The following is a 57671-nucleotide window of genomic DNA, read 5'->3' as shown; positions in this document are numbered from 1 at the left end:
AAGGGCCGGCTCGCGGCCGGCGAGACGGTGCTGATATCGGGCGCGACGGGCGCTTACGGATCGGCCGCGGTGCGGCTCGCGCTGGCGATGGGCGCGGCGCGCGTGATCGCCTTCGGTCGCGACGCGGGCAAGCTGCGGCATCTCGCGCAGGCAACCGGTGCTCGCGTGACGCCGGTCGCCGCCACCGGCGAGATGGCGGGCGACGTGGCCGCCTTGCGCGCCGCCGCGCAGGGCGCCGGCATCCAGCTCGGCTTCGACATGGTCGGCAACGCGCGCGATCCGAACCTGACGCTGGCCAGCCTGCGCAGCCTGGCCTTCGGCGGCCGCCTGGTGCTGATGGGCACCATGGCCGTGCCGTTGCCCCTGCCGTACACGGAGGTGATGATGAACGGCTGGGAGATCCTCGGCCAGTTCATGTATCCGCGCGATGCCTACGGGCGCTTGCTGACGCTGATCGGCTCGGGGCTGCTGCCGTCCGACGCGATCCGCGCGATCGATTTTCCGCTGGCCGAGTTGCCGGCGGCGATCGATGCGGCGGCCGGCGCGACGGCGTCCGAATGCGTCGTGATCGACCATCAGGCCTGAGTTTCGAGGTGGGCGAGATCCGTCTCGGGGTTTTCTCGGGGCACCGAATGATATCGAATCATTCGAATGATTCGATTGACGTGTGCGTGCGAGTCTCCTAGACTGGCCTCATCGCACGACAGGTTCGCGCGCCATCCACCCAGAGGAGACATCGATGCCGAATTTCATCAAGCACATCGCATTCAAGGTCGAGGACGTCGAGCGCGAACGCGCCTTCTACGAGAACGTGTTCGGCTACAAGCACGTCAACACGGTGCGTCGCAAGGGCAAGAACGGCGACCACCTGTCGTATCACATGACCGACGGCTACATGGACCTGACCCTGATCCATTACGAATCGTCGAACTCGGACGAGGCGGACTTCGCCGGCCCGGCGCCCTGCATCCACCACATCGGCATGGAAGTGGAGGACCTCGAGGCCTTCATCGAGCAGATCAAGGCCAATGGCGGCGAGATCCTCACCGCGCCGGGGCACCTGCCCGTCAAGTTCCGCTCGCCCAACGGCCCGGTAGCCGAAGTGGTGCCGATGAAGCGTTGGGAGAAGGAAACGCTCGCGGCCGGCGTGCACGGCGAAGTGCTCGAGTAAGCAGCGGTTTTTTCGCCTGCCTTGCAGCCGTTGCATCATCATGGGCGGCAGCAGGCAGGCAAGCAGGTCCAGGTCGTCCGGCAGCGAAGCGAGGGCGACATGCGCAGCACGACAGGCCCGCGAGGCAAGGCCCGAGGTCGACGAGGCGAACACGTAACACTCGGCGGCGAGGCGCCAGGCGCGGGTACAGGCAGTCCAACGACGCGCCTTCCAGAAACGGCGCGCATGGAGACAGACGATGGCTTCCTCTCGCCCCACGAGACGGTTGAGCGCCACCCATGGCGTCTTGATCGTGCTGTGCATCATGTCCTTCCTGATGTACGTGGACCGCACCAATATTTCCACCGCCGCGCTCGCGATCCGGCGCGACCTGGTCCTCAGCAATACCCAGCTCGGGCTGGTGTTTTCCGCGTTCGCGATCACCTACGCGCTGGCGATGATTCCCGGGGGCTTGATCGGCGACCGGCTCGGCGCGCGCAAGATGCTGGCGATCTGCGGCGTGCTGTGGGGGCTCGGTACCTTGCTGACCGGCCTCGCCGGCGGCTTCACGACGCTGCTGCTGGCGCGCTTCGTGGTGGGCCTCGGCGAGAGCCCGATCGTGCCGGCCTCGGCGCGCGCGCTCACCGGCTGGATGAAGCCCGATCAACGCGGCTTCGCGCAGGGCGTCACGCATGCCTGCGCGCGCCTGGGCAACGCCTCGACGCCGATCCTGGTGGCGGGCCTGATCGCCGCCTTCTCCTGGCATGCCGCCTTCGTGATACTCGGCCTGGCCAGCCTGGCCTGGGTGGTGCTGTGGGTCTGGTACTACCGCGACAACCCCGCCGACCATCCCGCGATCAGCGCCGAGGAACTCGCGCGCCTGCCCGCGAAGCTCGGCAGGACGCGCGTGCCGATGCGCTGGTCGCCGCTGCTGCGTGCGCTGTGGCCGGCCACGGTGGTGAGCTTCTGCCATGGCTGGATCCTGTGGTTCTTCCTGAACTGGATGCCTTCGTTCTTCGCGCAGGCCTATCACCTGAACATCCGCCACTCGGCGATCTTCAGCTCGGGCATCTTCCTGAGCGGGGTGGTGGGCACCACGCTGGGCGGCTCGCTGAGCGACCTGCTGCTCAAGCGCACCGGCGATATCCGGCGCTCGCGGCAGATCATGATCACGATCGGCTTTCTCGCGCCGATCATCTTCTTCATCCCGATGTTCCTGCATCCCTCGGCCACCATGGCCGGCTTCTCGCTGGCCGCGGCGCTGTTCCTGTCGGAGCTGGTGACGGCGCCCCTGTGGGCGGTGGCGATGGATCTCGCGCCGAATCACGCGGCGACTTCCAGCAGCATCATGAATACCGGCCTGGGGCTGGCCGCCTCGGTGTCGCCGCCGCTGGTGGGCTGGCTGGTCGACGCGCTGCATTCCTGGGAGCCGGTGTTCGCGCTGTCGATCTTCTTCCTGGTGCTCGGGCCGATCGCCGCGAACTGGATCCGTCCCGATCGTCCCTATCTCGGCGAGCGTGGCAGCCGGGACAGCGCGCAGCAGCCGGCCGGGCTCGCGCCGCAACTGGACGCTTCCTGAGCGGAAGGATCCGATGCAGCCTGAAGGATAGGGAAATGGCCGGCCGTCCAACGGGCCGCCGTGGACGCGACGCGCGCCGCAGTCAGGGGACGGCGGCGCGCGCGTCGTTTACCGACCGGAGGCCGAAAGACGGTCGCTGCGCGAATCCCGATTCGCCGATCCCTCCCCATGCCGGGAGGCTCGCCCATGCCGTCGGCCCGCGCGCATCCAGACGCGCGCGACGCCCGCTTTCGTCCCGCGGCCGCTCGCCTCGGCGCCGTGCCTCGCGCGCGCCCGGGCTGGGTTTGTCGTGATGAGTGCGTGAAGGATTGACGGCAAAGTGTCGACACTTTGCTTGAAATATCTTGGTTGACTCGGGTGTTGCCAAGTAGAATTTCGCCAAGTGTCGACGAAACCGCGAATCCGGCGATTCACCGCCTGAACGGGAAGCGAGTCGTCCCGCGCGGTTTTTCATGGCGTGTCTGCTTGCCGATGCGAGCCGGGGAAAGGGTCTCCGGCGCGTCGGCCAAAGTCTGGAGGAATCGTCCGAATGAGTTCCATTGCCGCCGCGTTTGCGCACGGCCTGTACACACTTGCGGGGCAGCCGCTGCCTGCGAAGGTCGCCGACGAGGCCCGGCGCTCCCTCATCAACGTGATCGGGACGTCGATCGGCGCCTCGCGCCATCCCGGCGTCGACGCGATCCTCGCCGCCGCCGTCGAGATCGGCGCGCAGCCCGCCGCGCCGGTGCCGGGGCGCGTCGAGCGCACCGACCTGCATTTCTCCGCGCTGGCCACCGGCTTCGCGGGCCATCTCGACGATTTCGACGATACGCATCTGGCCACGGTGATCCACCCGGCCGCCTCGGTGTTCGCCGTGCTGACGGCGCTGGCGCCGTCGACGCAGCCGAGCGGCGCGCAGGCGCTGACGGCCTTCGCGCTGGGCTGCGAGGCGCAGTTGCGGGTGGGCGTGTCGATCTCGCCCGAGCATTACGACCGCGGCTGGCACATCACCGGGACCTGCGGCGTGATCGGCTGCGCCGTGACGGCGGCCCTGCTGCTGGGGCTGGACGCCGACGGCATTCGCCGCGCGACGGCCATCGCCGCCTCGATGTTCGTCGGCCAGCGCGAAGCCTTCGGCACCATGACCAAGCCTTATCACCCGGGCAAGGCCGCGGCCAACGGCATCGCCGCCGCGCAGCTCGCGCAGCGGGGGCAGCCGGCCGAGGACGACATCTTCGAGGTGCCGGGCGGTTATTCGCACTCGCTGTCGACCAAGGTCGATTTCGAGCTGATGAACGGCGCGATGGGCGAGCGCTGGGAACTGCTGTCGAACACCTACAAGCCTTATCCCTGCGGCATCGTTGCCCACCCGGCGATCGACGCGGGACTGGCCCTGTCGGCGCGGATTCCCGAGGTCGGCGAGATCGAGTCGATCACGCTGCGCTGCCATCCGCTGGTGCCCGAGCTGATGGGCAACCCGCAGCCCAAGGATGGCCTGCAGGCGCGCTTCAGCGCGATCCACGGCGTCGCGGCGGCGCTGTGCGACCGTCGCGTCGGGATCGCGCAATACGAGGACGCGCGCGTGGTGCAGCCCGACGTCAGCGCGATGCGTGCCCGCACGAAGCTGGTGCCCGACAGCGCCGTGAATCGCGACGAGGTGTTCATCGAGGCCTTGCTCAAGGACGGCAGCACGGTGGCGCATCACGTCGAGCACGCGCGCGGCAGCCTGGCGCGCCCGCTCACCGACGACGAGCTGCGGGAAAAGATCGAGCTGCTGATCGATCCGATCCTCGGCGACGGCGCCACGCAACGGATCGCCGAGCTGGTTCGCGATCTCGAATCCCAGCCCGACCTGCGCGCGCTTTTCGAACTTTGCCTTCCCACCGAGGACCAGAATCATGCATGAGGCCGCCACCCATTCCGACGTTTCCGCCGCGCTGGTGAGCTTCGCGCTCGCGCCGCTGGCGAAGGAGGCGCGCTCCGCCGTCGCGGCGGCCCATCGGGCGATCGCCGAGGCGCGCGCGATCCTGTCATCGACTCCCGCCGATACGACGGTTGCCGGGCTGCCGGCGCAGGCGGGCTCGTCGAGCGACCTGCGCCTGCGCGCCTGGAGCCTGGGCGCGCGGTTGACGGCGCAGGCCGTGCCCTCGCTGGCGACGCCGGTGGTCGCGGCGGCGCTGACGGTGGGCGAGCGCTTCGGCGCATCGGACGAGGCCATCGCCGAAGCCGTGGCGATCGGCACCGAGGCCGCCACGCACACGCTGGCCGCGCTCGACAGCAGCGAATACCGGGCGCGCTGGAACCTCGTGTCCTCGATCGGGGTGCTGGGGGCCACGCTGGCCGTGGCGCGCCTGCTGGGACTCGACGCGCCGCGCGCGCAGCATGCGCTCGGCGTGGCGGCGACCCAGGCGGCGGGGCTCGCGCGCAACGCGGGCAAGGCGATGGAAGCCATCGAGATCGGCAAGGCGGCCGCCGACGCGATCGAATCGGCCCTGGTGGCCAAGCACGGTTTCACCAGCGCGGTGGCCTCGATCGACGGGCGGCGCGGCCTGGCCGCGCTGATGGCCTATCGCTTCGACGCGGCGCGGGTTGCCGGCGAGCCGGCTGTCTGGTGGTCGACGGTGGCCTGAGCCGCGCGTGGTTCATCAAGACCGCCGCAGGCACCGCGGCGGCGGTCTTTCAGTCCTGCAGCCCGCGCGTGTTGCGATACACGCAATGGCTCGATTCGACGAAGCGCACGCGATGCTCGACGGGCTTGTCCTTGAAGGTATAGGCGGTGCGCTCGACGCGCAGCACCGGCGTGCCGGGCTGCACCTGCAGCGCGTCGGCCACCTTCTGGTCGGCGACCGCGCCGGCCAGGTCCTCCACCACGCGCACCACCGAGATGCCGAAATGCTCCTGGTAGAAGCCGTAGATCGAGCCGCGCCGCGCCGCGAAATGCTCGGCGGTGAGCTTCGGGAACAGGTCGAGCGGAATCCACAGATGGTCGAGCATCACCGGCACCTCGCCGAGCAGGCGCAGGTTGTCGATGCTGGCCAGGCGCGCGCCGCGCTCGAGCTTCAGGATCGAGGCCAGCGCGGGCGTGGCGCGCTCCTTGCCGAAACGCAGCAGCCGCGCGCCCACCGTCACCGTCTCGCCGGTGTGGTCGACGAAGTTGAAATACTGGTCGAAGGCATGTTCGTCGGCGAATTTCGCGACGATGGTGCCGAGCCGCGCGCGCCGGATCAGCAGGCGCTCGGCGACCAGCTCCTCCACCGCGCGGCGGATGGTGCCGATGCCCACGCCGAAGGCCTCGGCCAGTTGCGGTTCGGTGGGGATCTTCTCGCCGGCGGCCCAGACGCCGGTGCGCAGACGCTCGAGAATGCCTGCGCGGACGATTTCATACAGCGGCTGGTCGGCTGAAGGGCGGGTGGCTGGCATCGATCTGACAAGGATTGGGCTGGACGCGCGAACCTGCGAAGGATACAGGATCGGAACGCTGGTTCGGCGCGAGCTTTCCTCGATCGGAACGCGGGCGGCGGCGCGGCTCGCGCCGAAAACCCGCATCATGGCGGTCTTGCCGTCCTGTTCATCCCAAGGAGCCCGACCATGCCGCTGATCGACCATCTCGACCATCTGGTGCTGACCTGCGTCGACCCGGATGCCACCCGGCATTTCTATACCGAGGTGCTGCAGATGCAGCTCGAGAGCTTCGGCGCGGGGCGCCTGGCGTTCCGCTTCGGCAACCAGAAGATCAACCTGCACGTGCGCGGCGCCGAGCTCGAGCCGAAGGCGCATCTGCCGGTGCCGGGCGCGCTCGATCTGTGCTTCATCGCGGCGGTGCCGCTGGACGAGGTGATCGCGCACCTGGCGCGCATGAACTGGCCGATCGTCGAGGGCCCGGTCGAGCGAACCGGCGCGACGGCCCGCATCCGCTCGGTCTATGTGCGCGACCCGGACCTGAACCTGATCGAGATTTCCGAATTGCTGTGAGCGGCGGTGCCGCCGCGTGGCCCGGTGCCGGGCGGGGAGCCGAAAGCTTCGTCGCGCATCGATAACGCGTACAGGAAAACCGGAAGATTGTCCCATCCGCCGCCATGCGCCTTCGCTACATTGGAGCAACGGCCGGCGGGGCGGACGGCATCTGTCATGCCGCCGGGCACCCGTGGCCGGAACGCCGATTCGATGCGAACGGATCCCCGAACCTGCAATGACAGAGAAAGCCATGAAAAGTATTTTGTTGGGCTGCGCCGCGATGACGGTCTGCGCGCTGGGCCACGCGCAGACGCCGACGCCCGCCGGGGCGGCGGACGCGGCCGAAACGGCAGGCGACTACCTCGCCCGCGATTTCCGTTTCTCCGACGGCTCGGTGCTGCCCGAGGTCAGGCTCCATTACACGACCCTGGGCCGGCTGCGGCGCGACGCGGCCGGCCACGCCACCAACGCGGTGCTGCTGCTGCACGGCACCACCGGCAGCGGCGCGCAGTTCCTCACCAAGAGCGCGCGCGAGGCGCTGTTCGCGCCGGGCGCGCCGCTCGACACCAGCAAGTATTTCGTGATCGTGCCGGACGGCCTGGGTCGCGGCGGTTCGAGCAAACCCAGCGACGGCCTGCGCGCGCGCTTCCCGCAATACGGCTACAACGACGTGGTGCAGGGCCAGTACCGGCTGGTCACGGAAGGGCTCAAGGTCGACCACCTGAAGCTGGTGCTCGGCACCTCGATGGGCGGCATGCAGACCTGGCTGTGGGGCGAGCAGCACCCGGCGATGATGGACGCGCTGATGCCGATCGCCTCGCAGCCGATCGCGATGGCAGGCCGCAACTGGCTGTGGCGGCAGATGGTGGTGGGCGCCATCGAGCATGATCCGGGCTGGCAGCAGGGCGATTACGCCAGCTCGCCGCAGCAGTGGATCCGCACCATGCCGGTGTTCGCGATCATGACGCAGAACCCGCGCCAGCTGCAGCTCGCCGCGCCCGACCGCGAGGCCGCCACGAAGCTGTACGACTCGATCGTCGCGCAGTACGCGAAGTACGACGCCAACGACGTGCTGTACTGGTTCCGCTCCTCGTCCGACTACGATCCCGCGCCGCAGCTCGGCAGGATCCGCGCCAAGCTGTTCGCCGTCAACTTCCAGGACGACCTGATCAACGCCACCGATCTCGGCGCGATGCAGCGCCTGGTGCCCGAGGTGCCGGGCGGCCGTTTCGTGGAGATTCCGGAAGGCGCGGGTTCCTATGGCCACCAGACGCTGGCGCATCCCGAGGTCTGGGGCAAGTACCTGGTGCAGTTGCTGGACGAGGTGGGCACGCCGCGCTGAGGCGCGCGAGCCGGGCCCCGGGCCTGATTCCCGGGCCCGGGCCCGATGCGACCGCGCGCGCCGGGCGACGAGATCGCCGGCGCGCGCGGCGTGGTTTCAGCCCGCCTTGGGCGGCGGCGCCGTGGCGACGGCCGGCGCCGCCTCCGGCTTCGAGAGGTCGTCCAGATCCCCGTCCGACCAGCCGCCGCCGAGCGCGCGCACCAACTGCACGTTGGCCACCCACTGGCGGGTCTGGATGTCGAGCACGCTGCGCTCGGTGCTCAGCGCGGTGGTCTGCGCCTGCACCACGTCCAGGTAGCTGGCGATGCCGCGCTGGTAGCGCGTCAGCGCCAGCTCGACGGCGCGCTGGGCGGCATCGGCCGATTCGCGCTCCTGGTCGAGCGCGGTTCCCAGGTCGTGCAGCAGCGTCAGGCTGTCCTCGACTTGCTGGAAGGCGGCCAGCGCGACGCCGCGGTAACGCGCGGCGGCCTCGTCGGTGGCGGCCTTGACGGCATCGAGCTGGGCCCGGCGCAGCCCGCCGTCGAAGAGGTACTGCGCGATCGACGGCCCGACCGACCAGAAGAAGTTCGGCGCGCTGAAGAAGTTCGTGTAGTTCGAGCTCTGCAGCCCGCCCTGGGCGCTGAGCGTGATCTGCGGGAAATAGGCGGCGCGCGCCACCCCGATCCGCGCATTCGACTCCGCCACGCGCCGCTCCGCCGCCGCGATGTCGGGGCGCCGCTGCAGCAGGGCCGAGGGCACGCCCACCGGCACCGGCGGCAGCACCACGTCGGCCTCCGAGGTCTCGACCCGGAAGTCCGAGGCCGAGGCACCCACCAGCACCGCGATCGCGTGTTCGTTCAGCGCGCGCTGGGCAAGGTTCTGCGTGAGCTGCGATTTCGCGTCGGCCAGCAGCGCGGTGGAGCGCGTCACGTCGAGGCCCGATACGGCGCCGGCGTCGTGCAGCCGCTGCGTGAGCTGCTGGGCGCGCTGGAAGGCCGCCACCGTGTCATTGAGCAGCTTGGTCTGGCGATCCAGGCCGCGCAGTTGCAGGTAGCTCTGCGCGAGCTGCGCCTCCAGGCTCAGTTGCACCGAGGCGAGATCGGCCTTGGTGGCCTGCGCCTCGTCCTTGGCCGCCGCCACCGTGTTGCGCACGCGGCCCCACAAATCGAGCTCGTAGTCGATCTCGCCGCCCAGCGAGACGGCGTTGTACTCGTTCGGGCTGCCGGCGCCGCGCAGCGGCCGCGTGTCCGACTGGCGGTTGCGCGTCGGGCTGGCGGTGGCCGAGACGCGCGGCAGCTCCGCCGCGCTCTGCTGCGAGACGAAGGCGCGCGCCTGCGCGTAATGCGCGAGCGCGGCGGCCAGGTCGGCGTTGCTGGCCAGCAGGCGAATTTCCAGTGCGTCGAGCGCCGGCTCGCGATAGGCCTGCCACCAGGCGTCGCGCGGGATCTGGTCGGACGGCTGGGCCGGCGCCCAGGGGCCCACCGTGCGATAGGCCACCGAGGCCGGCACCGGCGGCACCTTGTAGTCGGGCGCGAGCGAACAGCCGGCCAGCGCGAGCGCGGCCGCCAGCAGCGTCAGACGGGACATCGGCCGCTTCATGAACGGGCCCTCTGGGCGCCGCCGTCGGCGTTGCCGCCATTGCCTGCGTTGCCGCCGGTCGCGATGTGCACCGCATCGCCGTCGGCGAGCCCGTCGGGCGGCGTATCGACGATCCGTTCGCCGGCCCCGATCCCGTCGGCGATCTCCACCTGGGTGCCGAGATCGCGCGTGATCTTCACGCGACGGTAGTGGATATGCCCGTCGGCTCCCACCGTCATGACGCGCGTGCCCTGCGCGTCGAACAGGATCGAGCTGGCCGGCACGCGCAGCGTATCGGCCGAGGCCGGCAGCGCGAAGGCCAGGTTGGCGAAGGCGCCCGGCAGCAGCGCGCCGTCCCGGTTGTCCACCACCAGTTGCACGAGCGTGGTGCCCGATTGCGGATTGACGGCGCCCGAGGCGGCCACCACCTTGGCGACGAACTTGCGCTGCGGGTACTCGGGCACGGTCAGCGTCGCGTCGGTGCCGGGCCGCACGCTCGGCGCGTAGTTCTGCGGCACCTGCACGTAGACGCGCAGCCGCGTCACGTCCGACACGGTGAACAGCTCCTCGCCGGTCGAGCCGCCGGCGTTGACCAGCGCGCCCACGTCGGTGCGCCGCGCGGTCACCACGCCGTCGAACGGCGCCACCAGCCGCGCGAAGCCCTTCAGCGCGACCAGCCGGTTGACGTTGGCCAGCGCCGAGTCCACCGCGGCGCGGCGGGCCGCGTAGTCGCTGGTGCGCTGGTCGACGTCCTGCTTGGAAACGGCATCCGAGCCCAGCAGCGACTGCCAGCGCTTGGCGGTGATCTCGGCCAGCGAGGCATTGGTACGCGCGCTCTCCAGGTCGGCGCGCGCCTGCAGCAGTTGCTGGTCGACCTCGGGCGTCTCGATCACGCCGAGTTCCTGTCCGCTCTTCACGTGCGAGCCGATGTCGTACTGCCAGGACTTCAGGTAGCCGCTCACGCGCGCCAGGATCGGCGCGCTCGACCAGGCCTCGAGCCGGCCCGGCAGGTTCAGCGCGGGCCCGGCGTCGGCGCGCGACACGGCGATCACGCGCACGGTCGGCACGGCATTGGTGTCGGTCCAGGCGCGCACGCGCGAGGCGTCATGGGCGCGTACCGCGATGCCGGCGGCCACGATCGCCACGGCGATCACCACGCCCGCCACGGCGGCGGTGCGCAGCCGGCGGCGGGAGACCGATCGTGGACGGGAAGCTTCAGACGACATGGCCGGTTCCTTGCTCAGAAATATCGGAAGAGGGCGCCTGGCGCGGGCGCGCATGAATCATGGAGAACACGGCGGGCACCAGGAACAGCGTGGCCGCGGTGGCGAACATCAGGCCGCCGATCACGGCGCGCCCGAGCGGCGCGTTCTGTTCGCCGCCCTCGCCGAGGCCGAGCGCCATCGGCGCCATGCCGATCACCATCGACAGCGCCGTCATCAGCACCGGGCGAAAGCGCGTGAAGCCGGCCTCGATCGCCGCGCGCAGCGGGTCGCCGTGCTCGGCCAGCGATTCGCGGCAGAAGCTGACCACCAGGATCGAGTTGGCGGTGGCCACGCCCATGCACATGATCGCGCCGGTCAGCGCCGGCACCGACATGGTGGTGTGGGTCGCGAACAGCATCCAGATGATGCCGGCGATCGCGGCCGGCAGCGCCGTGACGATCACGAAGGGATCCGACCAGGACTGGAAGTTCACCACGATCAGCAGGTAGATCAGCACCACCGCGCCGAGCAGGCCGAACAGCATGCCGCCGAACGCGGCGTTCATGGTCTGCACCTGGCCGAGCAGGGCCACGCTGGAGCCGCGCGGCAGTTCCTTGGCGTGCGCCGAGACGATCCGGTTGATGTCGCGCGAGACCGAGCCCAGGTCGCGGTCCTGGGTGGTCGCGAAGATCTCGACCATCGGCTGGATGTTGTACTGGCTGACGATCGAGTTGATGTCGGCGCGACGGATGGTGGCCAGGCCGCCGAGGATCTGGGTGGCGTTGCCGGCCGCGGCGGCGTTCGCGCCGGTGGCCGAGATCGGCAGGTTCTGCAGCGCCGCCAGCGTGTCGAGCTTGTACTGCGGCGTCTGCATCACGATCGGGTAGGAGATGCCGTTGGCCGGGTTCAGCCAGTAGGTCGGCGCCACCTGGCTGGAGCCGGCCAGGTTCACCACCAGGCTGTTGGTCACGTCGCGCTCGGTGATGCCCAGCAACTGGGCGCGGGTGCGATCGACGTCGACCGAGAAGGCCGGGCTTTGCTGCGACTGCTGGATCCGCGCGTCCACCACGCCCGGCACGCGGCGGATCTCGCGCAGCAGCGTGTTGGTGTAGTCGAAGTTGGCGGCCAGGTTGTTGCCGCGCACCTGCAGGTCGATCGGCGCCGGCGAGCCGAAGTTCAGGATCTGGCTGATGATGTCGGCCGGCGGGAACGAGAAGGTCACGCCGGGGAAGCGGCGCGGCAGTTCCTCGCGCATGCGGCGCACGTAGTCGGCGGTGGGCCCGTGGCCCTCGTTCAGCGTGATCTGGATGTCGCCGTCCTGGGAGCCGATGGTGCCGGTGTTGTTGTAGGCGGTGTTGATGCCGCTCGAGGACAGGCCCATGTTGTCGACCATGGTGCCGAGCTCGGCGGGCGGGATGATGCCGCGCACCGCCTGCTGCACCCTGGCGAGGATCTCGGCGGTGCGCTCCACGCGCGTGCCGACCGGCGCGCGCACGTGCATCACGATCTGGCCGGCATCCACCGAGGGGAAGAAGTTCTGGCCCAGCAGCGGCACCAGCGCGAACGAGACCAGCACGAAGCCGAAGAACACCGAGACGAAGGGCTTGCGATGCGCGAGCGCCAGCTCCAGCAGGGCGCGATAGCGGGAGCGCACGCGCTCGAAGCGCGCCTCGAAACCGCGCTGGAAGCGCACCAGCGGGTTGCGGCTGGGCGCGCGTTCGGCGCCGTGCCCGCCTTCGGCATGCGCGTGCGGCTTGAGCAGGTACTTGGCCATGGTCGGCACCAGCGTGCGCGACAGGATGAACGAGGAGATCATCGCGAACATCACCGCCTCGGCCATCGGCACGAACAGGAAGCGCGCGATCCCCTGCAGGAAGAACATCGGCACGAACACGATGCAGATGCACAGCAGCGAGACGAAGGCCGGCGTGACGATCTGCGCGGCGCCGTCGAGGATCGCCGGCTCCACCTGCTTGCCCTGTTCCAGGTGCCAGTTGATGTTCTCGATGGTGACGGTGGCGTCGTCCACCAGGATCCCGACCGCCAGCGCGAGGCCGCCCAGGGTCATGATGTTGAGCGTCTCGCCGAGCGCCGAGAGCGTGATGATCGAGCCGAGCACGGCCAGCGGGATCGAGGTGGCGATGATCAGGGTCGAGCGCCAACTGCCGAGGAACAGCAGGATCATCAGGCTGGTCAGCACCGCCGCGATCACGCCCTCGCGCGCCACGCCGCTGATGGCTGCCGTGACGAACAGCGACTGGTCGCCGATCGGGGCGATCTGCAGGTTCTGCGGCCAGCCGGCCTTGCCCTGCTCGACGTGCTGCTTGATGCCGGAGATGATCGCCAGCGTCGAGGCCGCGCCGTTCTTGAGCACCGTGATCAGCACCGAGCGGTTGCCGTCGACGTGCACGATGTTGGTCTGCGGCGCGCTGCCGTCGTGCACGTTGGCGATGTCGCGCATGTAGATGGTGGTGCCGTTCACCGCCTTGACCGGCAGGTTGGCCAGCTCGCGGATGTCGCCGGGCGCGTCGTTCAGGTTCAGCGTGTATTCATAGTCGCCGATCTTCTCGGTGCCGATCGGCGTGAGCAGGTTCTGGCCGGCCAGCGCGTTGGCCACGTCCTGCGCCGACAGCCCGCGCGCCTGCAGCGCGGCCGGATCGACGTCGAGCTGGACCTGGCGCGTCTTGCCGCCGAACGGGAACGGGATCGCCGCGCCGGGCACCGTCACCAGCGCCGGGCGCAGCGTGTTGAGGCCCAGGTCGGCGAGGTTCTGCTCGGACAGGCCCTTGCCCGACAGCGCGAGCTGGATGATCGGCACCGTCGAGGCGTTGTAGTTCAGGATCAGCGGCGGCGTGGTGCCGGGCGGCAACTGGCGCAGCAGCGTCTGCGAGACCGCGGTGACCTGCGCGTTCGCCGTGTTGATGTCGACGCCGGGCTGGAAGAAGATCTTGATCACGCCGAAGCCGGTGATCGACTGCGCCTCGATGTGCTCGACGTCATTGACCGTGGTGGTCAGCGTGCGCTCGAAGGGCGAGGAGATGCGCCCGGCCATCTGGTCCGGCGACAGGCCCGTGTACTGCCAGATCACCGCGATCACGGGGATGCGGATGTTCGGGAAGATGTCGGTCGGCGTGCGCAGTGCTGCGAGCGGCCCAATGATCAGGATCAGGATTGCGAGGACCACGAACGTATACGGTCTTCGCAAGGCAACGCGTACTAGGCCGAGCATGTATCTTCCGAAAATCGCGACAAATTGAGGAAAAGTCCGCCGCAGCGGGCGTCGCGCCCGTCGCATCGGCGGGATACTACCGGCTCAATTTCCGCCCAGCCAACAGGTTTTTTGTTTGCTGTCAAGGCTGCCAGATTCCCGTCAGGCAGGCGTTCCCCGGCGGCGTGCTCGGCGGCGCGGGGAGGGGAAACGGATGAGGAAAGCGGCCGTCGAATGGATGCGACGAGTCGAGAAAGGGCGCTTCCGACATGTCAATAAGCGCGGTGAATCCGGAATTGACGAGGACGCCGCATGGCGCACCGGATTGATGTTGCGAATTTCAAAAAAATCATCAAATAAATTCATGATGTCTCGTTCCGAAAATTTTGCAATGCCCCAGATTTTCGGAATGAAATCCTTGCCAGGCATGCCTTCTCGCCTTGCCTCGGCATCGAATTCAAAAATCCCCATATCTAAATGAATATCGAATTGCGTTCGCCATGGGCGTTACGCATACTCGATTCCGATTTTTCGATTTCACGACAATCATTTGCCTGATAAGCGCTTCGCGGGACAGGTATCGCGATTCGCTCCTTACAAGGCCTTCGATCGACCGGCCGAGTCGATCGAAAAGGCGCACTCGCAGCATCTGGATTGCAGTTCGACGTGAGGATTTTTCGATTGCGGGCCGGCGCCGCCGCGAGGGGCGGGGCACCGGCCGGCTGGTTCGGCCTCGACAGGCGAGGCCGGGCAGGGAAGTCGCGCCACGCAGGATGGTGGCGTCACCAACAGCGGGCGAATCCACGCCCGCGCATCGTCGTCTCACACTCTCTTCAGGAGAATTCAGATGAAATCGCTTCGACTCAAGGGCCTGGCCGCCTTGCTCTGTCTGGCCGCTTCCGCGCCCGTGCTGGCCGAATCGGCGGCCACCGTCGCGGTGGCCTCCAACTTCATCTACAGCCCGTATTTCTACTCGGGCGACTTCAGCGGCGCCCAGCTCAACACCACCGTCACCGGCAGTTCCAAGACCTTGCTGAGCGTGATGCCGGCCAAGCTCCAGGCGGTGACCTGGGCCTTCGCGACCGGCAGCTGCGGCAGCGAGGACTGGAGCGGCGTGTCGGCCTCCTCGTTCGCGAAGGCGAACGTGCAGGGCTTCGTGAACGCCGGCAAGAAATACATCGTCTCGACCGGCGGCGCCGGCGCGAGCTTCCTCTGCACCTCGGACGCCAACTTCCTGAAGTTCATCCAGACGTACTACAGCGCCAACATGCTCGGCGTGGATTTCGACGTCGAGAACGGCCAGAGCCAGAGCGACATCAACAACCTGGTGGCGCGCGTGGCGAACGCGCAGAACACCTACCCGAACCTGCGCTTCAGCTTCACGATCGCGACCGAGGGCGGCAACGCGGGGCAGAGCCTCGGCGACATCGGCGTGAAGGTGATGACGGCGATCCAGAACTACGGATTGAAGAACTACACGATCAACTTGATGACCATGGATTTCGCGGATTCGGGTGACGAGGATCCCTCGCTCTGCACGCTCAACAGCAGCGGCAAGTGCGACATGGGCAAGTCGACCATCGCGGCGGCCGAGAACCTGCACAACCACTGGAAGGTGCCGTACAACCAGATCGAGGTGACGCCGATGATCGGCGGCAACGACAGCATCGACGAGACCTTCACGCTGGCCGACGCGGTAGCGGTGTCGAACTACGCGCTGTCCAAGCAGATCGCCGGGATCCACTTCTGGGCCTTCTCGCGCGATCGCGATTGCAAGCCGGCCACCTCGGACAACAACTCGTCCGATACCTGCAACAACTACGGGAAGGCCGGGACGCTCGGCTACACGAACCAGTTCATTTCCTCGCTGGGGCTGTGAGCCGGGGGAAGGGGATCCGGTGAGGCAGGGCCGGGCCGCGCGTCCCGATACTCGCGGCCCGGATTGGATGGCTAAGCGACGCCCTGGCGCCGGTATTCCTTATCGCGAGTAGCCAATCGCGGTCTGCGTGGCCGAGCTGGCGCATCCACGTCGCGACTCCCGTGCTAGGCTTTCGAAAAATTCGAGTGCGGCTCGTCAGCGCCGTGTGTTCCGATCTCCTTGCTCGCTCCAACAATAAGATGACGAGAATGATGGCCCGGCCGGCCAAGCTGTTCGTTCTTTGCGCGATCCTGCTCTCGCAGGCTGCCTGCGACGAATTCAAGGTACCCATTCCCAAGGACATCAAACCCGCTGTCGACACTTATCGACTGTCGAGCGTTGCCATTTCCGACCTGAGCAAGCCCGATATCCGGCGCCCGCTGCTGCAGTTGAGCCGAGAGGCCTGCAATCGCGACGCCATGGGCCGCCTGGCCGCCGAAATCGACGCGCTCGGCTACCGGCGCGAGAGCGCCGACGCGCTGGTCGCCTTCGTGGATCGCTGCGGCAGGGCGGACGGCTTCCTCGGCGCGGCCATCGAGGACCTGATCGCCGCGAGCGACTACCAGGGCGCGGTGGCGATCGCCAACCGCCTGCTGGCGAACGATGCCACCGAGCCGCAATACTATTTCGATCGCGGCCGCGCCTACGAGGGCGCGCAGCAGGACGAGGCGGCGCTGGCCGACTACATGCAGGTGCTGGCCTTGTCGCCGGACCGCGCCTCGATCACCAGCAACCTGTTCATCCGCATCGCGGACCTGCATGCCAAGGCCGGCCGCTACTGCGACGCGGTGAGCGCGATCCGCATGTGGGTGTCGGCCGATCCCGAGCGCGCCGACAACGCGCAGGCCAAGGGCATCATCGCCCGTTATGCCTCGCATGCCAGTTGCCCGACGAGTTATGCATCCGGGCAGGAAAGCTTCGCGCGCAAGGGCAGCAATACCATCCAGGTGAAGGCGCGCATCAACGGCGTGGAAGGCACCTTCATCGTCGATACCGGGGCGAGCTATGTCGTGATGAGCCAGGGGTTCGCGCAGCGGGCCCGGATCGACACCGCGCACGCCCGGCACATTCGCCAGCAGACCGCCAATGGCCCGCGCGAGGGCCTGCTGGCCCAGGCGGATTCCGTCAAGCTCGGCCAGGTCGAGGCTTCCGCGGTGCCGGTATCGGTCGATCCGGCCGGCAAGGCGCCGTTCGGGCAGGGCATCGACGGACTGCTCGGGCAATCGTTCCTGTCGCGGTTCGAGGTGTCGTTCGTGCCGACGAGATGGTCGATCCGGCAGCATTCGTGAGCCGAGCCGGCGCGGGTGTCGCGACGCAATCCGACGCGTTCCGCAACGCCTGGGCAAGAAACTTACGGCCGACTTTCGGTACTAAGACGGCACCGATATCGAATTGACCCAGGAGGTTCCTCATGTCATTGAAGATTTCCTTGCTTGCCGTCGCCGTCCTGAGCATCGGCCAGGTCGGCCAGCTCGCGTGGGCCGACGAGGCCGCCAAGGCCGATCCGCAGTCGTTCAGCGCGATCGCCAGCAATCATGACGCGGCGGCGGCCTTTGCCGCCATGAAGAAAGGGCATCGATTGCCCGACTGGGTAGCGCGAGGCGGCACCGAATCGCCGGCGAACACGGTGTCGTTCGGCGGCCACGACGTTTATGTCATGAGCGCCTGCAAGCCGCATGATTGCGGCGCGCAGCGAATTGCCGTGATGTACGACCCGCAGGCGAAGCGGATGGTCGGCGTGCTGTCGGTCGTCGATCCGAAGCGTGATGTCGAAAGGCTGACGTGGTTGAACATCGGCGGCGACAACGAGTCGATCGACGGACGCACGATCCTGTACGCGGCACTGACAGGAAGCCTGGAGAATCATCCGGGAGCGTTCAGCTACAAGTAGTCGTTATGTCGTGGCGCACCTCGAACGATGTAGTTCGAGGTGCGGGTAGATGGAGAGGAGGAAATGGGTCCGTGTCGATGACTATGTTATTTGACATAACGCGAATTAACGACAATTTGCGTGTTACGGCTATTTAGTAATGTCGGTTTGAGCCAGTTAGAAATGTCCGGTTCAGACCTGCCGCAGGCGCATGCTGTCGAGGCGCAACGCGGTGGAGCCTGCCATGAACAAGCCCGGCCTGGTCACGATCAGCATGAACGAACTGCAACGCGTCAAAGTTATCGAATCGGTGGTCGAAGGACGTCTCACCGGCGTGCGCGCGGCTGAGCGGCTCGGGCTCACCGAACGTCAGGTTTCGCGTCTGAAGCGCCGCTTCGAGGCGGCTGGTGCAGCCGGCCTGGTTTCCGCCAAGCGTGGCAAGCCGAGCCTGCGAGAAGCATTCACAAATGCCACGGCATTTTGCTGGCCAAGGAGACGGTGTGCCAATGGGTGCATGCCGCCGGGCTTTGGGTGCCGCTTGCGCCGCGCCCGCCGCAGGTCCGGCAGCCGCGAGCGCGACGGGCGTGCCTGGGCAAACTGGTGCAGATCGACGGCAGCGAGCACGCGTGGTTCGAGGAACACGCACCCCAATGCACGCTGCTGGTGCCAAGGCACCCTCCTTCATGGCTGCCTATAACGCACGCTAACAACGCGGTCGAGTTGGACATTGTCGAGCCGCTGCTGGCCAGTGCACGCCAGCCGACAGGCGAGACGCTCGAACCGCGCCGGTTTCCACATGGCGTGTTCGCGTGGTTCACCATCCATTCGCGGTTTCTGCTTGCATCTTCGTTTTACGCAGCCATTAAGTGTGAAGCGCGGATGTCATCAATTACCTATTCATTTATTTGTGAGATTTAATGAGATTTTATTTCCAGTGTAGGGTGCACAATATTTCCATATTGTAGGGGCGAATAATTTTGAAAGAAAACACAAAGAAATTGATAAAAATCATATAGATGTGAAATGTAACAACAAAATGCATCCGCATTTTTACATGACTTTTTTGATACACGCTTTGGAAATAATAGGGAATAAATTGGAAGTGACATCGAACACCATCGCCGACGGCGTGAACGTAATATGGAAAGTCGAATTTCCGCCGCGCGACCTGCCGGTTCGCCAGGTGTATGGGTTGATCTTCGACGAACAAGGCCGGATGCTGGTCTGCAACGATCGCGGACGCTACAACCTTCCCGGCGGCCATCCCGAGCACGACGAGGACTGGCTGCAGACGCTCGAGCGTGAATGCATCGAAGAGGCCCAGGCCGAATACCAGCGCCCGATGTATCTCGGCTATGTAGAGGTGACGGAAACCCGTGGCGGCGTCACCGAGGTCTACGCCCAGTTGCGTTTCGTCGCCGCGTTGTCGCATTTGCGTCCCGAGGCACCCGACCCGGTCACCGGCCGTGCCTATGCCCGCGAATTTCACCCCCCTGGCGACGTGGCGCGCCTGCTCGGCTGGGGCCTGCATGGAGACCGGCAAATCGAGGACGGCGCCGCGTTGTGGGCCATCGCCTCGCGCCGAGGGGAGCAATCTTGATCTTCACGCAGATCGACGATCGCCTCTGGATCGGACCGCAGCCGGCCGAAGCCGACGTGCTCGCGCATCGTATCGGCGCCACGGTCTCGCTGCGACGTGCCACGCCGGATCCGATTGCCGGCATCGAACAGTTCCATCGCCCGCTCAGCTACTGGCACGAGGATTTCAAGCGTGTCGATCTCGATACGCTGAGCGCCCTTGTCGATGGCCTGCGTGCACGGGGATTGAACGTGCTCGTGCATTGCCGGGAAGGCGTCGATCGATCCGGCGTATTCGCGATCGCGCATCTGCGCTCACAACTGCCGACGCTGGACAGCGCGCTCGATCGCTATCGAGCAATTCGCGCAAGCACCCCGCTGCCCCGCTTCGGCGGCATCGAATTGTTGCGCGGCTGGTTCAACTAAGGACCACAAACGAGGACGAAGCATGCGTATCGCGTTCCTGTCTCCGCTTTCCCGAAGGCTCAGCCACACCGCCTTCCTCGATCCGGGCCTGGGTGGCAACGAAACCACCTATGTCCTCTGGGCCGAGGAAATGGCGCGACGCGGCCACGAGGTCGATCTCCACTCGCTCGACCCGCACCGTGAAACGCATGCTGGCGTGCGCTACCGGCACCTGGACGATTTCGATTCGAACGCCGGCAGCTACGACATGCTGATCGCCTGCCGCGCGCCGTCCGTGCTGCGCGGAGGACGCCGGGCGCCGGTGCAGGTGCTCGTGCTTGGCGATCGCCACATCGAGCAGGCCGAGGCGGTGACGACGCAGAACTGCGACTTCGTCTGGTACAACTCCTGGACGCAATACGAGACGCTAGCGGCCAGGTTTCCCTCCGACATCCCGTTCGTGATCGGCTCCTGCGGCGTGGAGGATGCGCTGCTGACGCGCCCCGTGGCCAAGGCGCCGCTCAATTTCCTGCACTCGTCGGCGCCCTATCGCGGCCTCGCGCGCATGCTGAAACTGTGGCCGGCGATCCGCGCCCGCCACCCGGACGCAGTCCTGCACATCACGGGCGGCTATCGTCTGTGGGGCTACGACGAGACGCAATCCCGCGGCTTCCTCGAGAACGACGTACGCGCCGAGGACCTGGACGCGCCCGGCATCGTGTACCACGGCGCCGTGCCGCGCGAGGCTTACCTCGAACTGCTGAGTCGCTGCAGCTATTTCGTCTATCCGACCGCCTACGAGGAGATGTGCTGCATCGCGGCCCTGGAAGCATCCGCGCTCGGCGTGGTGCCCGTGGTGTCAGGCATCGCGGCACTGCGCGAGCGCGTCACTCACGGCGTGGACGGGCTGCTGCTGGCCGAGGGCGCCGATGATCGCGACATCGTCGACACTTTGTTTTTCGCATCAAAATCAGTAGAACTAACCAACTATCTGTCGAGAAACGCGCGGCGTACCGCGACCGCCTTCTCGACCTCCTCGATGGTCGGCAAGCTTCTCGATGCGGTGTCGGATACACGGGAACGCCAACATGCATATTGAAACCGCCGCTAAGCCGCGTCTGTCCATCGTCGTCATCTGCTTTGGTCGTTTCGACAATCTCGAGATGCTGGGTTCCATCCTGGTGGGCTCCGCTCGCCCCGACTGGCAGGTCAGCGTGCTGTTTTCGTGCGGCGCGCGACGCGCACCGGCGGAACTGTCGTCGGCCTTGACGCAGCGCGGGATCAAGGTGCTGTTGCCGGACCAGGCACTGAGCATCGGCCGCGCCCGAGCCTTCGCGCTGGAGCAGTTGAACACCGAATTCATCTCCTTCCTCGACGACGACTGCTTCCCGACCCCGAACTGGTTCACCGCGCTCGCCGATGGCCTGCGCCTGCACCCCGAGGCCGGCATGTTCTTCGGGCCGCGCTTGGAAAGCGCGCCCTACGCGCTCGGCGGCTATATCCGCAAGCGCGAGGCGCAAGCCTCGAGCAAGATGCGCCTGATGCGCCAGGCCGGCTCGCGAGGTGCCTTCATCGTCAATCCGAACGCGCTGTGCGCCGGCGGCAACATGACGGTCAACGCGGTCGCGCTCCGGCAGGCCGGTTACTACGACCCGCACTTCGAGGGCAAGGCCTTCGAGGATGTCGATTTCCAGTTGAGCCTGATGCAGGCGCGACGCGACGTGGTGTTCTCGACCCGCATGGTGGTTCGTCACCAGGACCCGATCGAGAGCATGTCGCTGCTGCGGAAGTCGATTCGCTCGGGGCGCGGCATCGTCGCGATCCGCTCGAAGTATGGCGACAGCTTCAGCAGGCTGACACGCTGGGCCAGCGTGCCATGGCTGCTATATCGGCCGCTGTTGATGGCCTTGCTGCTCATCGGGATCGCGCTCTGCCCTCGCGGCGGCTGGCTGCTGCTGTCATTCGCCGCCGTGCTGGCGGCCGAGCTGGCGGGCTGGGTCCGGCAGCCGCAGATCGCGTGGCTCACGCTCAAGCCGATCCGGGACGGCTCGATCGTGATGGGTATGTGTCTCGAGCGCCTGCTGGCGCCGCGCCGCATCCCCTCCCCCCTTCATCAGACGCCCCAGAGAGAGACGACATCATGATGCAGAACACGAGCGGCCCCCGCCCTCACGCAGCGCGCCGCGCGCGCGGCCAAGACCGCAGCATTTCCATCCTGGTGGACGGTCCCGATCTTTGCGGAAAGTCGACTCTCGTCAACACGCTGGTGCAACGCCTGGCCGCTGACGGTTATCGCGTCGCGCAGAAGAAGGGGGTGATCCAGAGACGCTGGATTCACCGCTACCTCGATCGTTTCGATGCGAACAAGCGTCATGCGAGCGCCTTGCTCAATTCGCTCTACCTGCTGTCCTGCTTCCTGGACCGGGCGCCGGTGGCGGATACGGATATCGTGGTCTGCGAATCCTTCGTCGATCGTGTGATCGCCTACGGGATGACCTGCCGCCTCAAGTCGCTGGCGCCGCTCGCCTTCCTGGGCCGCCGCCTGTTTCGGCGATTCGATCTGCAGGTGCTGCTGCATGCCTCGCACGCGACGCGTGAATCCCGTCTCAAGAAGCGGCAGGACGCGACCCTGATCGATCGCAAGACCACCGCCACGGCCGATATTTCCTGGCGCTTCTGCGAGGCGTTCCGCGCCTCGAGTCGGCGCAGCGGCAATGTGATCCACGAGTACGACACCGGCCTCGTGGCGGTCGAGGAGATCGTCGAAACCCTGGCGCGCCGCGTGCGCGAGCTGAAGTCGCTGGATCGGTCTGCCTCCCTGGATGCCTTGCAAGCATGAGCACCATGCCATCGATACCGCCCCCGGGAAAGCCGGCGCCCTTGTTCCGCGAGCAGGCGCTGGCACAGGCCGGCGCGAAGCAATACGGCACCGTGCTGCTGTTCCAGACGCGCGCCAACCGTCTCATCGAGATCATGGCCTTGTTGCTGACGCTCTGCCTGCTGGCCCTGCTGAGCTTCGCGTCGTATACGCAGAAGGCACCGCTACATGGCGTCCTGCGTCCCGCGGCGGGTTCAGGCGGCCAACTGGAGGCCTTGGCCGAGGTGCCGGCGCAATTCGCGGCACGTCTGCACCCGGGAAGCCCGGTTTCGATCCGCTATGCGGCTTATCCGTTCCAGCAGTTCGGGCAAGGCCGGGGCGTGGTCGAGCAAGTGGAGCTGGTGCCGCCGGCCGATCCCGACGGCGTCGAAGCGGCTCGCTACCGCGCGCATATTCGGCTCGTCCAGCGGGCAGAGGACGATCGCCACGGCGCGCTCGTCCTGCAGGCGGGCATGGCTTTCGACGCCACGGCCAGGCTCGAGACCCGGCGGCTCTATCGCTGGTTGCTGGCTTCCGGCGCTTAGGCCCGAACCTCGATGCGGCTTGCCCATAGGGCACAACGAATCGCTACACCGAACCAATCGTCTCGCTTTCAACGATGAACTTCCTTTCCCTACCCGATCTGCGATTCTGGAACCGGCGCACGCTGCCGGCGATGCTGCAGACCGAAGCGACCGAGTGCGGCCTGACCTGCATCGCCATGGTCGCGTCGTACTGGGGCAATCACATCGACCTGCGCGCGATGCGCAACCGCTTCTCGGTCTCGCTCAAGGGCGCGACGCTCAAGAGCCTGGTCACGATGGCGGTCGCGTTGAAACTGCGGGCCCGCCCGCTGCGCACCAGCGTCAGGCAACTGCAATCCGTGCCATTGCCCTGCGTGCTGCACTGGGACATGAACCATTTCGTGGTGTTGAGCCGCATCCGCGGCGAGATCGCCGAGATCAACGATCCGGCCGTGGGCGTCCGGCGCCTGAGCCTGGCCGAGCTTGCCACCCATTACACGGGCATCGCCCTCGAATTGACGCCGGAGTCCTCCTTCGTTCGCCAGGACGCGCGCGAGCCCATCACGCTGGCTGCCCTGGTCGGTCGCATCGTCGGGCTGCGCGGCCGGATCGCCGGGCTGGCCAGCCTGGGCATCGCGATGCAGTTGCTGACCATGATCGCGCCGTTCTACCTGCAATGGGTGGTCGACCAGGTGCTGGTGGCCGACGACGCCAACCTGCTTGACGTGCTGGCGCTGGCTTTCCTGGTACTGGCCATGGTTCAGGCGATGTGCTTCGCGGTGCGCAGCTGGTTCACCACCACGCTGTCCACCGACATCAACTTCCAGTGGTTCCGCAATGTCTTCGACCATCTGATGAAGCTGCCGGTCGAGTTCTTCGAGAAACGGCATGTCGGCGATATCGTCTCGCGCTTCGGCGCGGTCCAGGTGATCCAGCGCAGCCTGACCAACCAGTCGGTCGACGCCGCCATCGACGGCATCCTGGTGATCGGCTCGCTGGTGGTGATGGCGCTCTACAGCCTTGGGCTCGCGTCGATCACGCTGGTCGCGATGCTGATCTACTGCGCGGTGCGCGCCTCGATGTTTCGCGCATTGAAGGCGCGCACCCGGGAACAGATCGTCTTCAACGCGAAACAGCAAACCCATTTCATCGAGTCGGTACGCGGTGCCCAAACCATCCGGCTGTTCAACGGTGCGCTGGAGCGCAAGACGGTCTGGAGCAACCTGCTGGCCGATCAGGTCAATGCCGAGCTCGGCGTGGCGCGACTCACGCTCTGGTCGAGCACGGCCAGCAACCTGATCTTCAATATCGAGAAGGTACTGATCGTCTGGCTGGGCGCACGCCTGGTACTCGGGCACAGCTTCTCGGTGGGCATGCTGCTGGCTTTCCTTGCCTACAAGGAGCAGTTCACGCTGCGCGTATCCGGCCTGATCGACAAGCTGTTCGAGTTTCGCATGCTGCGGATTCAGGCCGAACGATTGGCCGACATCGTGATGAGCGCGCCCGAGGACGACGAGCACGCCGACGAGATCGACGGCGAGCTGGATCTCGAGCACGCCGGTATCGAACTGCGCGGCGTGAGTTTTCGCTATGCCGCCGACGAACCCGACGTGCTGGAAAAGATCGACCTGACGATCCGTGCCGGCGAATGCCTGGCCTTGACGGGACCGTCCGGCAGCGGCAAGACCACGCTGGTGAAGCTGCTGCTGGGCGTGCTCTCGCCCACCGAAGGCCGGATCCTGATCGGCGGACGCGACCTGCGGCACCTGGGGCTGGCCCGCTACCGCGCCCTGATCGGCACGGTGATGCAGGACGATCAGCTGTTCGCCGGCTCGGTGGCCGACAACATCGCCTTTTTCGATGTCAACCCCGACCGGGAGCGCATCGAGTCCTGCGCGCGCGCGGCCGCCATCCATCGCGAGATTCGCGGCATGCCGATGGGCTATGCCAGCCTGATCGGCGACATCGGCAGCGGCATGTCGGGTGGCCAGCGCCAGCGCCTGCTGCTGGCCCGAGCACTCTATCGCAAGCCGCGGATCCTGGTGCTCGACGAGGCCACCAGCGCACTCGATGCCGACAACGAGGCCCATGTCAACCAGTCCGTGGCCGGACTCGGCCTGACCCGCATCCTGGTCGCGCATCGAGCGGAAACGATCGCGATGGCCGAGCGCGTGGTGACCCTCGCGGGCGGCCGGATCGTCTCCGACCAGCCGAACTCGCCGGTACGCGCGTCGGACTCGCCGGCATCGGCTGCGCAATGCGAAGCCCTGACGGCAAGCGAGGACGCCTGAGCATGCGACACCCGAATCCCGCCTTGTTCCGGATCTATCCGAAGCCTCGACGCTCCGCTCCTCGCGGGGAACGCGGCCTCGCGGATCCAGCCAGGCATCCCGCCCCTCGCTGCCTGCCGAACGGCAGGCACGGCGGCAAACCGCGACGCGCGAGCGTCGCATCCACATCCATGCGAATGGATGGCCTTCAACCTTGAAATCAGGAGAAACACCATGACGAACGCAACGATCGTGATCCAGGACGACGAATTCGACATCCGCGAACTGACCGAAGCCGAACTGCTGGCCGTGTCGGGCGCGGCGGCGAACGCTCGCAACGTGAGCTGAGCGTCCGGTCACGGCGCGACATCGCTTGATCGCATCGCAGTATCCGGCCGTGGCCTGCCACGGCCGATTCCGGGCGCACCCGCGCCACACCCGATCCGGCATTCACCGGATGTTTTCTAAAAGGACTTCATCATGAACCAGCTCAACAACCTGATCGACATCGAAGACGGCGAATTCGACATCCGTGAACTCACGGAAGACGAACTGCTGGCAGTGTCGGGCGCCGCAGCCAACGCTCGCAACGTAGGCTAAGCGCAAGCACACGGACGCACCATGCGTGCGTCCCATCAGACCGGGTTCGGCCATGGCGGCGATCCCGGTCACTCGGTCAGACGGATCGCTGCCGTCGCGCGTCCAGCGCCATCGTTACCGCCTTTGTCGTGAGGAATGTCGTGCACCCCGTCGAGAACCGCTTCCCGTACCCGCTCTCGGACGCCTATCTGCGCAAGCGGCTCGCCTTCGCGATCTTTCGTCCGTTCGACGTGCTCGACACCGGCGAACGTCCGTTGATGGAAGGCAAATCCTTCCACCATGGCCTCGGCGCATCGGATTTGCGCGCATGCCCGTATCACGATTCGCGTCGGGCCGCGAGCGCGGACAAGCCAATGAATTCCGGGGCCCTGCTTCGATTTCGCCAGGACCAGGCCCAGGTGGCGGCCATCCTGGCCGCCATCGTCACGGCTGCCGCGGCCCGCGGGGACGCCTCGACATCATCTTCGCACTCGCTGCTCGGACTCTGGCGTGTCGCGCATGCCGCTCGCATGCTGCCGCTGGTCGACCTGCTGCGCGCGGACCATCTGAGCCAGCCACTGCCGCCGCCGATGGCCGCGATCGGCACCGTGCACAAGTTCGCCATCGGCGTGATGGACGTGGTCGGCTTCGCCCTGAAGACCGGGCACCAGATCGAGGATTGCCGCGGCGCCAGCGAGCTCTACGCCCTGGCCGACGAGGGCGGCCGCCTGATCGGCGAAAAGGAAGTCTGTCCCGCGCCCCCCAAGTACATGCTGGAGATCCTGGAAATGGTGGTGGCGATCTGCTCAGGACGACACCGGGACACGGTCGAACTCGATTCCGCCACGCGGGAGAGCGTGTCGCGTGCCGTGAGTTTCTCGTTGCCGAACTGGCAACTGCACCGCTTCGCGCTGGTCCATGACCTGGTTCGCCATCGGACCTGGCATCTCGCTCGACGCGCATCGCCGCCGCTGCGTCATGCCAGTCCTTATGGCGCGCTGGCGCTGGCTGCCACCGCGCTGCCCGATCCGCTCGAACATCCAACGGTCGGCTCGATGCTGCGGATTCACTGGACCAGCCCGGGCGAAGTCGAGATCAACGGGATCTTCTCGGCCTGGATGAGCCTCGCCACGGAGATCCTGCGTGGCGGGCACACCATGGCGCTCGAGCGCCTGCAGGCCCGTCGTGCCCAACTCGATGCACTGTCGCTGCTGTTCCTGCAGGAGGCCGACCGGAAGCTCGCCACGGCGATCGGCCTGCCATCGACCGACGCGCCCTACCGCTACGTGCCGCGCGACCTCGAACACTTCTTCGGTGGCGCGCCAACCGCCGCCGATTTCGTTACCGCCTCCCTACAAGGTGCCAACGCATGAATTCCGTCGCCGAATCCGTCCTTGCCAGCCGGCCGTCCCGCCCTTTCCCACCGGCGGCCTCGCCGCTCGAGACCGACGCGCTGCTGGCCGCGCTCGATCCGGCGTTCCGTGCGCACGCGCAGGCGCTGCTGCTGATCGGCTCGCATAACGAGGGATTCTCGAACGCCTATTCCGATATCGACGTCTTGCTGCTGACCGACGCGAAGGGCCAGCAGGCGATTCAGCGCCTCGAGGGCAAACCCCTGTTCGTCGACGACAAGCGGGTCGACATCATCGTCATGAGCGTGGGCGAGGTACGCGCCTTCATTCGCGTCGTGATGGAGGACATCGACAACGCGATCCTCAAGGACCTGGAATGGGTCCACAAGATCGCGCATTCGCGCGTGCTCCACGACCAGGGCACCTACGCGGCGCTGCTCGGTGATTTCGACTACGGGCTGTTCGGTGAACGGGTCGCCGCGAAGTACCTGGCTTTCGCCAACGACCAGTACACCTTCCTCGCCGGGCAACTTGCCGACGGCGATCCACTGACGGCGGCCGACGCCGCGCGAACTCTGGTCCAGACCCATGTCGAGGCCTATCTCGCACGCCTCGGCGATACCTACCCGAAGAGCAAGTGGCGCATGCGCAAGATGCAGCGGCAGATCCAGGCTGGGCAATCGATCTTCCACGCCATCTGCGAGGCGGAATTCCGCGCCCCGTACCAGGACCCGCAGGCGCTGGCGCGGTGGACCGATCGCAGCCTGTCCACCGTCCGCAAGTTGCAGGCCGGCATCTTCTTCGGCCGCGGCCTGCTCGATGCGCTCGACGCGGCACCCGCCACCGACACGGCCGACGCGATCGCCATGCATCCGCTGCTGTCGGTCGAACGACTCACCAGCACCTACGTGATGCGATTGCCCGCACGCAGCCTGGCGATAGACCGTGCCATGGCCCTGGTGCTGCTGTCGCATGCGTGGCCGGTTTCCGACGAGACGCGCCGCGCCGCACTCGCCCGCCACGCCGACCTGTCGATCGAGGCCGGGCAATGGGAGCGACGCGTGGCGGCCCTGATCCGGCGCGGTGTGCTGACCGGAACCTCGCAAGCCGCCGAGCCGCTCGCCGCCACCATCACCACGGTTTTCCCATGCTGATCACCATCGACGGCCCCGACTTCGCCGGGAAGTCAACCATCATCGCCGCGCTGTCCCGCGCCCTGGCCGAGCGCGGGTATCGAGTCTGCCTGAGCCGCACCTCGCTCACGCGGGGCTGGATGGTGCCGCTGGTCGAATGGGCGCAACGGCCTTCGATTCCCGCCTGGATCAAGAGCCTGGTATTTCACGCCGCCTATCTTCCCGACCTGTTCTGGCGCGTCCCGCGCGACACGGTATTTCTTCAGGAAACCTACTGGCCGCGCGTGCTGGCCTATGACGTGGTGGCGAAGCGCCGTGTGGGATATCTGTTCATGCGCGCCATCGGGTGGATGATGCCCAAGCCCGACGTGGGGGTGTTCATCGACAGCCGCTTCGGCGTGCGCAAGCGGCGCTATCAGCAATCTCCGGATCAATCCGACCAGCGCGATGCGCGGCGCTTCGGTCCGGACCGTGCCTTCCATACGCGGCTGATCGCAGTCTACAAGACGCTGAGCCGCCGCCACGGCGCGATCGTGATGAAGAACAATCACGAGGACGTTCAGGTCGTCGTCGCCCAGATTCTCGCCCAGGTGGAACGAGGGCGCCGACCGCGATGAAGGCAGGGCACGGCCGCCTCGCCTTCGCCCACCAGTTGCGCGGCATCGCCGTGCTGCTGGTGGTGATCTCGCATTACCTGCAATTGTTCTGGGAGCGTCCCGAAGTCGTCGACCGACATATCGGCCTGCGGCTCGAGGCAGGCGCCCCGCCGGCGCTGGTCGCTTGGCTGGCGGATGCCGGGATAGCCACGGGCTCGATCGGCGTGGCGATCTTCTTCCTTATCAGCGGTCTGGTGATTCCGATCTCGATCACGCGGCTGAGGCGCCGGTTTCTGCTTGCACGCCTGCTGCGCATCTACCCCACCTATCTCGCCGCGCTGGCCGTCAACCTGGTGGTGTACTGTGCTTCCCACGCGGGCGCCGCGATGCCGTGGCCCGGCCCGCTGGTGCTGGCATCCAATCTCCTCCTGCTGAACCCTTATCTGCGGATCGCGTCGCTCGACATGGTGAACTGGACGCTGGCCATCGAGATGACCTTCTATTGTCTCGCCGCATTGGGATGGCGGTGGGTCGAAAGATACGGTCGGCGCGCCATCGTGGCGACGGGTGCTGCCGTGCTGGCCGCCGCCTTGCTGCTGCGCATCGGCATGCCTGACGGCGGCCGCGGCATGGCCATGGCGGTGGTCGGGGAATTCGTCAACGAGGCGATGTTCGTCAGCTTCATCCTGCTGGGCACGCTCTGCTACCTGCACCTGGAAGGCAGATTGACGACGCGCGCGCTATTGCTCGGCCTTGCGTTCGGCTACCTCGGCTTCTGCGCGATCTGGCTGGTCCTGGTGCGCTCGCACGAGATCTGGCGCGTGCCCATGAACTATCTGCTCGCGCTGCTGATCTTCACCGGCTCCTATTTCTTCCGGCATCGATTTCGGGGTGGTGCCTGGCTGGCTCGTCTCGCCGACATCAGCTATCCGCTCTATCTGGTCCATGCACTGCTCGGCTACTGCGTCATCCGTCTGCTGATGGCCCAGGGGCAGCCCTATTCGCTTGCCGTCCTCGTCGCCACCTGCGCTGCCCTCGGCCTTGCCGCCGTCCTGCATCAACGGGTCGAGCGTCCGTCCCTGCATTACGTCGCCCGGTGCTGTCAAATTGTTCGTCCGGCGCAAGAGAAAATGCGGCGGTCATGACGCATCGGGGCCGGCATGGCGCTCGCCATCATCGACCGTCCACGGCCGCTCCCATCTCGCGCACCGTCTTGTACGGCGCGACGCCCGCCGGATCGGCCGTCATATGGTCGATCACGCGCTCGACCTCCGCGGTTTTCGCCAGTTCGTCGAGAAACGTCTGCCTGTCGAAATCCGCCGACACACAGCCTTCGACGTAGATGAAGCGCCGCTGCAGCGTCAGCCACAAGCTCGTATGATCGCGCCATCGCGTTGCCTGCTCGATGTTCGCCAGGCGCCGGCCAACCGCCTCCGCGATGTCCTTGTCGTACAGATAACCGCTCGGCAGCCGGCAGCGGCCTTCGAGCCAGCAGCTATTGCCACGCTCGATCCGGTAATGCGCCTCGCCGAGCCATTCCTGTTCGGTTTCGAGCGGCCCGAGCGGCACCGGGCAATTCGCGATTGCCGTCGAGACCTGGAAGAACGGATCGTTGCCGCGATTCATGCGCGTGTCGTCAGCCCGAACCGTGCCGCTCGAGAGCGTCAGCGCGATCGCGAACGCGTGCGTCCATGCGCGGTGGCGCATCGAGTGCATCATGGCTTGTCTCCTTCGACGGATAAGGGCTGGGTAGTGTATGTGCCGCGGGCACCGCATGACGCGTCGTGCGGTGCATTGTTCAGCCACGCCGTTCATTGTTTTCAAGACAAGAGGCTTGGTCTGCGGCGCAACTCCGTTTAGCCTCTCGAACTTCCCTTCAGCCTGGCCGCATCATGCAAGTCGATACTCCCCCATATTCCGCGGGCACCGACCCGACCCCGACCTCCCTGCGTCAGTGGCTGGCCGTGATCGCCGTGGCGATCAGCGCCTTCGCCTTCGTGACCTCCGAATTCCTGCCGGTGGGCCTGCTGCCGGCGATCGCCCACGATCTCGGCGTGTCCTCGGGCGTGGCCGGGCTGATGGTGACCACGCCCGGCGTGGTGGCGGCCATCTTCGCGCCGGCGCTGATCATCGGCGCCGGCCGCCTGGACCGTCGTTATGCCTTCCTGATGCTCACCGCGGCGCTGCTGGTGGCGAACCTGGTCTGCGCGCTGGCCGGCGATCTCGGCGTGATGCTGGTGGGTCGCGCCCTGCTCGGCGCCGCGCTCGGCGGCTTCTGGACGCTCGCGACCGCGGCGGCCCCGCGCCTCGTGCAGCCCAGGGACACGGCCAAGGCCACCGCCATCATCCTGACCGGCGTGACCTGCGCGACGGTGATCGGCGTGCCGCTGGGCACCTTCATCGCCTCGTTCGCCTCCTGGCGCGCCTCGTTCGCCGTGACGGCGGGCCTGGTCGCGCTGGCGCTGGTGGCGCAGACGGTGCTGGTGCCGTCGCTGCCCTCGGCCTCGGCGCTGCGCATCGCCGATTTCCGCACCCTGCTGGGCCGCTCGCATACGCGTTCGAGCATGCTGATGGTCGCGCTGGTGTTCGGCGCGCATTTCTCGACCTACACCTATATCGCGCCGCTGCTGGAGCAGGATTTCTCGGTCAACGGCCTCACCTTGCTGCTGTTCGGCTTCGGCCTGATCGGCTTCGTCTCCAATGCGCTGATGTCGATGGTGGTGTCGAACCACCTGAAGCGCTCGTCGATGCTGATGATCGTGCTGCTGATGGGCGCGATGGCGGCGATGCTGTTCCTCGAGCATTCGCGGATCGGCGAGACCGCCGGCATCCTGCTCTGGGGCATCGCCTTCGGCGCCCTGCCGCTCTGCTTCAGCGTCTGGATCCAGCGCGCGGCGGCGGACCTGCCGGAAGTCGGCTCGGCGCTGTTCGTCAGCATCATCCAGGTCGCGATCGCGGTGGGTTCGGCCGCGGGCGGCAGCATCGTCGATCGCGCCGGCGTGCGGGCCGATTTCGTGCCGGGCCTGGCGCTCGCGCTGCTCGGCCTGGTGCTGCTGTATCGGCTTGCTTCCCCGCAGCTTCCCCAGGCGGCGGTCGTCGCCGGCGCGGCGCCGGTGCCGCGCGAGTGCGCCGAGGCGGTTTGATCCGCACGCCCGTCCCGGCCGCGCCGCGCGCCGGCCGGGGCTCGGCTTCTCACGCCAGGCGAGACTCGAGTGCCGACGGCTGGCCGGCCTGGATCGATTCGCCGGCCCGCTCGATGCGCGCCCTGCCCGCCCCGCCGTTGCCGCGGCGCATGACGGCGGCCTGCCGATGTTCGGCACGTTCGACCAGCCTGGCCAGGCGGATGATGTCGGATAGCAGGAAATCGCCTGCGTCGGGCCGTGCCCGGCCATGCTCGTCGGCCACCCGCATCGCGTAGGCAAGCGCGTCCGAACGCTCCCTGAGCAGCACCCGCAGCGCATCGGCCACGATCCGGCGATCGCGCGCGTCGCCCAGGTCGAGCACGGGGCCAGGCTCGGCCTCGATTGGCGGCCGGCCGGGCTCGCGATCGGATTCGACGCTGGGTACAGGATTCGGTTTCATCGTTGTCCTCCGGTTCTCGATAGGGCTCGAGGGCTCGGGAAGCTCGACACCAAGGCCGCGTCGTCTCCCTGCCCAGCCGCGCGGGCAGGCGCCCGTTCGGCCGGCATGGATCGCGAACCGAGCCCGGTGCCGCCGGCGCGGCGCCGCGCGGCATGCCGCTCGATCACGCGCTGCAGCAGGCAGAACACGCACAGCAGCGCGCCGATCACGATGCGCGTCCACCACGAGCTGAGGGTGCCGTCGAAGGTGATCAGCACCTGGATCGTGCCGAGGATACCGACGCCGAACACCGAGCCGATCACGTAGCCGACGCCGCCCGTGAGCAGGGTGCCGCCGATCACGGTGGCCGCGATCGCGTCGAGCTCCATGCCCTGCGCCTGCAGCCCGTATCCCGACAGCACGTAGAACGTGAACACCACCCCGCCGAGCGCGGAACACAGGCCGCTGAGCGCGTACACGCCGATTTTCGTGCGTGCCACCGGCAGGCCCATCAACAGTGCCGAGCGCTCGTTGCCGCCCACCGCGTAGACGTTGCGGCCGAAGCGCGTGAAATGCGCGACATAGATCGCGGCGGCCAGCGTGGCCAGCGCGATCAGGGCCCCGGCGCTCAAGGTTCCACCCCCGCCCACCGGCACGTTGAGGCTCGCGATCGCGTGGAAGCCCGGCTCGTTGATGGTGATCGACTGCGTGGTGATCAGGAAGCAGGCGCCGCGCGCCAGGAACATCCCGGCCAGCGTGACGATGAAAGGCTGCAGGCGGAACGCGTGGATCAGCGCGCCCATCGCCGCGCCGTACAGCGCGCCGAAGGCGAGCACCAGCGGCACGATGATCCAGATCGGCCAATGCAGCCATTCGGCCCCCACCGCGCAGAGGATGGTCGACAGCGCCACCACCGAACCGACCGACAGGTCGATTCCGCCGGACACGATCACGAAGGTCATGCCGATCGCGACGATCAGCAGGAAGGCGTTGTCGACCAACAAGCCGGTCAGCACCTGCATCGAGAAAAAGCCCGTATACATCACGGACCCGAAACCGAACAGCGCGACGAACAGCACGATCGTCACCACGATCGGCAGCGTGCGCGGGTCGACCAGCCGGCCGAGGAAACGGTTCATGGTTGCGGGGCTCCGGTGGTGGCGCGTGCGCGCGCGAGGGACAGCAGCCGGGAGGCCAGGCGCAGCACCCGCGCACGCGCCGCGTCCGACTGGATCAGGGTCACCACGATCACGACGATCGCCTTGACCACCAGGGTCGCCTCCGGCGGCACGCCGATCGAATAGGTCGTGTAGGTCAGGGTCTGGATGATCAGCGCGCCGAGCACCGTGCCGGCGAGGCTGAACCGGCCGCCGAGCAGCGAGGTGCCGCCCAGCGTCACGGCCAGGATCGCGTCGAGCTCGAGCAGCAGGCCGGCATTGTTGCCGTCGGCGCTGCGCACGTTCGAGCTGGCGAGGATCCCCGCGATCGCGGCCATCGCGCCCGCGCACAGGTACACGCCGAACACCACCGAACCCGCGCGCAAGCCCGCCAGGCGCGTGGCGACCGGATTCACGCCGATCGCGCGGATGAACAGGCCGAGCGCGGTGCGGTTCACCAGCAGCGCGAGCGCGGCGGTAGTGGCGATCGCGATCCACACCGAGCACGGCACGCCGACCAGGTAGCCGCCGCCGAGCACCAGGTAGCCGGGCGAGTCGATCGGGATGATCTGGCCGCCCGTGAGCAGTTGCGCGACACCGCGGCCCGCCACCATCAGGATCAGGGTCGCGATGATCGGCTGCATGCCGACGCAGGCCACCAGCAGCCCGTTCCAGGCGCCCGCCAGCAGGCCGACGCCGAGCGCGGCGGCCAGCGCCGTGCCGAGCCGGGACGGATCCGCCTGCAGCACGATCGCGGCCGCCGCGCCGGCGATCGCGACGATCGCGCCGACCGAGATGTCGATGCCGCGCGTGGCGATCACCAGGGTCATGCCGAGCGAGACGATCACCAGCGGCGCCGCTCGGTTCAGGATGTCGATCGGCGCGCCGAACAGGTGCCCGTCGAGCCGGCTGATCGCCAGGAAGCCCGGGCGATAGGCGACGTCCAGCGCGAGCAGCAGGCACAGCGTCAAGGCGGGCCACGCCAGCGGATGGCCGAACAGCATGCGCAGGCGGGTCATGGCTGGCCTCCCGCGATGAGGCGATAGACCTGTTCCTCCGAGGCTTCGGCGCCGGTCAGCTCGGCGACCTTGCGCCGGTCGCGCAGCACCGCGATCCGGTGGCTGACGCGCACCACCTCGCCGATCTCCGAGGAGATGAAGAGGATCGCGAGCCCCCTGGCGCACAAGGACAGCACGCGCTCCATGATGTCGAACTTCGCCGCCACGTCGATGCCGCGCGTCGGCTCGTCGAGGATCAGCAGCTTCGGGTCGGTGGCGAGCCAGCGAGCCAGCAGCACCTTCTGCTGGTTGCCGCCCGAGAGCAGGCCGATCGGCTGTTCCGCGTCGCGCGCCTTGATGCCGAGCCGCGCGATGTAGTCGTCGGCGATCTCGCGCTGGCGCGCGCGCGGGATCAGCCGCCACCAGCCGCGCCGCGCCTGCAGCGCCAGGACGATGTTCTCGCGGATCGACAGCGCGGCGACGATCCCTTCCTTCTTGCGATCCTCGGGGCAATAGGCGATGCCGTGCCGGACCGCCTCGTGCGGCGAAGCGAGCCGCGTGCGGCGGCCCTCGATCTCGATGGTGCCGGTATCGCCGCGCTCGGCGGCGAAGGCGAGCCGGGCGGTTTCGGTGCGGCCCGAGCCGAGCAGGCCGGCCAGTCCGAGAATCTCGCCGGGCCGCAGCGCCAGGTCGAGCGGGTTCATCATGCCGCGCCGCCCGACGCCCTGCATCGACAGGACCGGCGAGGCGTCGCCGCCGGTGCGCGCCTGCGCGACGGCGCCCGCGCGCAGCGCCTCGGGCATCGATTCGCGGCCGGTCATCCTGGCCACCAGGGCGTCGACCGGCAGATCCCGCGCCAGGTACTCGCCCTCACGCTCGCCGTTGCGCATCACGGTAATGCGATCGGAGATCGCATAGGTCTGCTCGAGGAAATGCGTAACGAACAGGATCGCGATGCCGGCGGCCTTGAGCTTGCGCAGCACCTCGAACAGGCGCGCGACCTCCCCGTCGTCGAGGCTGGAGGTGGGTTCGTCGAGGATCAGCACGCGCGCGTCCACCGACATGGCGCGCGCGATCGCCACCATCTGCTGCACCGCGATCGGGTAGGCATCGAGCGAGCGCGTCACGTCGATCTGCAGCCTCAGGCTCGCCAGCGCCTCGCGCGAACGCGCATGGATGGTCTTCCAGTCGATCGCGCCGCGCCGCATCGGCTGGCGGCCGGCGAACATGTTCTCGGCCACCGACAGGTTCGGGCACAGATTGATTTCCTGGTAGAGCGTCTGGATGCCGGCCGCCTCGGCCTCGCGCGGCGCGGCGAAACGCACGGGCGCGCCGCCCACGCGAATCTCCCCGGCGTCGTGCGCATGCACGCCGGTCAGCACGTTGATCAGGGTGGACTTGCCTGCCCCGTTCTGGCCCATCAGGGCGTGGATCTCGCCCGGAAAGAGCCTCAGGCCGGCACGCCGCAAGGCCTTCACGCCCGGGAAAGCCTTGTCGATGTCGATCATCTCGACCACCGGTGGATTCGTCATGGATGCTCCCTGGAGAACAGAGGCGGGCGGCAGCGGTGCCGCCCGGCGGAACATCAGTACTTGCGGGTGGGCAGCACCTGGGCCGCGACGTTCATCGGGAACACGGTTTCGTTGGTGACGATGCGCTTGGGCAGCGACTTGCCGGCCACCACGTCCTTCACCGCGCTCATCAGTTGCGGGCCGAGCAGCGGGCTGCACTCGACGTCGACATTGATCTTGCCGGCCACCATCGCCTCGAAGCCTGCCTTGGTCGCGTCGAAGGACACCACGCTGACGTCCTTGCCGGGCTTGATGCCGGCCTCCTCCATGGCCTGGATCGCGCCGAGCGCCATGTCGTCGTTGTGGGCATAGACCACGTTGATCTGCTTGCCGTAGGTCTTCGCGAAGGCCTCCATCACCTGCTTGCCGCCCGCCAGCGTGAAATCGCCGCTCTGCGAGGCGATGATCTTGAACTTCGGATTGTTCCTGATCACCTCGAGCAGGCCAGCGCGGCGATCGTTGGCGGGCGCCGAGCCGACCGTGCCCTGCAGTTCCACGATATTGATCGGCCCGGGGTCGGCCTTGTAGCGCTCCTCCAGCCAGTGGCCGGCGCGCCGGCCTTCCTCCAGGAAGTCCGAGCCGATCATGGTCACGTACAGCGACGGGTCCTTCACGTCGACCGCGCGATCGGTCAGGATCACCGGGATATGGGCGGCCTTGGCCTCGGTCAGCACCGGTTCCCAGCCCGATTCCACCACGGGCGAGAAGGCGATCACGTCGACCTTCTGCGCGATGAAGGAACGGATCGCGCGGATCTGGTTTTCCTGTTTCTGCTGCGCGTCGGAGAACTTGAGCGTGATGCCGGCATCCTTCGCGGCGCTTTTCACCGAGACGCTGTTAGCGGTGCGCCACGCGCTTTCCGCGCCGACCTGGGAGAAGCCGAGCGTGATGGGTTTTTGCTGCGCCGACGCGGGGCTCGATGCCGCCAGCAGGACCGAGGCGGCGAACAGGGCGCCGAGCGTCAGCTTTCCGAAGCATTTCATGGTTGTTGTCTCCGCCAGTTTCGTTATTGGATGCAGCGCCTGGTGCCCTGCCGATCGAATTCTTGGCTTCGCCGCTGCCGATTCGGCGGGCGCGGGATGAAAACCGGCTGGAACCGGCGTTCGCCCGGCATCAGTGTAGGAGTGCGTCCGATAACCTTCCAATGAAAATTTGGATCGCAGCGATATCGTTTCCGGCATGCGTATAAACACGTAAACGCACGAGGACAAGGGCTGCGAGCCACGCCTCGCGGCACATGTCGCGATTCGGCGCGCCGGAATTTTGATCGGCTATGATCCGGGAAAACCCGAGCTGCCCGCCGCAATCCCTACCCTGGGCGCCACGCTGGCGGCTCGGAACACACGCCTGACCAGGCGCCGCTCGCCGCCGGCAACCCCGGCCAAGGCGCGCCGCAGGCTCGTTCAACGCCGGGCCCCTCGCGCCCGGCCATCGCCATGCCGGCCACAAGCCGGTTTGTCGATATGCCCGGATATCGTCGACCATGATCGCCGCCGCCTGCTCACGCGCGCTGACCCGCGCCCGCCTCCAGGATCCCGATTTCACCCGCCTGCGCGCCGCCTCGCGCTCCACGCTCGCCTGCCTGCTGAGCGCCGGCCTCGGCGTCGGCTGGGCGCTCCACCACCAGATGATGCCGACCGTCGCCGTGCCGGGCGCCCTGTTCGCGATGATCGCCCCGCTGTTCCTGCGCGAGCCGCGCTGGTCGGGCTGGCTGGTCTCGCTGATCACCCTTTGGCTCTGCGCCGGCGCGTCCCTCGCTGCCGCGGCGGCGCTCGCCCCCTATCCCGCGCTGCGCATCGCGGGTTCGCTGGCGGTGGTCTTCGTCGGGCTGCTGTGCCAGACGCTGGGCGCACGCGCGGTCGGCGCCGGCCTGCTCGGCCTGGTCAGCTTCTACCTGGGCCTCTATCTGCACCCGTCCGGCACGCTGCTGGTCGAGATGCTGGGGATCATGACGCTCGCCGCGGCGATCGTGACCCTGGTCGGGCGCATCCTCGTTCCTGTCGCGCCAGGTGGTCCGGCGGACGCGATCCAGCCGCTGGGCCACGGCATCGAGGCCGGCTCCGGCTGGCGCCGGGCCCTGCATCGCCTGGCCGAACTCGTCGTCAGCGGACGGCTCACCGGCAAGCCCCTCGGCCCCTCGCTCGCCCATCGCCTGCACCGCCTGGCATGGCGCCCGGCGCTGGTGGCAACCGCCGCCGCCCTGCTCGCCATGCTGGCGGGCGGCAGCCTGTCGGCGGACCGTTCGATGTGGGCGGTGATCAGCACCTTCGTCGTCTTTCTCGGCACCACCTCGCGCCAGGGCACGCGCGTGCGCGTCTTCAAGCGGATCGCCGGAACCCTGGCCGGCGCCGCGGCCAGCGTGCTGTGCGTGAACTGGTGCGGACACCAGCCCTGGCTGCTGATCGCCGCGATGGCCTTGTCGGTGTTCGGCTGGGCGTACCACATCCTGCATGCCTATACGCGCGGCGTGTTCTTCATCACCACGCTGGTGGGGCTGGTCTATGGCCAGCTCGGTTTCGCCATCCTGCCGCTGGCGCGGCTGCGCATCGAGGAAGTCCTGGCAGGTTGCCTGGTCTCGCTCGCCCTGGCGCTGTGGCTGATGCCCTCGGCGGTCGGGCAGGCTCCCGCCGTGCCGCAGCGGCACTGAACCGGAACGCCCGCGGGCGCCAAGACCGGGATCGGGCAGATTGTCGGGCAAGCGCGTATCGTGTCGCCTACCCGTCACTGCGCCGATCGACCATGCCCCTCTCCGCCCGTGCTCCCAAGCTTTCCACCGTCCCACGCTTCGCGGCGGCATCGATCGCCGCCGCGCTGATCGCGCTCGGCCTGGGCGCCTGCGCGCGGCCGCCCGCGGCGAACGCCGGCGCCGTGGATACGGCGGCCATCGTGCCGCCCGCCGTGTCGCTCGACGCCGCGATCGCCGGCACCCAGCGCAGCGATGCCGCGCGCGCCCGCGACCGCTATCGCCACCCGGGCGCGACGCTGCGCTTCTTCGGCCTGGATGCCGATCAAACGGTGCTGGAGATCGCGCCGGGCGGCGGCTGGTACACCGATATCCTCGCGCCCGTGCTGCGCGGCAAGGGGCGCCTGTACGAGGCCGAATACATCGGCCCGGCGCCCGAGCCCGAAGCCGAGCGCCGGGGCGATCTCGCCTATGCGCGCAAGCTGGCCGCGCATCCGGAAATCTATGGCCCGGTGGTGATCGGCAGCCTGCGCGACGGCCGCTTCTCCGGCTTCGACGCGCAAGGGCATGTCGATACCGTGCTCACCTTCCGCAACATCCACAACTGGATCAAGGACGGCCAGATCGACGCGAACCTGCGCGCCTTTTACGATGCCTTGAAGCCCGGCGGCGTGCTGGGCGTCGAGGAGCATCGCGCTCGCCCGGGAACGTCCCTGCAGCGCATGATCGACTCGGGTTACGTGACCGAGGCCTATGTGATCGAGCATGCCCGGGCCGCCGGCTTCGTGCTGGCCGGGCGCAGCGAGATCAACGCCAACCCGCGCGACACCACCGATCACCCGCACGGCGTCTGGTCCTTGCCGCCGACCTACGCGGGCGGCGACACCGATCGCGCGCAATACGCGGAGATCGGCGAATCGGATCGCATGACGCTGAAGTTCGTGAAGCCGTAAAGGCAACGCATCGCGGGGAACCGGCCGGCCGGGCCCCCGCGCCCGGCCCTTTGCGCGCGCGGGCATATCCGGCGCCTTTCATTTCCCCGTCCGTCCGCCGACAATTGGATTCGCATTATCGCCAAATCGATCGGCAATCTTGAATGAAGCCGCGATCCATTCCATTTTCATTGGGATTCTCGCGGAATTTTTACATCCGCATATCGGCCGAATTCGACAAATATTACCGCCGGCAAAACATTTTAGAAGCCATCAAAAAAAGTTTGACTTACGAAATATTTCACGGCACTCTGCTTGCCAATCGAGGCATTGCGGATTAATTGTTGCAATTCCGACAAATAGCCGACAATCGCATGTAAATAGAATTACTCGATGGAGAGGGCCGCTTCCGATGTTTTCAAACGCCTGTCGATACACGCTGCGCCGGTAAGTCACGGCGCAGCGGGGCGGTATTCCGCCCGATCCGCCGCATTCGCGATTCAACGATTTCCGTCGATTGTTTTCGGCGCGGCATTTGCTCGCCTTGAGCCGATCGGTCGAATTGGATGAATTGAATCCTGATTGGAAATGATTTTCGACAATCGATATTGTCGAGGGGCTCTGTTTTTTCAATAAAAGCCCGATTCAGCAATTACCGAATTACCGATTGGTCTCGCGGGAGACGGGCCGTGACGGCCCGACGAGGGGGGCTCTCGTCGAATCCATGTGAAGCCATCGAAAAAGAACTTCGCCGCTCAGGCAAGTGGTCCACGGCAGGCATTCCACCATCCGTCCTGCCGCGGATTGTCGTTCGAGAAGTCGTGGCCCGGGCCCACAAGGCCCGAACCCAACACACCTAGCTTCCACTGGAGATACAGATGCGATCGAGGACATGGCTTGACATGCAACACGTGGTTCGCGCAACGCTGCTGACGAGCGCGGCCGTCTTGATCGGCGCGGTGCCGGTCTCGTCCGCCTACGCGGGACAGGCCGCCAATGCGTTCGTCGACCAGGCGCAGGTCCAGGCCGACACGGCGGCGCAGGCATCGTGGCGCGAGAACGTCCGGCAATCGGCGCCGCGCGGCGAAGGCTGCTATCACGCGTCCTATCCCAACCTCAAATGGGACAAGGTGGCCTGCGGCCCGGTATCGGGTTATCGCTCCTCGCGTCGCAGCAGCGCCGCGCGGCTGGGCGAGCAGAAGCTGCGCAGCAGCGGCCAGCAGGTGGTGGGCAACGGTTTCGACTACGCGATCCAGGCGCCCGGCGGCCAGTTGATCAGCGAGGTGGTGGGCAGCTTCCCGACGGTCAGCGGCGTGACATCGGAAAAAGGCGCCAACGTGCCGTTCGGCTCGAGCGAAAGCGACGGCATCACCGGCGCGAACCAGTACACGCTGCAGCTCAACACCAATTTCGTCGACCAGTCGGCCGCCTGTAACGGCTTCTCGGGCTGCCTGGCCTGGCAGCAATACATCCTGGTCTCGGACGACGTGAATTCGGCCGGCACCGCGCTGACCGGCACCTCCGACGTGTTCATCCAGACCTGGCTCGAGAACTACGGCCAGGACGTGGACGGCGGCAACACCAACATCTGCCCGAGCGGCTACACCGACGCGGGTGCCGACCAGAGCGGCCAGGGTGACGATTGCTACCGCAACAGCCCGTCGGTGGTGGTCGCCAACCAGATCCCGATCACGCAACTGGCCAGCCTGAAGCTCTCGGGCACGGCGACGGCCAACGGCACCGACACGGCCACCGTCACCTTCGGCACGCAGGCCTTCAGCTCCTCGGTGCGCGACAGCGTCTCCGATATCGCCAACGGCTGGACCCAGGCCGAGTTCAACATCGTCGGCAACGCCGGCGGCTCGCGCGCCGACTTCAACAAGGGCGCCTCGCTCACCGTCAAGCTGGCCGTCACCGACGGCTCCTCGGCCGCGCCGAGCTGCATCGGCCCGAACAACGGCGGCAGCACCGGCGAGACCAACAACCTGAGCCTCGGCAAGTGCACGGCCTCGGCCGGCTCGGGTTCGAGCTCGCCGGCGATCCAGTTCACGGAATCGGATTGATCGGGTGGATGTCTCGATGAAGTGAGGCAAGCGCCGGGAGCAGGCATGATCCCGGCGCTTTCTCGTTGATCAGGGTGCCGACCTGCTCGTATTCGCTCTTCGCTCGCGGCCATTCCTCGGTCGCGCAATCCAGTGGCATGGTCTTCGCGTTGGTGCGCCCCTGGCCTGTGAAGCGGAAGCGGGACTCGCGCCCGGCAAGGCGCCGGGCCGGGTCGTTGGCGAGGTGGCCGGCCTCGTCGTCGACATGGCGGCCGCTTCGAGCGGCCGCCATCGATCGGATCAGGCCGCGCTTACCAGCCCACGGTGACCGTCGCCACGGTCGGGTTGGTGCCGACCAGCGAGGAGCTGAAGCCGCCCACGTCGTCGTAGGAGAAGCCGTAACTCAGGTTGTTGATGGCATGCGCATGCCAGAACTGCGCATACGAGTTGGTCGGCTGCGAGGCATAAAAGGCGCTCGGGCTGGTCCACAGCGCCGCGTTCTCGGCGACATGACGGTTAATCGCCGCGCTGACCTGCGCCTGGATCTGCAACTGCTTGGCGGTGGGCACGCCCGGCGCCGCGTTCGAGGCGTCGTTGAACACGCCATTGCCGAGCAGCACCTCGCTGGTGGTCGGCTTGTGGTTGATGTAGTAGGTGCCCTGCCCGTCGGTGAACTGGAACTGCCCGTTCACCACATGGCCGCTGAAGGTGCCTTGCGCGTCGGTGAAGGTGAGGGTCTGGGTGCTGTACAGGTTCCAGATCGACTGGATGTAGCTGTCCAGGTAGTTGGCGTTCGCGCCGCCCGCCTTGAAGCTGCCGTGCGCGGGCGCGACGATCCGGTACGGCGCCTGGCTCAGGCCCTGGAACGGCGCCGGCACCTGGTTCTGGTAGGCCTGGAACAGCGCCGCGCGCGATTCGGTCTCGCCCACCGTCTGGTCGAAGCCGCCCTGGCCCTGCAGGCGCAGCCGCAGCGGGAAGCCGAACTGATCGACCCGCGTGGTATTGCCGAAGAAATTGGCGCCGTTGCTGTCGAATTCGACGAAATCGAATACCACGTCGATATTCGGATCGGTCGGATTCTCGATATTGGGACCGGTATAACCGGTGGCGGGATTACCGACCGCCTGCAGATAAAGGGTGCTGCCCACCGTCAGATACAGGCGCGCGGAGGTGATGGCCGCCACCGTCACCGACTTGCATTGCGAAAAGGGAATCGAGTAATTCGCGTAACCGATACCGTTCTTGGTTTGCGCGGAATTGTCGTTCGAACTCATCGGAATCAGGTTGCCGGCGCAATTCACATGCACATAGGCATTGTTGTGCGCCGGGTCCATGCCCACCAGGGTCCAGTACACCTTGCTGTCCGGGTAGGCGCCGTTGGTGCCGTTGACCAGGTTGAAGGTGGTGCCGGCAGCCATTGCCGACGATGCTGCCACGCCGCTGAACGACAATGCGGCCAGCATCTTGACCACTAATTGGGATTTTACTTTTTTCATCTCTTTCTCCGTATTGGTGACAACAGGACAAAGAGCGGCCGAGAATGTCTTTTTGATATACCCCTGCGCTACCGCGGCTCGCCGCTCAATGCTCAGGATGTGAAAACTGAAACGAAGACTGATCAATAAATGGCAACAGCCATTGAATGGCTCATCGATTAAGCCGGCGGCGATATGAACATAGGCCCGATGCCTTGTCAAACGGCTTGTTTTATTGTTTTCAGGCGGGCGGATATTCCGGTTGTTTCGTGAAGCTCGGTAAACAGGGCGGGCCGCGCAACTCGCCGACGTGAGACCCGGCACGCCGATGCGCGGCGGGGTCATCGCGCAGGCACGGAACGGGAAGTCTTCGGCGTCGCCTCATGGACAACCCGAATCGACAGCGGGCCTGCCATGCCGATTAAGTCATTCGCAATTCAATAGGCAGCAGGATAAATACCCGATAAGCATCCTGTTAAAACCAGCCACCGTAAAAATGTCACACAAATTGATATTTTCTGCTGTAGTCTTGCGCTTGCCATCGCGCTGGACGGAGACCACCAGCCAGTAAACCAGCCGATCGGCAATCGATTTTCCGGGATTTTAAGCTGCCGGCGCATTCATCGCGAATGCGCGCCCGCGGCATGATTTCGTCGAATCGAAAACAAGCTTCCGGATCGAGCACGGGTGAAGTCGGCCAATATGGCCTGCCGGCCGGAAGATTTCAAAAAATGCAGTCCGTCTTTTCCGTATTCGGGAAAGCATGGACATGTCCCCCATCGAGGCCTGTATGGATACGCCGGTGCACGTTTCAGGCAGCATTCCCCAGAACCCGCCCCTCATCAGCGATCGCGACCTGTCCCATCTCGCCGCCGACCAGGCCGCCCTGCGCGCGCTGGTCCAGGCGGCGGTGAACGTCGAGCTGTTCACCGTCCCGATCTACATGTGCGCGATGAAGTCGATCCAGGGCACGCATGCGATCAACGCCAAGGACATCTCCTACTACCAGGGACGCGTCTGGCCGGGCCGCTCGATCGGCCAGATCCCGGCGGCACCGCCCGTCGAGCTGGCGAACCAGACCGCCTACAACCTGCTGTTCTCGGTGTTCATCGACGAGATGCTGCACCTGCAGATGGCGGCCAACCTGTGCTCGGCGCTCGGCGTCAAGCCGAACTTCAACAGCCCGGCCCTGCAGGACGAGCAATACAACTGGATCTGCTACGGCCCGGACAAGACGGTGATCCCGCACATCATCGATCTCAGGGACCTCAAGCCGAACCCGGTGAACCCGGTTCCCGCCGCGGTCGACCTCACCGCGCTGACGCCCTCGCAGACGGCGCTGTTCGAGATCATCGAGCAGGATCACGCCACCGCGCTGGCCAGCATCAAGCCCTCGACCGGCTATTTCCCGACCGTCCCGTTCGACGGCTGGACCGCGCAGAGCACCGAAGTCGACCTGCCGATGTTCGGCACCATCGGCTGGATGTACTACTGCCTGCTGCAATACACCAACATCGCCTATACCGACGGCCAGACGCTGTGGGAGAAGTGCTTCGCGGGCGCGCTCGGCCAGCGCGACCTGTTCAACAGCAAGAGCTCGGGCCACCCGATGGCCGAGTATCCCGCCATGCCGTCGCAGATCACCTTCACGGGCGCGCTCGACGCCCACATCCAGGCGATGCTGATGATGTGGGCCATCTGCGACCAGGGCGAAGGCGGCATCGACTGGGACACCATCCAGGCCTTCATCGGCAAGGTCCAGCAGCGCGCCAACCAGCGGCGCATGGCGCTGGCCGCGGCCAACGCCAACGTGCTGGTGCAGTTCCAGCCGAGCCAGCCGGCCCTGGAAGCCGACTACCCGTCCTACAGCGATACCGGCGCGCGGGAGCCGCATAGCGACGACGCCACGGCGCGCGTGCCGAACGGCACGCTCAACCACTTCGAGCGCTTCCACAAGATCGCCGAGCAGCTCGGCAGCCTGCGGACCTGGCAGCACTGGCACCAGGCCGGCAATAGCTGGTCGGCCTCGATGCTGACCACGGCCGACTACGATCCGGCCAAGGCGCCCACCAACATCCCCACGCCCGAGGCGGTCGCCACGGCGCTCAACGAGCTGAAGACCGGCATGCCGAGCGCCACGCTCGACAACGTGGTGCAGGGCGCGCTGGCCGGCATCACCACGGTGCTGTCGAGCTCCTGGGGCGACACCACGGTCCCGTTCCCGTTCCCGTCGATGGTCGGCTCGGGCGACCGGATGGCGCTGTACTGGGCCGTGTACGGCAGCGCGCCGAGCCTGCGCGAGGCGAGCGCCGCGTCGGGCACCGGCACCCAGGGCGAGGCCCTGATGCATGCCTGCCAGTCGCTCGCGCTCGACGGCTCCGGCGGCGATTGCGCGGCGCAGGCGGTCTATCACAGCTGCAAGGGCTCGAACCATTGCGCCACGCAAGGCGGATGCGGCTTCGTCCAGTCGGTCAACGGCGGCGGCAATTGCTCGCAATCGGCCGGCTCGGCGGGCAGTTGCGGCCATCCCTCGACCATGGCTTCCGGCAAGGGCGGCTGCGGGGCGCCCACGCTGTACAGCGCGCCGGCCGACAACCGCTGCAATGGCTTCGGCGGCTGCGCGGTGCCGATCTCGGCCTCGCAGCTCTACCCGAGCAGCGGCACCATGCAGTTGTTCGACTTCAAGGCCGACGGCACGCCCGAGCCGCTCACCAGCACCGAGGGCGACGCGACCGTGATCGTCACGCTCGACTTCGCGGTCGGCGATTCGGTCTACGACGTCGCCTGGGGCGCGCTGGAGAAGGTCTGGGCGCATCGCAACCCGGGCCAGCCGGCGCCGGCCAAGCCCTTGCCGACCACGCTGCGCATCGCCCTGCCGCCGTCGACCTGATCGGAGCCTCGCATGTCCGTCACCGTCACTCCCGACGGCCGCGGCCCGCGGGCGCTGCCCTCGGGCCGGGATGCGGCGAGCGCCGCGTCCGGGCCGGGGCGGCCGCCCCGCCTGGGCCTGCCCGATCTCGGCTTCGGCGTCGGGCTGCGTGCGCAGCACCTGCCGGCGATCCTCGCCGACGGCCCGCGCGTCGACTGGTTCGAGATCATTTCCGAAAACTACTTCGAGGACGCCGGCTACCAGCGCGCGATGCTCGACCGGATCGCCGCCGAGGTGCCGATCGTGATGCACGGCGTGTCCCTGTCGATCGGCTCGGACGCGCCGCTCGACACGGCCTACCTGGGCCAGCTGCGGCGCCTGATGGAGGAGCTGCGCGCGGCCTGGGTTTCCGATCATCTATGCTGGACCGGCCTGGGCTCGCACAATTCGCACGACCTGCTGCCGCTGCCGCTCGACCCGGCCTCGCTCGAGCACGTCGCCGCGCGCGTCGATGCCGTGCAGCAGGTGCTGGGGCGCGCGCTGGTGCTCGAGAATCCGTCGAGCTACGTGCAGTTCCAGGCCTCGACGATGCCCGAATGCGAATTCCTGGCGCGGCTGGCCGAACGCACCGGCTGCGGGCTGCTGCTCGACGTCAACAATGTCTTCGTCAGCGCCTTCAATCACGGCTTCGATGCCGAGGCCTACCTGCGCGCGCTGCCGCCCGAGCACATCGTGCAACTGCACCTGGCCGGCCACACGCGATGCGGCGACTGCCTGGTCGACACGCACGACCAGCCGGTGCCGCCCGGCGTCTGGGATCTGTATCGCCTGGCGCAGCAATTGACGGGCGGCGTCTCGACCCTGCTCGAATGGGACGCGAACCTGCCCGACTACGAGGGCCTGCTGGCCGAGCTCGACAAGGCGCGGCGCGCGGCCCGCGGCGAGGCAACGGCAGCGCTTGCCGACGCGGCGCCGCAAACCGTGGAGACGAGCGAAATGGCGCTCTCCACCCCGCTCCACTATCTCGTCCCGGAGGCGATCGATGGATGACGCCCCGCTGGCCGCCGAGTTGACCGGCGAGCTCGACCTGCCCGCGATCCAGCACTGGATGCAGGCCGCCACCACGCATCCCGGCGGGCTCGGCGCCGGGCTCGCGCAGGCCCGGGCGCTGCATGGCGTCGGCATCGAGCGCGTGATCGCCACGCCCGCCGGCATCGACCCGCGCGCGCGGCTGGCGGTCTACGCGGACGGCTACTGGATGCGCCTGATCGCTTGCCTCGAGGCGGAATTCCCGGCCCTGCTGCGTCTGCTGGGCCCCTCGCTGTTTCGCTTCTTCGCGCGCGCCTACCTGAACCGGCATCCCTCGCGCTCGCCGACGCTGCACACGCTGGGCGCCGAGTTCCCGGCCTTCCTGCTGCGCTCGCAGCGCCGCATGGCGAACGGGCCGCGCCCGGCCATGCAGAGCTTCGCGCTGGCGCTGGCGACGCTGGAGCGGGCCATCGCCGAAAGCGGCCGCGCCGCGGGCCTGGAACAGCGCGAGCCGGCCGCGCCGGCCGAGCCGCTCTCGCTGCTGGCCGGCGCGGGCTGGCAGCTCGCCCTGCCCGCCACCACCCGGCTGATCGCGCTGCGGCATCGCGCCGACAGCCTGCGTCCCTGGCTGCGGGGCGAACGCCCGGCGGAAGCGCCCGAGTTCGAGATCGACCGCGTCGCGATCCGTCGCCACCGGTTTCGGGTGTCGATGGAGCGGCTGGCCGATTGGCAGTTCCACGCGCTGCGTCGAGCCGCAAACGGGCCGGCCTCGCTGGCCGATTGCGCCCGCGCCGCGGCGCGCCGCACCGGCGGCAGCGAGGCGGAACTCCGCGCGCGGCTGGCCTTCTGGCTGCCGGCCGCCCAGCAGTCGAGCCTCGTGACGCTGGACGCCGATCCGGCCCGGCCCTAGCCAAACGGCAAGCGGCCGGGCGGCCTGTTGTGTCGGTGTTTGCCGGCACAATCGCCGCAAGCACGGCTCGCCACGGCAGACTTGCTCCCGTGGCGATGGAAAGACGGCGGCGGCTGGGCTTTATTCCGGATCGATGCAGCGCCTTGTCTTATCGCGGATTACACGGCGTGCCGGCGGCTCAGCCGAGCTCCAGCACCACCTTGCCGCGCGCCTGGCCCTCGCGCACCAGCGCGTGGGCGGCATCGGCCTGGCCGATCGCGAAGCGGCGCGGTTCGAGCCGCGGCGCGAGTCGTCCCGCCTCGACCAGCGCCGCGGTCTCCATCAGGATCCGGCCATGCGCCTCGCGGCCCTGCCCCGTCAGCAGCGGCCGCAGCGTGAATACCCCCGCGTACTGCGCCGAGCGGAACGACAGCGGCGCGAGCGACACGGTCCCCCAGCCGAGCGCGCTGGTCACGCGGCCGAACGGCCGCACCGCCTGGAAGGCGGCGTCGAGCGCGCCGACGCTGTCGTAGACCACGTCGAAACCGCGTCCGCCGGTGTGCTCGGCCACCCAGGCCTCGACCGCGGCGGCCCGGTCGACGAAGTGCGCGCCCAGCGAGCGCAGGTAGCCGGCATCGCGCTCGCTCGCGACCCCGAACACCCGGGCGCCGCGCGCCAGCGCCAGTTGCGTCGCCACATGCCCGACGCCGCCGGCCGCGCCGATCACCAGCACGTTCTCTCCGGCCTGCACCCGGGCGTTGTCCACCAGCCCTTCCCAGGCAGTGATCGCGGCCAGCGGCAGCGCGGCCGCCTCGCGCATCGACAGGCCCGCCGGCTGGCGCGCCAGCAGCCGTGCGTCGACGGCCACCCATTGCGCCATGCTGCCGCTGATCCCGCCCACGCCGCCGGCCGCGCCCCAGACCGCGTCGCCGGGCGCGAAGCCGCTCACGCCCTCGCCGACGCGCTCGACGCTGCCGGCCAGGTCGATGCCGAGCACGGCCGGCAAGGGATGGCGCGCATGGGCGGCGCTGCCGGCGCGGATCTTGGTGTCGAGCGGGTTGACGCCGCTCGCCTCGACCCGTACCAGCACCTCGCCGGCGCGCGGCTCGGGAATCGGCAGCTCGATCTCGCGAAACGGCGCGTCGGGCGCGTCCACGATCCAGGCGCGCATGGTCTTGGGATTGGGGTTCATCGTCGTTCTCCTGGGCAGGTTCGGTATCTGGACGCCACTCTATCAACAACAATTACGCATGAGAACTCGCTAAGATCGCATCTTGCTCATGCATAAATGAATGGATGGAAGGCGATGGGAGACATCGACTGGAGCGACGTGCGCGTATTCCTCGCGATTGCCCGCGAGGGCAGCCTGGGCGCCGCCGCGCGCCGGCTCGGGCAGACCCAGCCGACCATGGGCCGCCGGCTCAAGGCGCTCGAGCAGCAGCTCGGCCAGCGGCTGTTCCAGCGCACCCAGCACGGTTTCATTCCCACCGACGAAGGCCAGGCGCTGCTGGTGCATGCGGAGCGCATGGAGATCGAGGCGCTGGCGGCGCTGCGTGAGTTGTCGGGCGCGCAGATGCAGCTCTCGGGCCTGCTGCGCGTGTCCTGCTCGGACTGGTTCGGCTCGCTGCGTCTCGCGCCGGTGATCGCCGAATACACGGCGCGGCACCCGGGCGTGACGGTCGAGCTGCTGGCCGATCCGCGGCTCTACAGCCTGCCGCATCGCGAGGCCGACTGCGTGATGCGGATCGCGCCCTTCGTCGAGCCCGACGTGGTGAGCCGCCGCCTGCTGAGCACCGCCTATGCCGTCTACGCCGCGGCCGGGGCGCCGGCCGAGCTGCCCGCGCGCGGTCGCGGCTGCCGGCTGGTGCTGATGGATACCGCGTTCGGCGCGATGCCCGACGTGGGCTGGATCCAGCGGCGCCTGCCCGAGGCGGCGGTGGCCGCGCGCAGCAACAGCCGCGAGACGCAGGCGCGGCTCTGCGCGCTGGGCGTGGGCCTGGCGGTGCTGCCGATCCCCCTCGGCGAGGCCACGCCGGGCCTCGTGCGGCTCGATCTCGGCGAGGCGCCGCCCAGCCGCGAGACCTGGCTCGGTTATCACCGCGACATGCGGCGCCAGCCGCGCCTGAGCCGCTTCGTGGAACTGGTGGTGGAACGCTTGGGAGATACCGGAGCGGCGCATTAGCGGCGCGAACCCGGCCGGCAGGCTCGGGTTCGGACGCGGGCCGACTCCGGCCGGCCTTCAGGCGCGCGGCCGCCGCGAGCGCAGCACGCCCAGCAGGCGCTGCCCTTGCGGCCCGGCGAACCAGCGCGCATGGCCGATCAGGTAGGTGTCGTAGGCGGCTTCGGTACCGGCCGGCGAGGCGAGGATGCCGTTGAAGTACTCGACTTCGGACAGCGCGAACTCGGTATGGACGATGGGCAGCAGCGCGGCCAGCGCGCGATAGGCCGCATCCGACAGCGGCAGCACCGATTCATATCCATCCAGCAAGGCATGCAGATGCTCGTATTCGACGCGCCGCGTCGCCTCGGGCGCTAGCCAGTCGACCAGGTTGCGCTCGATCGCGGTGGCGATGTCGAGCACCGCGCAAGTGCGGTCGGCAAGGCCGAAGTCGAGCACGGTGGCCACCGTCGCCTCGGCGCCCTCGCCGCGCCACAGCAGGTTCGAGGCATGCCAGTCGCCATGGGTCCAGAGCGGCGCCAGCGTATCGAGCAAGGGCACCAGTTCGCGATGGAAGGGGCCGATCTCGCGCAACACGTCGCCGTGCCAGTCGCGCCCGCCCAGGGCGCGCGCCAGGCGCGGCTGGGCGGCCACCCAGGCGTCGAGCGCGGCGCCCAGGTCGGGCTCGCCCAGCACCCGGAAGCTCGACAGCAGCGGCTTGGGCCGACGCGCCGGCGCGTCGAAGCCGGCCGAGGCGCGATGCAGGGTGGCCAGCATGCGCCCGGCCGCCACCGCGTGCGAGGCATGCAGGAACGGTTTCCACGACATCACGCCGCGATAGACATCCACGCCCGGCGAGGCCGCATGCACCTCGTAGGTCCAGTCGCCGCGCCGCGTCGCCGTGCTGCCCCGCGCATCGGCCAGCACCTCGGCCACCGGCAGGCCCTGCCCGCGCAGGTGGGCGATGAAGCGATGCTCTTCCTCGAGCCCGGCCACGTCGCGGATGCTGGCGTGATGGCGCTTGACGAATACCTCGCCGCCGTCGGCCATGCCGGCCAGCACGGCGGCCGAGAACGGCCGCGGGCTGTGCCAGGCGAGTCTCGCCACCGGTCCGAGGCGCGGATAACCCGCCAGCAGCGCGGCCACCTCGTCACGCGTGATCAGCGGCCAGTCGCGCTCGGTGCTCTCGCCGTCGACGGTGAACTGCGGCGGCGCGCTCGCATCGCCCGGCTCGACGCCGGCGAGCGGCGCGGGCGGCGGGCCTGGCTGCGTCGGCGGCCCGGATCGGGAACGGGAATCGGCGCTCATCGCGCGGCCCCGGCTGACGGCATCGCGTTCATGCGCGCCCGCCGGCGTCGAGACGCGGCGCGATTGTCTCGGTCTCGGTCTCGGCCTCGGCGCGCGCCAGCGCACGCGCCCAGTCGCGCCAGCCGATCGCGGCCAGCACCACGAACAGCGCATACAGGCCGGCCGTCAGGTACAGCGCCTTGTAGACGAACATGCCCACGTAGATCACGTCGACCACGCACCACAGCTGCCACGAGGCGATGTAGCGGCGCGCGGTCCAGTACTGCGCGACCAGGCTGAAGGCAGTCAGCGTGGCGTCGACATAGGGCAGCGAGGCATCGGTCCAGCGCGCCATCGCGCCGCCCAGCAAGGCGCTCAGCAGCACCGCCGCGAGCAGGTCGGGCGCCACGCGGCGCCAGCCGACGCCGCGCTCCGGCACCACGTGCGCGGCATCGGCGCCCGCCACGCGGCCGGCATCGAGCCGCCGCTGCGCCAGCCAGCGATACCAGCCATACAGCTGCAGCGCCGCGAAGGCGCCCTGCAGCAGCATGTCCGAATAGAGCTTGGCATCGAGGAAGATCCAGGCGTACAAGGCGACCGAAGCGAGCCCGACCGGCCAGCACAGCAGATGGCGCCGCGCGGTCAGCCAGATCGCGAGCGCGCTGACCACCACGCCGGCTATTTCGAGAGGTGACATAAGGCCGGGGCTCCGTGCCGGGTCAGAAATCGTAGGTGACCGAGAAGCGTGCCGTGCGCGGCGCGCCGATGAACAGGTAGGCGTCGCCCTGCAGTTCGCCGGCATCGCGCCAGTAATAGCGGTTGAACAGGTTGTCGACCCACAGCCGCGCGGTGACGCGGTGCCCGCCGAGCTTGGTGCTGTAGCGCGCGCCGGCGTTCACCACGATCCAGCCCGGCACGCGCGCGCTGCCCTCCTCGTTGGCGGTGCGGCTGGCGCTGTACTCGAGACCGCCGAGCAGGTCGAAACCGGGCAGGCCCGGCACCGCGTAATCGGCGTTCAGGGTGGCGCGCAGTGCCGGCACGTTGATCACCTGGTGGCCCTCGTAGGCGGGCGTTCCGGAATCGTACGCGCGGGCGCGGATCGCCGCGAGCGTGGCGTTCAGCGACAGCCGCTCGGTCAGGCGGCCCGAGGCGCCGAGCTCGATGCCGTCGTGGCGCTCGCGGCCGCGCTGCACGAAGGTGTAGCCGGCGTCCGTCGAATCGGGCTGGGCGAACTCGAAGGGCTTGCTGATGGTGAAGGCGGCGGCCGTCAGCGTCAGGCGGTTGGCCCAGTCGTATTTCGCGCCCACTTCGTAGGCGTTCGATTCGAGCGGCGGCAGGAAGGCGTAGGCGTTGCTGGCGCGCACCGGCGCCTGGTCGCCCAGCGACAGGTCCTTGCTGTAGGAGCCGTAGAAGGTCAGCGGCGCCACCGGCTTGTAGACCAGAGCCAGTTGCGGCAGGAACTTGCTGCGGTCGGTGCGGGTCGGCTCGCCGTCCTGGCTGGTCCAGGCGCGCTGGCGCAGCAGCACCTGCCGGCCGCCCGCCAGCACTTGCCAGTGATCGCCGAGGCTGATCTTGTCGGAGGCGAACAGCGAGACCTGCCAGGCGTCGAGCTGCGGATACGACTGGCTCGCGCTGTTCGGCGAGGGATCGAAGCTCAGGTCCGGGCCGTAGATGTTTTCGCTGCCGACATAGTCGTAGACCGAGGTGGACAGGCGCACCACGCGATGCAGCGCGCCCACGCCGAACAGCACGTCGTGGCGCAGCGCGCCGGTGCTGAACTTGCCGGCCAGCGCCGCGCGCACCTCGTCGTTGCGGCGGTATTCGCCGGGGCTGCGGTAGTCGTAGACGTCGAAATCGCCGTTCGAGGCGAAGAAGAACGGCGAGGTGCCGCCGGCGCCGCAGCTCGGCACGTAGGCGCAGCCATAGGCGAAGGCCACGTTGTCGTCGATCATGGTGCGGCTGCGACCGCCGGTGACGTAGGCGCGCCAGTCGTCGTTGAAGGCGTAGTCGAAGCGCGCGTTGAGGTTGAGCGCGTCGGTGGTGACCGGCTTGGCCCAGGGCTGCACGCCGAGCAGCTTGGAGGCCGAGGCGGCCGGCGGCACCACCGTGCCGCCCAGCAACTGGTAGCCCGACACGGAGCGCTGGATCCATTGCTGGAACTCGGCGTTCACCTGCAGGCTGGCGCGCGGCGTGATGTTCCAGTCGGCCGCGAGCGAGGCGAAGGAGCGGCGGCCGTTGGCGTCGTCGACGTAGGAATGGAGGTTCTCCTTCGCCGCGTTGATACGGAAGCCGAATTGCTTGTCGGGGCCGAAGCGGCGCCCCAGGTCGACCGCGGCCGAGGTCGAGCCGCGGCTGTCGACGCCGGCCGTCACGCTCGAGACGTTTTCCGGGCGCTTGCTGACGAAGTTGACGATGCCGCCCGGCGATAGCACGCCGCTGTCGATCGCGGCCAGCCCCTTCAGGATCTCGACGCGCTGCTTGTTCTCGAGCGCCACGTTCTGCTCGCCGGACAGCGTCAGGCCGTCCAGCCGGATCGCGCTGGCCGGATCGAGCGGGAAGCCGCGGATCGTGAAGTTGCCGTAATAGCCGACCGGCGTGTAGTCGGCATTGATCGAGGCGTCGTTGCGCAGCACGTCGGCCAGCGTCCTGGCCTGCTGGTCGGCGATCCGCGCGGCGCTCACCACCGTGACCGAGGCCGGCGTATCGAGGATCGAGGCGTCGTCGCGGCCCGTCACCGAGGCGCTGCGGGCCCGCCAGCCGGCATTGGCCGAGCCGGAAACGTCGACCGTCGGCAGCACGCGCACGGCCGGCTCGGTGTCCTTGCCGGCACGCGCCTCGGAAGCCGGAACCGGTGCCGGCACGGGCGTGTCGGCGGGCGCGGCGGCGGCATGCGCGGCCATCACGGTCAGGCCGAGGCCCAGTTGCCGTTGCAAGGCGCGCGGACGCGGGAATGGGCGCAGCGCAGCCGCGGACAGTCGTCGTTTCATCGGGAAGTCGGAAAAGCGCTCGCGCCGGGCGGCGCGATCAAAAGGCGTGATCATAGCGCAGCGGCGCCCCGCTTCCGACCGCTGGCCGGGCCCGGTGAGGCCGGGGCGCCACATTTTTGCGCGCGATGGGCCGATCGGCGCTGTCCCGCCCGCATCGGCCCGTGCCGCGCAAGGCGCGCTCGATACGTTCCACCGCCCTGCCCGGCGGCGGCCGGCCCTGGAACCGGGCGAATCCACCGCCAATCCTCAGTCGAAATCATCGCGATAAATATCGGATGCGATTCAGTCGCAACCGCTTGACATGACGAGCCACTTGATTAGAATGCGACGCACTCGATCACATCGCATGCGATTCAAATCGACGACGCAGGCAAGGCCAGGTCGCCGGCGCATTCGAATCCGTGCATCGATGCGTGCCGGCACCCGCCGCCGCGCCAGCCTCGTTACCGCCTCACCACCGACCGGCCCCCCCCGCCGGCACGACAGGAGCCCGCCATGCCACAAGACCATTCGATCCCTGCCCGCCGCCGTTTCATCGGCGTCGCCGCCGCCACGCTCACCGCCGGTTCGCTGAGCCGGCTGGCCTTCGCCGATACCGATCCGGCCGCCGCCTCGATCGCCGACGCGGCACCGGCCGCGGGCGGCAAGCCCGAGGCGATCCGCCCGCTGCGCATCCACGTCCCCGAAGCCCGGCTCACTGAACTGCGCCGCCGCGTGCGCGACACCCAGTGGCCCGAGCGCGAGACCGTCGACGACGCCTCGCAGGGCGTGCAGCTCGCCACCATGCAGGCGCTCGCGAAGCGCTGGGCCGGCGGTTACGACTGGCGCCGCATGGAGGCGCGCCTGAACGCGCTGCCGCAATTCGTGACCGGGATCGACGGCCTGGACATCCACTTCATCCACGTGCGCTCGAAGCATCGCGGCGCGCTGCCGATGATCGTCACGCATGGCTGGCCCGGCTCGATCATCGAGCAGTTGAAGATCATCGGCCCGCTGACCGATCCGACCGCCCACGGCGGCAGCGCCGACGACGCCTTCGACCTGGTGATCCCCTCGCTGCCCGGCTACGGCTTCTCGGGCAAGCCGAGCGCGACGGGCTGGGACCCGGTGCGGATCGCGCGCGCCTGGGTGATGCTGATGCAGCGGCTCGGCTACACGCGCTACGTGGCGCAAGGCGGCGACTGGGGCAATGCGGTGACCGAGCAGATGGCCCGGCTCGCGCCGCCGGGGCTGCTCGGCATCCATACCAACATGCCCGCCACCGTGCCGGACGGCATCGCCCAGGCGCTCAAGGACGGCAAGCCGGCACCGGCGGGCCTCTCGGCCGAGGAACGGCATGCCTATGAACAGCTCGACAGCTTCTACCGGCACGGGCTCGGTTATGCGCAGGAAATGGCCAATCGCCCGCAGACGCTGTACGGCATCGAGGATTCGCCGATCGGGCTGGCGGCCTGGATCCTCGACCACGACGCGGCCAGCCAGGCGTTGATCGCGCGCGTGTTCCAGGGCGCGCAGGAGGGCCTGACGCAGGACGACATCCTCGACAACATCACGCTGTACTGGCTGACGCGCACCGGCGTGTCCTCGGCGCGGCTCTACTGGGAGAACAAGCTCAACTTCTTCGAGCCCAAGCATGTCGCGATTCCGGTGGCCGTCAGCGTGTTCCCGGACGAGATCTACGCGGCGCCGCGCAGTTGGGCCGAGCAGGCCTATCCGAAGCTGATCCATTACCAGCGCATGCCCAAGGGCGGCCATTTCGCGGCCTGGGAGCAGCCGCTGGCGCTGGCCGGCGAACTGCGCACGAGCTTCCGTTCGCTGCGCTGAGCGCGGCGCCAGGCATCACCTCACCAGCCAATCCATCGTCTTCTTACTCAGGAATCCGGATCATGAAGAACCCTGTCGCCAACCTCCTGCTGGCCGCCCTCGTCGCCGCGCCGGCCATCGCCTTCGCCGCGCAACCGGGCTCGTCCCTCACCCGCGCCCAGGTCATCGCCGAGCTGGTCCAGCTCGAGAAGGCCGGCTTCAGCCCGAACGGCGACAAGAATCATTACCCCGAAGCCCTCCAGGCGGCGCAGGCACGCGTGGCCGCCGCCGAGGACATGGACGGCATGGGCAGCGAAACCCGCGGCACGTCGGAATCGGGGGCGCGGCCGGCCGTTTCGGCCGCCGAGTTGCGCGCGCTGTATCGCGGGCATTGAGGCCCCGCCGCAACGAAAAAGGCGAGACGCATCGCTGCGTCCCGCCTTCCCTACACGCGATGGCGACCCTCGATCAGGCCGCGGTGTCCAGCGTGATCAACTGCGCTCCGTCGGCCACCTGGTCGCCGACGGCATACAGCACCTCGGCCACCACGCCGGCGCTGGGCGCGCCGATGGTGTGCTCCATCTTCATCGCCTCCATCACGATCAGCGGCGCGCCGGCCTCGACCTTCTGCCCGGCTTCCACCAATACCGCGATCACCTTGCCCGGCATCGGCGCGGTCAGCCTGCCGCCGCCGTGCTCGGCATCGCCGGCGTGCGCCAGCGGGTTCTCCCAGACGAAGCTTTCGGCCGTGCCGTCGACGAATACGTGGAAGTTGTCGCGGTCCGCCACCACGCGGCCCGCGCCGCGTTCGCCGCCGATCGTCACCACCAGGTCGAGCGGCGTGGCGCCGGCCGCCCAGCTGAACGCCAGGGCTTCGTCCTCGCCGATCGCGAGCGATGCGCCGCCGCGCGCGCCGTGTTCGTAGCGAACCGCCAGCGCCGTGTCGCGCTCGGGCAACTGCCAGTCGAGCTGGCGGCGATAGTCGCCGTTGAGGCGCCAGTTGCCCAGCGCGCCCCAGGGCGAGGCCGCCTGCGCGGTCATGCTGCCGATTCCGCCCTTGCCCTTGTCTGCTGCCGCCGCCGTCGCCCCCTCGCGCGCCAGCAGCGCCGCGCAGGCCAGCGCCACGGCCACCGGCGCGAGCGGCCGGGCCGCGAACAAGGTCTCGTGGTTGCGC

49 protein-coding genes and 1 pseudogene (2 of these 50 running past the window's edge) are annotated in these 57671 nt (G+C 67.8%); 32 read left to right on the top strand and 18 right to left on the bottom strand.

Annotated features, from left to right (window positions below):
• From FB600_RS00915 to FB600_RS00895, 5 genes are all read left to right on the top strand, one after another.
• Window positions 1-585: the 3' portion of a zinc-binding dehydrogenase gene (locus tag FB600_RS00915; protein WP_145756066.1), read on the top strand. 495 nt of this gene lie to the left of the window's left edge; 585 of the gene's 1080 nt are visible here — the last part of the coding sequence; its start codon lies beyond the left edge, outside the window; its stop codon occupies window positions 583-585.
• 154 nt (window positions 586-739) lie between these two features.
• Window positions 740-1171 carry a VOC family protein gene (locus tag FB600_RS00910; protein ID WP_013690350.1) on the top strand — a complete coding sequence of 144 codons (432 nt, stop codon included), beginning with the start codon at window positions 740-742 and terminating at the stop codon, window positions 1169-1171.
• A gap of 265 nt (window positions 1172-1436) precedes the next feature.
• Window positions 1437-2729, top strand: a complete 1293-nt coding sequence (locus FB600_RS00905) for an MFS transporter (protein ID WP_233630578.1) — start codon at window positions 1437-1439, stop codon at window positions 2727-2729.
• Window positions 2730-3258: 529 nt separating this feature from the next.
• Complete coding sequence (locus FB600_RS00900; protein WP_145756064.1) at window positions 3259-4614, top strand: MmgE/PrpD family protein; 1356 nt, start codon at window positions 3259-3261, stop codon at window positions 4612-4614.
• On the top strand, window positions 4607-5338 hold the full coding sequence (locus tag FB600_RS00895; protein ID WP_145756063.1) for an MmgE/PrpD family protein: 732 nt from the start codon (window positions 4607-4609) through the stop codon (window positions 5336-5338). The genes FB600_RS00900 and FB600_RS00895 overlap by 8 nt, the downstream gene beginning before the upstream one ends.
• 49 nt (window positions 5339-5387) lie before the next feature.
• On the opposite strand, the gene FB600_RS00890 is transcribed toward FB600_RS00895, so the two are convergent.
• Window positions 5388-6128 carry a GntR family transcriptional regulator gene (locus FB600_RS00890; protein ID WP_047839579.1) on the bottom strand — a complete coding sequence of 247 codons (741 nt, stop codon included), beginning with the start codon at window positions 6126-6128 and terminating at the stop codon, window positions 5388-5390.
• A 168-nt stretch (window positions 6129-6296) separates the two neighbouring features.
• Between FB600_RS00890 and FB600_RS00885 the strand changes: the two genes are divergently transcribed.
• Together FB600_RS00885 and FB600_RS00880 are read left to right on the top strand one after the other, a co-directional pair.
• On the top strand, window positions 6297-6680 hold the full coding sequence (locus FB600_RS00885; RefSeq protein ID WP_096751183.1) for a VOC family protein: 384 nt from the start codon (window positions 6297-6299) through the stop codon (window positions 6678-6680).
• Window positions 6681-6912: 232 nt separating this feature from the next.
• On the top strand, window positions 6913-8004 hold the full coding sequence (locus FB600_RS00880; protein WP_227742771.1) for an alpha/beta fold hydrolase: 1092 nt from the start codon (window positions 6913-6915) through the stop codon (window positions 8002-8004).
• 96 nt (window positions 8005-8100) lie between these two features.
• On the opposite strand, the gene FB600_RS00875 is transcribed toward FB600_RS00880, so the two are convergent.
• From FB600_RS00875 to FB600_RS00860, 4 genes are all read right to left on the bottom strand, one after another.
• Entirely contained in the window at window positions 8101-9570 is a 1470-nt protein-coding gene (locus FB600_RS00875) for an efflux transporter outer membrane subunit (protein WP_186104036.1), read from the bottom strand.
• Between the two features lie 8 nt (window positions 9571-9578).
• Window positions 9579-10787 carry an efflux RND transporter periplasmic adaptor subunit gene (locus tag FB600_RS00870; protein WP_036056197.1) on the bottom strand — a complete coding sequence of 403 codons (1209 nt, stop codon included), beginning with the start codon at window positions 10785-10787 and terminating at the stop codon, window positions 9579-9581.
• Entirely contained in the window at window positions 10777-13995 is a 3219-nt protein-coding gene (locus tag FB600_RS00865; RefSeq protein WP_145756061.1) for an efflux RND transporter permease subunit, read from the bottom strand. The genes FB600_RS00870 and FB600_RS00865 overlap by 11 nt, the downstream gene beginning before the upstream one ends.
• A 141-nt stretch (window positions 13996-14136) precedes the next feature.
• Window positions 14137-14445 carry a hypothetical protein gene (locus tag FB600_RS00860; protein ID WP_127837762.1) on the bottom strand — a complete coding sequence of 103 codons (309 nt, stop codon included), beginning with the start codon at window positions 14443-14445 and terminating at the stop codon, window positions 14137-14139.
• A gap of 376 nt (window positions 14446-14821) precedes the next feature.
• On the opposite strand from FB600_RS00860, the gene FB600_RS00855 reads away from it, so the two are divergent.
• From FB600_RS00855 to FB600_RS00785, 15 genes and pseudogenes are all read left to right on the top strand, one after another.
• Complete coding sequence (locus FB600_RS00855; RefSeq protein ID WP_145756060.1) at window positions 14822-15853, top strand: glycosyl hydrolase; 1032 nt, start codon at window positions 14822-14824, stop codon at window positions 15851-15853.
• A 239-nt stretch (window positions 15854-16092) separates the two neighbouring features.
• The gene (locus FB600_RS00850; RefSeq protein ID WP_145756059.1) at window positions 16093-17181 is read left to right on the top strand and encodes a retroviral-like aspartic protease family protein; all 1089 of its coding nucleotides are present in this window, start codon (window positions 16093-16095) and stop codon (window positions 17179-17181) included.
• Window positions 17182-17303: 122 nt separating this feature from the next.
• On the top strand, window positions 17304-17783 hold the full coding sequence (locus tag FB600_RS00845) for an Ivy family c-type lysozyme inhibitor (protein WP_096751176.1): 480 nt from the start codon (window positions 17304-17306) through the stop codon (window positions 17781-17783).
• Window positions 17784-18006: 223 nt separating this feature from the next.
• Window positions 18007-18428 (top strand): annotated as a pseudogene (locus FB600_RS00840) (helix-turn-helix domain-containing protein); the annotation flags it as partial.
• A gap of 388 nt (window positions 18429-18816) precedes the next feature.
• On the top strand, window positions 18817-19362 hold the full coding sequence (locus FB600_RS00835; protein WP_186467837.1) for an NUDIX hydrolase: 546 nt from the start codon (window positions 18817-18819) through the stop codon (window positions 19360-19362).
• The gene (locus tag FB600_RS37035) at window positions 19359-19766 is read left to right on the top strand and encodes a dual specificity protein phosphatase family protein (protein WP_181164105.1); all 408 of its coding nucleotides are present in this window, start codon (window positions 19359-19361) and stop codon (window positions 19764-19766) included. The genes FB600_RS00835 and FB600_RS37035 overlap by 4 nt, the downstream gene beginning before the upstream one ends.
• 22 nt (window positions 19767-19788) lie before the next feature.
• Complete coding sequence (locus FB600_RS00825; RefSeq protein WP_096751174.1) at window positions 19789-20844, top strand: glycosyltransferase family 4 protein; 1056 nt, start codon at window positions 19789-19791, stop codon at window positions 20842-20844.
• Complete coding sequence (locus FB600_RS00820; protein ID WP_098182960.1) at window positions 20804-21889, top strand: glycosyltransferase family 2 protein; 1086 nt, start codon at window positions 20804-20806, stop codon at window positions 21887-21889. The genes FB600_RS00825 and FB600_RS00820 overlap by 41 nt, the downstream gene beginning before the upstream one ends.
• 74 nt (window positions 21890-21963) lie before the next feature.
• Complete coding sequence (locus FB600_RS00815) at window positions 21964-22584, top strand: hypothetical protein (protein ID WP_127837761.1); 621 nt, start codon at window positions 21964-21966, stop codon at window positions 22582-22584.
• A 41-nt stretch (window positions 22585-22625) separates the two neighbouring features.
• Window positions 22626-23147, top strand: a complete 522-nt coding sequence (locus FB600_RS00810; protein ID WP_096751171.1) for a hypothetical protein — start codon at window positions 22626-22628, stop codon at window positions 23145-23147.
• Window positions 23148-23221: 74 nt separating this feature from the next.
• Complete coding sequence (locus FB600_RS00805) at window positions 23222-25417, top strand: peptidase domain-containing ABC transporter (protein WP_098182959.1); 2196 nt, start codon at window positions 23222-23224, stop codon at window positions 25415-25417.
• 719 nt (window positions 25418-26136) lie between these two features.
• The gene (locus FB600_RS00800) at window positions 26137-27348 is read left to right on the top strand and encodes a hypothetical protein (RefSeq protein WP_098152400.1); all 1212 of its coding nucleotides are present in this window, start codon (window positions 26137-26139) and stop codon (window positions 27346-27348) included.
• Window positions 27345-28481: a hypothetical protein gene (locus tag FB600_RS00795; protein WP_096751168.1), complete on the top strand. Its 1137-nt coding sequence runs from the start codon at window positions 27345-27347 to the stop codon at window positions 28479-28481. The genes FB600_RS00800 and FB600_RS00795 overlap by 4 nt, the downstream gene beginning before the upstream one ends.
• Window positions 28475-29077: a hypothetical protein gene (locus FB600_RS00790; protein ID WP_098182958.1), complete on the top strand. Its 603-nt coding sequence runs from the start codon at window positions 28475-28477 to the stop codon at window positions 29075-29077. The genes FB600_RS00795 and FB600_RS00790 overlap by 7 nt, the downstream gene beginning before the upstream one ends.
• The gene (locus FB600_RS00785) at window positions 29074-30201 is read left to right on the top strand and encodes an acyltransferase family protein (RefSeq protein ID WP_096751166.1); all 1128 of its coding nucleotides are present in this window, start codon (window positions 29074-29076) and stop codon (window positions 30199-30201) included. Before FB600_RS00790 ends, FB600_RS00785 begins: the two co-directional genes overlap by 4 nt.
• 28 nt (window positions 30202-30229) lie before the next feature.
• Here FB600_RS00785 and FB600_RS00780 read toward each other — a convergent pair whose 3' ends face one another.
• Window positions 30230-30775, bottom strand: coding sequence for a hypothetical protein (locus FB600_RS00780; protein WP_098182957.1), 546 nt, complete (start codon window positions 30773-30775; stop codon window positions 30230-30232).
• Between the two features lie 173 nt (window positions 30776-30948).
• On the opposite strand from FB600_RS00780, the gene FB600_RS00775 reads away from it, so the two are divergent.
• Window positions 30949-32199, top strand: a complete 1251-nt coding sequence (locus FB600_RS00775; RefSeq protein ID WP_096751164.1) for an MFS transporter — start codon at window positions 30949-30951, stop codon at window positions 32197-32199.
• Window positions 32200-32248: 49 nt separating this feature from the next.
• Here FB600_RS00775 and FB600_RS00770 read toward each other — a convergent pair whose 3' ends face one another.
• Genes FB600_RS00770 through FB600_RS00750 form a run of 5 tightly spaced genes read right to left on the bottom strand, consistent with a single transcriptional unit; the run spans window position 32249 to window position 37326 of the window.
• Window positions 32249-32638, bottom strand: coding sequence for a hypothetical protein (locus FB600_RS00770; RefSeq protein WP_096751163.1), 390 nt, complete (start codon window positions 32636-32638; stop codon window positions 32249-32251).
• Window positions 32635-33756, bottom strand: coding sequence for a galactofuranose ABC transporter, permease protein YjfF (yjfF, locus tag FB600_RS00765; protein ID WP_096751162.1), 1122 nt, complete (start codon window positions 33754-33756; stop codon window positions 32635-32637). The genes FB600_RS00770 and yjfF overlap by 4 nt, the downstream gene beginning before the upstream one ends.
• Window positions 33753-34793 carry an ABC transporter permease gene (locus tag FB600_RS00760; RefSeq protein ID WP_047839781.1) on the bottom strand — a complete coding sequence of 347 codons (1041 nt, stop codon included), beginning with the start codon at window positions 34791-34793 and terminating at the stop codon, window positions 33753-33755. Before FB600_RS00760 ends, yjfF begins: the two co-directional genes overlap by 4 nt.
• Window positions 34790-36304: a sugar ABC transporter ATP-binding protein gene (locus FB600_RS00755; RefSeq protein ID WP_098152383.1), complete on the bottom strand. Its 1515-nt coding sequence runs from the start codon at window positions 36302-36304 to the stop codon at window positions 34790-34792. The genes FB600_RS00760 and FB600_RS00755 overlap by 4 nt, the downstream gene beginning before the upstream one ends.
• 53 nt (window positions 36305-36357) lie before the next feature.
• Window positions 36358-37326: an ABC transporter substrate-binding protein gene (locus tag FB600_RS00750; protein ID WP_047839783.1), complete on the bottom strand. Its 969-nt coding sequence runs from the start codon at window positions 37324-37326 to the stop codon at window positions 36358-36360.
• Between the two features lie 500 nt (window positions 37327-37826).
• Between FB600_RS00750 and FB600_RS00745 the strand changes: the two genes are divergently transcribed.
• From FB600_RS00745 to FB600_RS00735, 3 genes are all read left to right on the top strand, one after another.
• A complete protein-coding gene (locus tag FB600_RS00745) occupies window positions 37827-38990 on the top strand; it encodes an FUSC family protein (protein ID WP_096751160.1) in 1164 nt (387 codons plus the stop codon).
• 92 nt (window positions 38991-39082) lie between these two features.
• Window positions 39083-39979, top strand: coding sequence for a class I SAM-dependent methyltransferase (locus tag FB600_RS00740; RefSeq protein WP_096751159.1), 897 nt, complete (start codon window positions 39083-39085; stop codon window positions 39977-39979).
• 881 nt (window positions 39980-40860) lie between these two features.
• Window positions 40861-42021, top strand: a complete 1161-nt coding sequence (locus FB600_RS00735; protein WP_047839784.1) for a hypothetical protein — start codon at window positions 40861-40863, stop codon at window positions 42019-42021.
• On the opposite strand, the gene FB600_RS00730 is transcribed toward FB600_RS00735, so the two are convergent.
• Entirely contained in the window at window positions 42005-42292 is a 288-nt protein-coding gene (locus FB600_RS00730; RefSeq protein WP_098182952.1) for a hypothetical protein, read from the bottom strand. The genes FB600_RS00735 and FB600_RS00730 overlap by 17 nt on opposite strands.
• Window positions 42293-42311: 19 nt before the next feature.
• The gene (locus FB600_RS00725; protein ID WP_096751157.1) at window positions 42312-43496 is read right to left on the bottom strand and encodes a glycoside hydrolase family 64 protein; all 1185 of its coding nucleotides are present in this window, start codon (window positions 43494-43496) and stop codon (window positions 42312-42314) included.
• Window positions 43497-44244: 748 nt separating this feature from the next.
• On the opposite strand from FB600_RS00725, the gene FB600_RS00720 reads away from it, so the two are divergent.
• From FB600_RS00720 to FB600_RS00710, 3 genes are read left to right on the top strand one after another with little or no spacing between them, the layout of a single operon-like run.
• Entirely contained in the window at window positions 44245-46365 is a 2121-nt protein-coding gene (locus tag FB600_RS00720) for a ferritin-like protein (protein ID WP_261383281.1), read from the top strand.
• Window positions 46366-46377: 12 nt separating this feature from the next.
• Entirely contained in the window at window positions 46378-47394 is a 1017-nt protein-coding gene (locus FB600_RS00715; RefSeq protein ID WP_098182949.1) for a DUF692 domain-containing protein, read from the top strand.
• On the top strand, window positions 47387-48283 hold the full coding sequence (locus FB600_RS00710; RefSeq protein ID WP_098152375.1) for a DNA-binding domain-containing protein: 897 nt from the start codon (window positions 47387-47389) through the stop codon (window positions 48281-48283). Before FB600_RS00715 ends, FB600_RS00710 begins: the two co-directional genes overlap by 8 nt.
• 178 nt (window positions 48284-48461) lie before the next feature.
• Here FB600_RS00710 and FB600_RS00705 read toward each other — a convergent pair whose 3' ends face one another.
• The gene (locus FB600_RS00705; RefSeq protein ID WP_145756057.1) at window positions 48462-49454 is read right to left on the bottom strand and encodes a zinc-dependent alcohol dehydrogenase family protein; all 993 of its coding nucleotides are present in this window, start codon (window positions 49452-49454) and stop codon (window positions 48462-48464) included.
• Window positions 49455-49568: 114 nt separating this feature from the next.
• On the opposite strand from FB600_RS00705, the gene FB600_RS00700 reads away from it, so the two are divergent.
• Window positions 49569-50444 (top strand): LysR family transcriptional regulator, encoded by an 876-nt coding sequence (locus FB600_RS00700; protein WP_186015855.1) that lies wholly within the window; start codon window positions 49569-49571, stop codon window positions 50442-50444.
• A 57-nt stretch (window positions 50445-50501) separates the two neighbouring features.
• Here FB600_RS00700 and FB600_RS00695 read toward each other — a convergent pair whose 3' ends face one another.
• The 3 genes from FB600_RS00695 to FB600_RS00685 are packed head-to-tail and all read right to left on the bottom strand — an operon-like array spanning window position 50502 to window position 54607.
• Window positions 50502-51728: a phosphotransferase enzyme family protein gene (locus tag FB600_RS00695; RefSeq protein ID WP_145756056.1), complete on the bottom strand. Its 1227-nt coding sequence runs from the start codon at window positions 51726-51728 to the stop codon at window positions 50502-50504.
• A 28-nt stretch (window positions 51729-51756) separates the two neighbouring features.
• Complete coding sequence (pnuC, locus tag FB600_RS00690; protein WP_145756055.1) at window positions 51757-52404, bottom strand: nicotinamide riboside transporter PnuC; 648 nt, start codon at window positions 52402-52404, stop codon at window positions 51757-51759.
• A gap of 22 nt (window positions 52405-52426) precedes the next feature.
• Window positions 52427-54607 (bottom strand): TonB-dependent siderophore receptor, encoded by a 2181-nt coding sequence (locus tag FB600_RS00685; RefSeq protein WP_261383323.1) that lies wholly within the window; start codon window positions 54605-54607, stop codon window positions 52427-52429.
• Window positions 54608-55189: 582 nt separating this feature from the next.
• Here FB600_RS00685 and FB600_RS00680 point away from each other — a divergent pair.
• On the top strand, window positions 55190-56518 hold the full coding sequence (locus tag FB600_RS00680) for an epoxide hydrolase family protein (RefSeq protein ID WP_145756053.1): 1329 nt from the start codon (window positions 55190-55192) through the stop codon (window positions 56516-56518).
• A gap of 62 nt (window positions 56519-56580) precedes the next feature.
• The gene (locus FB600_RS00675; RefSeq protein ID WP_096751148.1) at window positions 56581-56892 is read left to right on the top strand and encodes a DUF4148 domain-containing protein; all 312 of its coding nucleotides are present in this window, start codon (window positions 56581-56583) and stop codon (window positions 56890-56892) included.
• A gap of 73 nt (window positions 56893-56965) precedes the next feature.
• Here FB600_RS00675 and FB600_RS00670 read toward each other — a convergent pair whose 3' ends face one another.
• Window positions 56966-57671: the final stretch of an acetyl/propionyl/methylcrotonyl-CoA carboxylase subunit alpha gene (locus FB600_RS00670; protein ID WP_145756052.1), read on the bottom strand. It continues 1340 nt past the right edge of the window; 706 of the gene's 2046 nt are visible here — the last part of the coding sequence; its start codon lies beyond the right edge, outside the window; the stop codon is at window positions 56966-56968.

The sequence above is a fragment of the Burkholderia sp. SJZ089 genome (assembly GCF_007828315.1).
Classification (GTDB): domain Bacteria; phylum Pseudomonadota; class Gammaproteobacteria; order Burkholderiales; family Burkholderiaceae; genus Burkholderia; species Burkholderia gladioli.
Note: the sequence above shows the minus strand (reverse complement) of the source record. Positions and strands in the feature narration are given on the sequence as shown.

Excerpts from the sequence above, each read along its gene's own strand:
- FB600_RS00910 (WP_013690350.1), top strand. The coding sequence starts at position 740 with ATGCCGAATTTCATCAAGCACATCGCATTCAAGGTCGAGGACGTCGAG.
- FB600_RS00900 (WP_145756064.1), top strand. The coding sequence starts at position 3,259 with ATGAGTTCCATTGCCGCCGCGTTTGCGCACGGCCTGTACACACTTGCG.
- FB600_RS00895 (WP_145756063.1), top strand. The coding sequence starts at position 4,607 with ATGCATGAGGCCGCCACCCATTCCGACGTTTCCGCCGCGCTGGTGAGC.
- FB600_RS00890 (WP_047839579.1), bottom strand. The coding sequence starts at position 6,128 with ATGCCAGCCACCCGCCCTTCAGCCGACCAGCCGCTGTATGAAATCGTC.
- FB600_RS00885 (WP_096751183.1), top strand. The coding sequence starts at position 6,297 with ATGCCGCTGATCGACCATCTCGACCATCTGGTGCTGACCTGCGTCGAC.
- FB600_RS00880 (WP_227742771.1), top strand. The coding sequence starts at position 6,913 with ATGAAAAGTATTTTGTTGGGCTGCGCCGCGATGACGGTCTGCGCGCTG.
- FB600_RS00875 (WP_186104036.1), bottom strand. The coding sequence starts at position 9,570 with ATGTCCCGTCTGACGCTGCTGGCGGCCGCGCTCGCGCTGGCCGGCTGT.
- FB600_RS00870 (WP_036056197.1), bottom strand. The coding sequence starts at position 10,787 with ATGTCGTCTGAAGCTTCCCGTCCACGATCGGTCTCCCGCCGCCGGCTG.
- FB600_RS00865 (WP_145756061.1), bottom strand. The coding sequence starts at position 13,995 with ATGCTCGGCCTAGTACGCGTTGCCTTGCGAAGACCGTATACGTTCGTG.
- FB600_RS00860 (WP_127837762.1), bottom strand. The coding sequence starts at position 14,445 with ATGGGGATTTTTGAATTCGATGCCGAGGCAAGGCGAGAAGGCATGCCT.
- FB600_RS00855 (WP_145756060.1), top strand. The coding sequence starts at position 14,822 with ATGAAATCGCTTCGACTCAAGGGCCTGGCCGCCTTGCTCTGTCTGGCC.
- FB600_RS00850 (WP_145756059.1), top strand. The coding sequence starts at position 16,093 with ATGACGAGAATGATGGCCCGGCCGGCCAAGCTGTTCGTTCTTTGCGCG.
- FB600_RS00845 (WP_096751176.1), top strand. The coding sequence starts at position 17,304 with ATGTCATTGAAGATTTCCTTGCTTGCCGTCGCCGTCCTGAGCATCGGC.
- FB600_RS00835 (WP_186467837.1), top strand. The coding sequence starts at position 18,817 with ATGACTTTTTTGATACACGCTTTGGAAATAATAGGGAATAAATTGGAA.
- FB600_RS00825 (WP_096751174.1), top strand. The coding sequence starts at position 19,789 with ATGCGTATCGCGTTCCTGTCTCCGCTTTCCCGAAGGCTCAGCCACACC.
- FB600_RS00820 (WP_098182960.1), top strand. The coding sequence starts at position 20,804 with ATGCGGTGTCGGATACACGGGAACGCCAACATGCATATTGAAACCGCC.
- FB600_RS00805 (WP_098182959.1), top strand. The coding sequence starts at position 23,222 with ATGAACTTCCTTTCCCTACCCGATCTGCGATTCTGGAACCGGCGCACG.
- FB600_RS00795 (WP_096751168.1), top strand. The coding sequence starts at position 27,345 with ATGAATTCCGTCGCCGAATCCGTCCTTGCCAGCCGGCCGTCCCGCCCT.
- FB600_RS00790 (WP_098182958.1), top strand. The coding sequence starts at position 28,475 with ATGCTGATCACCATCGACGGCCCCGACTTCGCCGGGAAGTCAACCATC.
- FB600_RS00785 (WP_096751166.1), top strand. The coding sequence starts at position 29,074 with ATGAAGGCAGGGCACGGCCGCCTCGCCTTCGCCCACCAGTTGCGCGGC.
- FB600_RS00780 (WP_098182957.1), bottom strand. The coding sequence starts at position 30,775 with ATGATGCACTCGATGCGCCACCGCGCATGGACGCACGCGTTCGCGATC.
- FB600_RS00775 (WP_096751164.1), top strand. The coding sequence starts at position 30,949 with ATGCAAGTCGATACTCCCCCATATTCCGCGGGCACCGACCCGACCCCG.
- FB600_RS00770 (WP_096751163.1), bottom strand. The coding sequence starts at position 32,638 with ATGAAACCGAATCCTGTACCCAGCGTCGAATCCGATCGCGAGCCCGGC.
- yjfF (WP_096751162.1), bottom strand. The coding sequence starts at position 33,756 with ATGAACCGTTTCCTCGGCCGGCTGGTCGACCCGCGCACGCTGCCGATC.
- FB600_RS00760 (WP_047839781.1), bottom strand. The coding sequence starts at position 34,793 with ATGACCCGCCTGCGCATGCTGTTCGGCCATCCGCTGGCGTGGCCCGCC.
- FB600_RS00755 (WP_098152383.1), bottom strand. The coding sequence starts at position 36,304 with ATGACGAATCCACCGGTGGTCGAGATGATCGACATCGACAAGGCTTTC.
- FB600_RS00750 (WP_047839783.1), bottom strand. The coding sequence starts at position 37,326 with ATGAAATGCTTCGGAAAGCTGACGCTCGGCGCCCTGTTCGCCGCCTCG.
- FB600_RS00745 (WP_096751160.1), top strand. The coding sequence starts at position 37,827 with ATGATCGCCGCCGCCTGCTCACGCGCGCTGACCCGCGCCCGCCTCCAG.
- FB600_RS00740 (WP_096751159.1), top strand. The coding sequence starts at position 39,083 with ATGCCCCTCTCCGCCCGTGCTCCCAAGCTTTCCACCGTCCCACGCTTC.
- FB600_RS00735 (WP_047839784.1), top strand. The coding sequence starts at position 40,861 with ATGCAACACGTGGTTCGCGCAACGCTGCTGACGAGCGCGGCCGTCTTG.
- FB600_RS00730 (WP_098182952.1), bottom strand. The coding sequence starts at position 42,292 with ATGGCGGCCGCTCGAAGCGGCCGCCATGTCGACGACGAGGCCGGCCAC.
- FB600_RS00725 (WP_096751157.1), bottom strand. The coding sequence starts at position 43,496 with ATGAAAAAAGTAAAATCCCAATTAGTGGTCAAGATGCTGGCCGCATTG.
- FB600_RS00720 (WP_261383281.1), top strand. The coding sequence starts at position 44,245 with ATGTCCCCCATCGAGGCCTGTATGGATACGCCGGTGCACGTTTCAGGC.
- FB600_RS00715 (WP_098182949.1), top strand. The coding sequence starts at position 46,378 with ATGTCCGTCACCGTCACTCCCGACGGCCGCGGCCCGCGGGCGCTGCCC.
- FB600_RS00710 (WP_098152375.1), top strand. The coding sequence starts at position 47,387 with ATGGATGACGCCCCGCTGGCCGCCGAGTTGACCGGCGAGCTCGACCTG.
- FB600_RS00705 (WP_145756057.1), bottom strand. The coding sequence starts at position 49,454 with ATGAACCCCAATCCCAAGACCATGCGCGCCTGGATCGTGGACGCGCCC.
- FB600_RS00700 (WP_186015855.1), top strand. The coding sequence starts at position 49,569 with ATGGGAGACATCGACTGGAGCGACGTGCGCGTATTCCTCGCGATTGCC.
- FB600_RS00695 (WP_145756056.1), bottom strand. The coding sequence starts at position 51,728 with ATGAGCGCCGATTCCCGTTCCCGATCCGGGCCGCCGACGCAGCCAGGC.
- pnuC (WP_145756055.1), bottom strand. The coding sequence starts at position 52,404 with ATGTCACCTCTCGAAATAGCCGGCGTGGTGGTCAGCGCGCTCGCGATC.
- FB600_RS00685 (WP_261383323.1), bottom strand. The coding sequence starts at position 54,607 with ATGGCCGCGCATGCCGCCGCCGCGCCCGCCGACACGCCCGTGCCGGCA.
- FB600_RS00680 (WP_145756053.1), top strand. The coding sequence starts at position 55,190 with ATGCCACAAGACCATTCGATCCCTGCCCGCCGCCGTTTCATCGGCGTC.
- FB600_RS00675 (WP_096751148.1), top strand. The coding sequence starts at position 56,581 with ATGAAGAACCCTGTCGCCAACCTCCTGCTGGCCGCCCTCGTCGCCGCG.